This is a genomic window from Lentzea sp. (assembly GCF_036380075.1).
Lineage (GTDB): Bacteria > Actinomycetota > Actinomycetes > Mycobacteriales > Pseudonocardiaceae > Lentzea.
The window spans coordinates 1-53,223 of record NZ_DASVFL010000207.1; the positions used below are offsets into that span (position 1 = coordinate 1).

The 53,223-nt window shown below is 69.0% G+C and carries 49 protein-coding genes and 1 tRNA gene; 18 read left to right on the forward strand and 32 right to left on the reverse strand.

Translation table 11 applies throughout. The annotated features are described in order from the left end of the window. Positions 1-163: 163 nt before the first annotated feature. The 10 genes from VF330_RS22380 to VF330_RS22425 form a co-directional block, all read right to left on the reverse strand. Entirely contained in the window at positions 164-586 is a 423-nt protein-coding gene (locus tag VF330_RS22380) for a F0F1 ATP synthase subunit epsilon (protein ID WP_330853601.1), read from the reverse strand. A gap of 15 nt (positions 587-601) precedes the next feature. Continuing rightward, complete coding sequence (gene atpD, locus VF330_RS22385; protein ID WP_330853645.1) at positions 602-2,044, reverse strand: F0F1 ATP synthase subunit beta; 1,443 nt, start codon at positions 2,042-2,044, stop codon at positions 602-604. Position 2,045: 1 nt separating this feature from the next. After that, the gene (locus tag VF330_RS22390; RefSeq protein WP_330853602.1) at positions 2,046-2,984 is read right to left on the reverse strand and encodes a F0F1 ATP synthase subunit gamma; all 939 of its coding nucleotides are present in this window, start codon (positions 2,982-2,984) and stop codon (positions 2,046-2,048) included. A gap of 8 nt (positions 2,985-2,992) precedes the next feature. After that, on the reverse strand, positions 2,993-4,639 hold the full coding sequence (atpA, locus tag VF330_RS22395; RefSeq protein ID WP_330853603.1) for a F0F1 ATP synthase subunit alpha: 1,647 nt from the start codon (positions 4,637-4,639) through the stop codon (positions 2,993-2,995). 46 nt (positions 4,640-4,685) lie between these two features. Beyond that, complete coding sequence (locus VF330_RS22400) at positions 4,686-5,519, reverse strand: F0F1 ATP synthase subunit delta (RefSeq protein WP_330853646.1); 834 nt, start codon at positions 5,517-5,519, stop codon at positions 4,686-4,688. 3 nt (positions 5,520-5,522) lie between these two features. Continuing rightward, the gene (locus VF330_RS22405; protein WP_414675425.1) at positions 5,523-6,071 is read right to left on the reverse strand and encodes a F0F1 ATP synthase subunit B; all 549 of its coding nucleotides are present in this window, start codon (positions 6,069-6,071) and stop codon (positions 5,523-5,525) included. Positions 6,072-6,100: 29 nt separating this feature from the next. Continuing rightward, the gene (locus tag VF330_RS22410; RefSeq protein ID WP_330853604.1) at positions 6,101-6,355 is read right to left on the reverse strand and encodes an ATP F0F1 synthase subunit C; all 255 of its coding nucleotides are present in this window, start codon (positions 6,353-6,355) and stop codon (positions 6,101-6,103) included. Positions 6,356-6,419: 64 nt separating this feature from the next. Further along, positions 6,420-7,196, reverse strand: coding sequence for a F0F1 ATP synthase subunit A (gene atpB / locus VF330_RS22415; RefSeq protein ID WP_330853605.1), 777 nt, complete (start codon positions 7,194-7,196; stop codon positions 6,420-6,422). A 149-nt stretch (positions 7,197-7,345) separates the two neighbouring features. Further along, positions 7,346-7,792, reverse strand: coding sequence for a hypothetical protein (locus VF330_RS22420; protein ID WP_330853606.1), 447 nt, complete (start codon positions 7,790-7,792; stop codon positions 7,346-7,348). Positions 7,793-7,851: 59 nt separating this feature from the next. Next, positions 7,852-8,601 (reverse strand): AfsR/SARP family transcriptional regulator, encoded by a 750-nt coding sequence (locus tag VF330_RS22425; protein WP_330853607.1) that lies wholly within the window; start codon positions 8,599-8,601, stop codon positions 7,852-7,854. Positions 8,602-8,785: 184 nt separating this feature from the next. Between VF330_RS22425 and VF330_RS22430 the strand changes: the two genes are divergently transcribed. Continuing rightward, the gene (locus tag VF330_RS22430; protein WP_330853608.1) at positions 8,786-9,115 is read left to right on the forward strand and encodes a hypothetical protein; all 330 of its coding nucleotides are present in this window, start codon (positions 8,786-8,788) and stop codon (positions 9,113-9,115) included. Positions 9,116-9,121: 6 nt separating this feature from the next. On the opposite strand, the gene VF330_RS22435 is transcribed toward VF330_RS22430, so the two are convergent. Beyond that, positions 9,122-10,261: an MraY family glycosyltransferase gene (locus tag VF330_RS22435; protein ID WP_330853609.1), complete on the reverse strand. Its 1,140-nt coding sequence runs from the start codon at positions 10,259-10,261 to the stop codon at positions 9,122-9,124. A 78-nt stretch (positions 10,262-10,339) separates the two neighbouring features. Then, a complete protein-coding gene (locus tag VF330_RS22440; RefSeq protein WP_330853610.1) occupies positions 10,340-10,990 on the reverse strand; it encodes an L-threonylcarbamoyladenylate synthase in 651 nt (216 codons plus the stop codon). A gap of 213 nt (positions 10,991-11,203) precedes the next feature. Here VF330_RS22440 and VF330_RS22445 point away from each other — a divergent pair, with 213 nt between their 5' ends. The 5 genes from VF330_RS22445 (at position 11,204) to VF330_RS22465 (ending at position 15,251) form a co-directional block, all read left to right on the forward strand. Then, positions 11,204-11,644 (forward strand): hypothetical protein, encoded by a 441-nt coding sequence (locus VF330_RS22445; protein ID WP_330853611.1) that lies wholly within the window; start codon positions 11,204-11,206, stop codon positions 11,642-11,644. After that, positions 11,641-12,165 carry a DUF3558 family protein gene (locus VF330_RS22450; RefSeq protein WP_330853612.1) on the forward strand — a complete coding sequence of 175 codons (525 nt, stop codon included), beginning with the start codon at positions 11,641-11,643 and terminating at the stop codon, positions 12,163-12,165. Before VF330_RS22445 ends, VF330_RS22450 begins: the two co-directional genes overlap by 4 nt. 21 nt (positions 12,166-12,186) lie before the next feature. Further along, the gene (locus tag VF330_RS22455) at positions 12,187-13,428 is read left to right on the forward strand and encodes a hypothetical protein (RefSeq protein WP_330853613.1); all 1,242 of its coding nucleotides are present in this window, start codon (positions 12,187-12,189) and stop codon (positions 13,426-13,428) included. Then, the gene (locus VF330_RS22460; protein ID WP_330853614.1) at positions 13,425-14,150 is read left to right on the forward strand and encodes an ESX secretion-associated protein EspG; all 726 of its coding nucleotides are present in this window, start codon (positions 13,425-13,427) and stop codon (positions 14,148-14,150) included. The genes VF330_RS22455 and VF330_RS22460 overlap by 4 nt, the downstream gene beginning before the upstream one ends. Before the next feature lie 489 nt (positions 14,151-14,639). Beyond that, positions 14,640-15,251 (forward strand): hypothetical protein, encoded by a 612-nt coding sequence (locus tag VF330_RS22465; protein WP_330853615.1) that lies wholly within the window; start codon positions 14,640-14,642, stop codon positions 15,249-15,251. Positions 15,252-15,258: 7 nt separating this feature from the next. Here the strand turns inward: VF330_RS22465 and prmC are convergent, their stop codons facing one another. The 5 genes from prmC to rpmE all read right to left on the reverse strand — a co-directional run bounded on the left by prmC (position 15,259) and on the right by rpmE (position 20,134). Then, positions 15,259-16,122, reverse strand: coding sequence for a peptide chain release factor N(5)-glutamine methyltransferase (gene prmC / locus VF330_RS22470; protein WP_330853648.1), 864 nt, complete (start codon positions 16,120-16,122; stop codon positions 15,259-15,261). A gap of 19 nt (positions 16,123-16,141) precedes the next feature. Continuing rightward, positions 16,142-17,527 carry a dihydrolipoyl dehydrogenase gene (gene lpdA, locus VF330_RS22475; RefSeq protein WP_330853616.1) on the reverse strand — a complete coding sequence of 462 codons (1,386 nt, stop codon included), beginning with the start codon at positions 17,525-17,527 and terminating at the stop codon, positions 16,142-16,144. A gap of 11 nt (positions 17,528-17,538) precedes the next feature. Next, positions 17,539-18,747, reverse strand: coding sequence for an acyl-CoA thioesterase/bile acid-CoA:amino acid N-acyltransferase family protein (locus VF330_RS22480; protein WP_330853617.1), 1,209 nt, complete (start codon positions 18,745-18,747; stop codon positions 17,539-17,541). A 23-nt stretch (positions 18,748-18,770) separates the two neighbouring features. After that, positions 18,771-19,835, reverse strand: a complete 1,065-nt coding sequence (prfA, locus tag VF330_RS22485; protein ID WP_330853618.1) for a peptide chain release factor 1 — start codon at positions 19,833-19,835, stop codon at positions 18,771-18,773. Positions 19,836-19,921: 86 nt separating this feature from the next. After that, complete coding sequence (rpmE, locus tag VF330_RS22490; RefSeq protein ID WP_330853619.1) at positions 19,922-20,134, reverse strand: 50S ribosomal protein L31; 213 nt, start codon at positions 20,132-20,134, stop codon at positions 19,922-19,924. Between the two features lie 245 nt (positions 20,135-20,379). Between rpmE and VF330_RS22495 the strand changes: the two genes are divergently transcribed. Then, entirely contained in the window at positions 20,380-20,787 is a 408-nt protein-coding gene (locus tag VF330_RS22495) for a hypothetical protein (RefSeq protein WP_330853620.1), read from the forward strand. Between the two features lie 442 nt (positions 20,788-21,229). On the opposite strand, the gene rho is transcribed toward VF330_RS22495, so the two are convergent. From rho to argS, 6 genes are all read right to left on the reverse strand, one after another. Further along, positions 21,230-23,206: a transcription termination factor Rho gene (gene rho, locus VF330_RS22500; protein ID WP_330853621.1), complete on the reverse strand. Its 1,977-nt coding sequence runs from the start codon at positions 23,204-23,206 to the stop codon at positions 21,230-21,232. Between the two features lie 322 nt (positions 23,207-23,528). Beyond that, positions 23,529-24,380: a homoserine kinase gene (gene thrB / locus VF330_RS22505; protein ID WP_330853622.1), complete on the reverse strand. Its 852-nt coding sequence runs from the start codon at positions 24,378-24,380 to the stop codon at positions 23,529-23,531. Beyond that, positions 24,377-25,429, reverse strand: coding sequence for a threonine synthase (thrC, locus tag VF330_RS22510; protein ID WP_330853623.1), 1,053 nt, complete (start codon positions 25,427-25,429; stop codon positions 24,377-24,379). The genes thrB and thrC overlap by 4 nt, the downstream gene beginning before the upstream one ends. Beyond that, positions 25,426-26,718: a homoserine dehydrogenase gene (locus VF330_RS22515; RefSeq protein ID WP_330853624.1), complete on the reverse strand. Its 1,293-nt coding sequence runs from the start codon at positions 26,716-26,718 to the stop codon at positions 25,426-25,428. The genes thrC and VF330_RS22515 overlap by 4 nt, the downstream gene beginning before the upstream one ends. A 27-nt stretch (positions 26,719-26,745) precedes the next feature. After that, entirely contained in the window at positions 26,746-28,164 is a 1,419-nt protein-coding gene (gene lysA, locus VF330_RS22520) for a diaminopimelate decarboxylase (protein WP_330853625.1), read from the reverse strand. Beyond that, a complete protein-coding gene (gene argS, locus VF330_RS22525; RefSeq protein ID WP_330853626.1) occupies positions 28,165-29,802 on the reverse strand; it encodes an arginine--tRNA ligase in 1,638 nt (545 codons plus the stop codon). Positions 29,803-29,971: 169 nt separating this feature from the next. On the opposite strand from argS, the gene VF330_RS22530 reads away from it, so the two are divergent. From VF330_RS22530 to VF330_RS22540, 3 genes are all read left to right on the forward strand, one after another. Beyond that, complete coding sequence (locus VF330_RS22530) at positions 29,972-30,808, forward strand: DUF3105 domain-containing protein (RefSeq protein ID WP_330853649.1); 837 nt, start codon at positions 29,972-29,974, stop codon at positions 30,806-30,808. Further along, entirely contained in the window at positions 30,808-31,497 is a 690-nt protein-coding gene (locus VF330_RS22535) for a DUF305 domain-containing protein (protein WP_330853627.1), read from the forward strand. Before VF330_RS22530 ends, VF330_RS22535 begins: the two co-directional genes overlap by 1 nt. Positions 31,498-31,786: 289 nt before the next feature. Then, entirely contained in the window at positions 31,787-33,661 is a 1,875-nt protein-coding gene (locus tag VF330_RS22540) for an acyl-CoA dehydrogenase family protein (protein ID WP_330853628.1), read from the forward strand. A gap of 222 nt (positions 33,662-33,883) precedes the next feature. Here the strand turns inward: VF330_RS22540 and VF330_RS22545 are convergent, their stop codons facing one another. Further along, positions 33,884-35,011 carry an ROK family transcriptional regulator gene (locus tag VF330_RS22545; protein ID WP_414675428.1) on the reverse strand — a complete coding sequence of 376 codons (1,128 nt, stop codon included), beginning with the start codon at positions 35,009-35,011 and terminating at the stop codon, positions 33,884-33,886. Positions 35,012-35,204: 193 nt separating this feature from the next. On the opposite strand from VF330_RS22545, the gene VF330_RS22550 reads away from it, so the two are divergent. Further along, positions 35,205-39,437 (forward strand): GH92 family glycosyl hydrolase, encoded by a 4,233-nt coding sequence (locus VF330_RS22550; protein WP_414675427.1) that lies wholly within the window; start codon positions 35,205-35,207, stop codon positions 39,435-39,437. 259 nt (positions 39,438-39,696) lie between these two features. Here VF330_RS22550 and VF330_RS22555 read toward each other — a convergent pair whose 3' ends face one another. Beyond that, positions 39,697-40,605, reverse strand: coding sequence for a cation diffusion facilitator family transporter (locus VF330_RS22555; RefSeq protein ID WP_330853631.1), 909 nt, complete (start codon positions 40,603-40,605; stop codon positions 39,697-39,699). A 149-nt stretch (positions 40,606-40,754) separates the two neighbouring features. On the opposite strand from VF330_RS22555, the gene VF330_RS22560 reads away from it, so the two are divergent. Both VF330_RS22560 and VF330_RS22565 read left to right on the forward strand, forming a co-directional pair. After that, positions 40,755-40,826, forward strand: a tRNA-Arg gene (locus VF330_RS22560). A gap of 225 nt (positions 40,827-41,051) precedes the next feature. Further along, on the forward strand, positions 41,052-41,843 hold the full coding sequence (locus VF330_RS22565) for a hypothetical protein (RefSeq protein ID WP_330853632.1): 792 nt from the start codon (positions 41,052-41,054) through the stop codon (positions 41,841-41,843). A 74-nt stretch (positions 41,844-41,917) separates the two neighbouring features. On the opposite strand, the gene VF330_RS22570 is transcribed toward VF330_RS22565, so the two are convergent. The 3 genes from VF330_RS22570 to VF330_RS22580 are packed head-to-tail and all read right to left on the reverse strand — an operon-like array spanning position 41,918 to position 43,334. Then, positions 41,918-42,292: a hypothetical protein gene (locus tag VF330_RS22570; RefSeq protein WP_330853633.1), complete on the reverse strand. Its 375-nt coding sequence runs from the start codon at positions 42,290-42,292 to the stop codon at positions 41,918-41,920. Position 42,293: 1 nt separating this feature from the next. Beyond that, positions 42,294-42,986: a hypothetical protein gene (locus VF330_RS22575; protein ID WP_330853634.1), complete on the reverse strand. Its 693-nt coding sequence runs from the start codon at positions 42,984-42,986 to the stop codon at positions 42,294-42,296. Between the two features lie 42 nt (positions 42,987-43,028). After that, on the reverse strand, positions 43,029-43,334 hold the full coding sequence (locus VF330_RS22580) for a hypothetical protein (RefSeq protein WP_330853635.1): 306 nt from the start codon (positions 43,332-43,334) through the stop codon (positions 43,029-43,031). A 98-nt stretch (positions 43,335-43,432) separates the two neighbouring features. Here VF330_RS22580 and VF330_RS22585 point away from each other — a divergent pair, with 98 nt between their 5' ends. Continuing rightward, positions 43,433-43,729, forward strand: a complete 297-nt coding sequence (locus VF330_RS22585; RefSeq protein ID WP_330853636.1) for a hypothetical protein — start codon at positions 43,433-43,435, stop codon at positions 43,727-43,729. Between the two features lie 30 nt (positions 43,730-43,759). Here the strand turns inward: VF330_RS22585 and VF330_RS22590 are convergent, their stop codons facing one another. Further along, the gene (locus tag VF330_RS22590) at positions 43,760-44,242 is read right to left on the reverse strand and encodes a MarR family winged helix-turn-helix transcriptional regulator (protein ID WP_330853637.1); all 483 of its coding nucleotides are present in this window, start codon (positions 44,240-44,242) and stop codon (positions 43,760-43,762) included. 64 nt (positions 44,243-44,306) lie between these two features. Between VF330_RS22590 and VF330_RS22595 the strand changes: the two genes are divergently transcribed. Then, on the forward strand, positions 44,307-45,758 hold the full coding sequence (locus tag VF330_RS22595; RefSeq protein ID WP_330853638.1) for an LLM class flavin-dependent oxidoreductase: 1,452 nt from the start codon (positions 44,307-44,309) through the stop codon (positions 45,756-45,758). 57 nt (positions 45,759-45,815) lie between these two features. After that, positions 45,816-46,316: a hypothetical protein gene (locus VF330_RS22600; protein ID WP_330853639.1), complete on the forward strand. Its 501-nt coding sequence runs from the start codon at positions 45,816-45,818 to the stop codon at positions 46,314-46,316. Here the strand turns inward: VF330_RS22600 and VF330_RS22605 are convergent. Genes VF330_RS22605 through VF330_RS22615 form a run of 3 tightly spaced genes read right to left on the reverse strand, consistent with a single transcriptional unit; the run spans position 46,313 to position 50,433 of the window. Continuing rightward, on the reverse strand, positions 46,313-48,403 hold the full coding sequence (locus tag VF330_RS22605; protein WP_330853640.1) for a M6 family metalloprotease domain-containing protein: 2,091 nt from the start codon (positions 48,401-48,403) through the stop codon (positions 46,313-46,315). The genes VF330_RS22600 and VF330_RS22605 overlap by 4 nt on opposite strands. Before the next feature lie 54 nt (positions 48,404-48,457). Next, positions 48,458-49,771, reverse strand: a complete 1,314-nt coding sequence (locus VF330_RS22610) for a HAMP domain-containing sensor histidine kinase (protein ID WP_330853641.1) — start codon at positions 49,769-49,771, stop codon at positions 48,458-48,460. Continuing rightward, positions 49,768-50,433 (reverse strand): response regulator transcription factor, encoded by a 666-nt coding sequence (locus VF330_RS22615; RefSeq protein ID WP_330853642.1) that lies wholly within the window; start codon positions 50,431-50,433, stop codon positions 49,768-49,770. Before VF330_RS22615 ends, VF330_RS22610 begins: the two co-directional genes overlap by 4 nt. 151 nt (positions 50,434-50,584) lie before the next feature. On the opposite strand from VF330_RS22615, the gene VF330_RS22620 reads away from it, so the two are divergent. Further along, on the forward strand, positions 50,585-51,802 hold the full coding sequence (locus tag VF330_RS22620) for a bifunctional glycosyltransferase family 2/GtrA family protein (protein ID WP_330853643.1): 1,218 nt from the start codon (positions 50,585-50,587) through the stop codon (positions 51,800-51,802). Further along, on the forward strand, positions 51,799-53,223 hold a 1,425-nt coding region (locus VF330_RS22625; RefSeq protein ID WP_330853644.1), incomplete at its 3' end, for an ArnT family glycosyltransferase. The genes VF330_RS22620 and VF330_RS22625, both read left to right, overlap by 4 nt.

The window sequence follows — 53,223 nt, forward strand, 5'->3', positions numbered from 1 at the left end:
AGGCGGCGTCATGCAATTTGAGGCTATGGGCTTGCGCGGTGCTTGTCAACGCCGTTGCGGTTGGCCGGCCCAATAAGGCGCGACCAGCGCGGCAGCGTGATACTGGAAGCAATGTTTGACCGGCGCCGCGAACGACGAGCCGACCAGAACGATCGTCGTGTGGTTACTTCTTGCGCAGCCGCCGGATGGCGGCGAGTTGGGCGGCCAGCGTGGCAAGCTCTCCTTCGACCGTCGCGATCTCTTGCTTGCCCGTGGCGTTGCGGCGCGCTTCTTCGGCCCGCTGCAGCGCCTCGAGCGCCTTCGCCTCGTCGAGATCGCGACCTCGGATCGCAGTGTCGGCGAGCACGGTGATCATGTGCGGCTGGACTTCGAGAATTCCGCCGGCCACGAAGATGAGCTGCTCCTCGGTTTCGCCCGCCACCTTGATGCGCACCGAGCCGGGCTTGACGCGGGTAATCAGCGGCGTGTGCCGTGGATAGATGCCGAGCTCGCCTGCTTCGCCCGGCAGGACGACGAACTCCGCTTCGCCGGAGAAGATCGACTCCTCGGCGCTGACGACGTCTACATGGATGGTCGTGACTGCCATCGTCCCGGCTCGAGCCTATTTCAGCGTCTTCGCTTTTTCGACGGCTTCTTCGATCTCGCCGACCATGTAGAACGCCTGCTCGGGAAGCGCGTCGCACTCGCCGTTCACGATCATCTTGAAGCCCTTGATCGTATCTTTCAACGCGACGTACTTGCCAGGCGTGCCAGTGAAGTTCTGCGCCACTGTGAACGGCTGCGACAGGAAGCGCTGGATCTTGCGAGCGCGCGCCACCGCGAGCTTGTCCTCCGGCGACAGCTCGTCCATGCCGAGGATCGCGATGATGTCACGCAGCTCCTTGTAGCGCTGCAGCGTCGCCTGCACGGCGCGCGTCGTCGTGTAGTGGTCCTCGCCGATGGTGTTCGGATCGACCTGGCGCGAGGTGGAATCGAGCGGGTCGACCGCCGGATAGATGCCTAGGGCGGCGATGTCGCGCGACAGCACGACCGTGGCGTCGAGGTGGCCGAAGGTCGTCGCCGGTGACGGGTCGGTCAGGTCGTCCGCCGGAACGTACACTGCCTGGATCGACGTAATCGAGCCGGTCTTGGTGGACGTGATGCGTTCCTGCAGCTTACCCATCTCCTCGGCCAGCGTCGGCTGATAGCCCACCGCCGAAGGCATGCGCCCCAGCAACGCAGACACTTCGGTCCCCGCCAGGGTGAACCGGTAGATGTTGTCGATGAACAGCAGGATGTCGCGCCCTTCGTCGCGGAACGCTTCAGCCATGGTGAGGCCGCTCAAGCCGACGCGCAGGCGGTTGCCCGGCGGTTCGTTCATCTGGCCGAACACCATGGACACTTTCGACTCGGTGAGGTTGTCTTTCTTGATGACGTCGGCCTCGATCATCTCGTGATAGAAATCATTGCCTTCCCGCGTACGTTCGCCCACGCCGGCGAACACCGACTGCCCGCCGTGCTTGGTGGCGATGTTGTTGATCAGCTCGAGCATCGTCACGGTCTTGCCGACACCCGCGCCGCCGAACAGGCCGATCTTGCCGCCCTTGACGTACGGGGTGAGCAGGTCGATGACCTTGATGCCGGTCTCGAGGATCTCGGTCTTGCCCTCGAGCTGGTCGAAGGCGGGCGCCTTGCGGTGGATGCCCCACTGCTCGCCGTCGCGGCCGAGGCCGGGCTGGTCGAGGCAGTCACCGAGCGCGTTGAAGACGTGGCCCTTGACGACGTCGCCGACGGGCACCGAGATCGCGGCACCGGAGTCGGTGACGGTGGCGCCGCGGACGAGACCGTCGGTCGGCTGCATCGAGATGCAGCGGACCAGGTTGTCGCCGAGGTGCTGCGCGACCTCGAGGGTCAGCGTCTTGGCGACCGCCTCGAACGTGATCTCGGTGTGGCAGGCGTTGAACAGCTCGGGCACGGCGTCGCGCGGGAACTCCACGTCGACGACCGCACCGATCACCCGGACCACACGGCCGGTGCGGGTGGTGGTGGCAGTAGCAGCACTCATGTCAGTCATCACTTCCTGCGCCACCGGTAAGCGCGGAGGCGCCACCGACGATCTCGCTGATCTCCTGGGTGATCTGGGCCTGACGGGCCGAGTTCGCCGCCCGGCTGAGGTTGCGCACGAGCTCGGTCGCGTTGTCCGTGGCGGCCTTCATGGCCGTCCGGCGCGCGGCGGACTCGGATGCGGCGGCCTCCAGCAGCGCGGAGAACAGGCGCGTCTTGATGTACTTGGGCAGCATCGCGCCGAGCAGCGCTTCCGCGCTGGGCTCGAAGTCGTACACCGCGCGAGGACCCTTGGGGGTCTCGCCGGTGTACTCGACCTCCATCGGAGCGATCCGCTTGGCGGTCGGCGTCTGGCTCAGCATCGACTTGAACTCGGTGTACACGACGTGGACCTCGTCCACGCCCAGCACGCCGTCCGGACCGGGGTTGTCACCCTGGTCGTCGCTGCCCGCGAGGAACGCCTCCACGACCGCGTCGCCCGCCTCGACGGCGTTCACGTACTGCGGCGCCTGGGAGAAGCCGGTCCACGAACCGGCGATCGTCCGACGGCGGAACGTGTAGTAGCCGACGCCCTTGCGGCCGAGGACGTAGAGCACAGGCTCCTTGCCCTCGGACTTCAGCAGCGAGATCAGCGACTCCGCCGCCTTGAGCACGTTGGCGTTGTAGCCGCCGCACATGCCCTTGTCGCTCGTGATCACCAGCACCGCGGCGCGCTTCGGGTTCGTGCGCTCCGTCAGCAGCGGGTGGTCGAGGTTCGCCGAGGCCTCGGCCAACGCGGAGAGGACGTTCGTGATCTCGTCCGCGTACGGCCGGGAGGCCGCGACCCTGGTCTGCGCCTTCGCGAGGCGAGACGTCGCGATGAGCTCGTAGGCCTTCGTGATCTTCTTGGTCGAGTTGACCGTTCGGATCCGTTGGCGGAGCTCCCGAATCTGTGCGCCCATGGCTCAGATCACTTCTTGGTCGGCTCGGGCTTGGCGACCTTCACCGACTCCTGGCCGACCTTGTCGGCGTCCAGAGCCTTGGCCGGGGCCTCGTTCACGATCGTCGAACCGTCGGAAGCGGTGAACTGCTTCTTGAAGTCGGCGATGGCGTCCGCGACCCGCTTCTGCGCGTCCTCGGGGAACTTCTTGGTCTCGACGATCGAGCCCAGCAGGTCCGCGTGGTTCCGGCGCAGCGAGTCCTTGAAGTCGGCCACGAAGCGGCGGATGTCGCCGACGGGCACGTCGTCCAGGTGGCCCTTGGTCGCGGCGAAGATCTCGACGACCTGCTCCTCGACGGCGACCGGCGAGTACTGGCCCTGCTTGAGCAGCTCGACCAGACGGGCACCGCGGTCCAGCTGGGCGCGCGAGGCGGCGTCGAGGTCGGACGCGAACGCGGAGAAGGCCTCCAGCTCGCGGAACTGCGACAGGTCGAGGCGCAGCGAGCCGGCGACGTCCTTCATGGCCTTGATCTGCGCGGCACCACCGACGCGGGACACGGAGATACCCACGTTGACGGCCGGGCGGACACCGGCGTTGAAGAGGTCGGACTCGAGGAAGCACTGACCGTCGGTGATCGAGATGACGTTGGTCGGGATGTACGCCGACACGTCGTTCGCCTTGGTCTCGATGATCGGCAGACCCGTCATCGAACCGCCGCCGAGCTCGTCCGACAGCTTCGCGCAACGCTCGAGGAGACGCGAGTGCAAGTAGAAGACGTCGCCGGGGTAGGCCTCGCGGCCCGGCGGGCGGCGCAGCAGCAGGGAGATGGCGCGGTACGCCTCGGCCTGCTTGGTCAGGTCGTCGAAGATGATGAGGACGTGCTTGCCCTCGTACATCCAGTGCTGGCCGATGGCGGAGCCGGTGTACGGCGCCAGCCACTTGAAGCCGGCCGAGTCGGAAGCCGGGGCGGCGACGATCGTCGTGTACTCGAGCGCGCCCGCCTCCTCCAGCGCGGCCTTGACGCCCGCGATGGTGGAGCCCTTCTGGCCGATGGCGACGTACACGCAGCGGACCTGCTGCTTGGGGTCGCCCGACTCCCAGGCCTTCTTCTGGTTGATGATCGTGTCGATGCAGACCGCGGTCTTGCCGGTCTTGCGGTCACCGATGATCAGCTGGCGCTGGCCGCGACCGATCGGGGTCATCGCGTCGATCGCCTTGATGCCGGTCTGCATCGGCTCGGACACCGGCTGGCGCTGCAGCACGGTGGCGGCCTGCAGCTCCAGGGCGCGGTTGTCGTCGGCGACGATGTCGCCGAGGCCGTCGATCGGCGTGCCCAGCGGGTTGACGACGCGGCCGAGGAAGCCGTCGCCGACCGGCACCGACAGGACCTTGCCGGTCCGGCGGACTTCCTGGCCCTCTTCGATCTTGTCGAAGTCACCGAGGATGACCGCACCGATCTCGCGGACCTCGAGGTTCAGGGCGACGCCGAGGACGCCACCGGGGAACTCGAGCAGCTCGTTGGTCATCGTGCCCGGAAGGCCCTCGACGATGGCGATGCCGTCGTAGGTCTCGGAGACGGTACCGACCTCTTCCCGGCTGACCTCCGGGGAGTAGCTCGAGACGTACTTCTCGATCGCACTGCGGATCTCGTCCGACGAGATCGTCAGCTCCGCCATGTCGTTCCTGCTCTCACTTCTTCGTTCTTGGGAAAGGGCTCGGGGGCTAGCTGGCGAGATTGCGGCGCAGTGCCGCCAACCGGCCGGCGATGCTTCCGTCGATGATCTCGTCGCCGATCTTGATCGTGAGGCCGCCGCGCAGTGCGGGGTCGACCTCGACGTGCAGAGCGATCGGGCGCGAGTAGATCGTGGTCAGCGTCGCGGTCAAGCGGTCGACCTGCTCCGCGGTCAGCTCCACCGCGGACCGGACGTGCGCGACGGAACGCTGACGGCGCTTGGCCGCCAGGTCGGCGAGCTCGGAGAGCCCGTCCGCCACGCGCACACCGCGCGGGTTGCGAACCAGCTGGTCCACCAGCGTCTTGGTGACCGGGCTGACCTTCCCCTGGATCAGGGAGTCGACCAGCGCGACCTTGCCGGCGGCGTCACCGGCGGGGTCCGCCAGCAGCAGCTCGAGCTCGTTCGAACCGGCGACGATGCGGCCGAGGCGGAAGAGCTCGTCCTCGGTCGAGTCGAGCTGTCCGTCGCGCTCGGCACGCACCAGCAGCGCGGTGCGGGCGAGCGACTCGACACCGTCGACGAGCTCGCGGGGGCTGGACCAGCGCGCGGTCACCACGGCGGCCAGCACCTGCAGCGTCGCGTCGCTCACCTTGCCCGCGAACAGACCGCGGAGCAGCTGCTCGCGGCTCGCGGAGTCGGACGAGGCGTCGGCGAGCGCGCCGCGCAGCGTCCGCTGCTCGATCAGCAGACCGAGCACGGCGAAGAGCTCCTCGCCGAGCTCGGCGAGGTCGTTCGTCGACGTGGTCGCGTCGGCGAGCTCCAGCAGCCGCAGTTCCGCGGCTGCCAGAGCTTCACGACTTGCGGCATGCAACGTCATCGGCAGCCTCTACTTGCTCGCCGGCGCCGCGACGGCGTCCAGCTCGTTGAGGAAGCGGTCGACGGTGCCGCGGCGGCGGGACTCGTCCTCGAGGGACTCGCCCACGACCTTGCTCGCCAGCTCGACGGCGGTGCGGCCGAGGTCGGCGCGCAGCTCCGCGACGATCTGGGCGCGCTGGGCGTCCAGCTGGTGCTGGCCCTGCGCGACGATGCGCGCGGACTCGGCCTGCGCCTGCTCACGCATCTCCTCGACGATCTGCAGGCCCTCGGCCCGCGCGTCGTCGCGGATGCGCGCGGCCTCGGCGCGAGCCTCGGCCAGCTGCTCCTTGTACTGCTCGAGAGTCTTCTGAGCCGCGGCCTGGGCCTGCTCAGCCTTCTCGATGCCACCCTCGATCTTGGCCGTCCGCTCCGCGTACAGCGCCTCGAAGCGCGGCGACACGAACTTCTGGATGACGAAGAGCAGGATCAGGAACGCGACGAGACCGAGGATGATCTCTGCCGGGTGCGGGATGACGGGGTTGACCTCGTCGCCCGCAGCCAGGATCAGGGTGTCGTACACGACATCTCCCAACGCGTTGAAGGGCTAGGTCAGCCGGCGGTCGCGATGAAGTACACGACGAAGCCGATCAGCGCGAGGACCTCGACGATGGCGAAGGTGGTCCACGCGAGGCCGAGCAGCACGCCGCGGGCCTCGGGCTGGCGGGCGGTGCCGCTGATGACCGAGGAGAAGATCAGACCGACGCCGATGCCGGGGCCGATCGCGGCGAGGCCGTAACCGATGGCCGCAAGACCCGGGTTGATGTTTCCGTTGAAGGCGTCCTGGGCGATCTGGAGAGCGCTCACTGTTGCTGTTCCCTTTCCAACTCGGTCCGCGAGTTTTCGCGGATCGGAGGCTTTGTGCTGTTTCTCAGTGCTCTTCTGCCAGCGCCATGCCGATGTAGCTGGCAGACAGCAGCGCGAAGATGTAGGCCTGCAGGCACATGATCAGTGCCTCCAGGAAGGTCAGCGCGATGGCGAAGGCGAAGGACACCGGCGCCACGATGACGGTGATCCCACCGTTGAACAGGAGGAACTCACCGGCCAGGGTGAACACCAGCAGGAGCAGGTGTCCGGCGAACATGGCCGCGAAAACTCGGATCGCCAGCGTGAGCGGGTTCAGGATGAACTTCTGGAAGAACTCGATCGGGATCAGCAGCGGGAGCACGAACCACGGCGCGCCCGGCGGAACCGTCTGGTGCTTCAAGTAGCCCACGAAGCCGTGCCGCTTGAACCCGACGAAGTGGTACACCGGGTAAACGACGAGCAGCGAAACGGCGAGCGGGAAGCCGATGTGCGACATCGTCGGGAACTGGATGATCGGGATGAGCCCGAACAGGTTGTTCACGAGGACGAAGCAGAAGATCGTGAGAATCAACGGGACGAAGGGCTTGAAGTCCTTCGCGCCGATCTGCTCCCGTGCGATGCTGTTGCGCCCGAAGTCGTAAGCCGACTCGGCGGCGAACTGGAACTTGCCGGGAACGACCTTCAGGTTGCGGGTCGCCGCGATGAAGAAAGCGGCGATGATCACGATGGACAGCACCAGCAGGACCATCGGCTTCGTGACCGAGCCGAAGATCGGCGGGAGGAAGAAGTCCTTCACACCGGGAGCGACGAACTCACTCCCCGAAGCCAGCAACTTGGTCACTGTGTTCCTTCCGGTTCTCCCGGCCGGCGTTCACTCCGCCGGGGGAATCGTCACGATCTGGACTTAACGTACCTTACGGTTCGCAAGCGACTACCAGAGGCACCCCTGCGATCGGGTGTCCCTGGTCTGCGCGGACCATATCAGCAGGTCTAGGCGCCTTCGGAGGCGGGGACGACCATCTGGCTACGGCTGCGCTTGGAGGCTCTGGCCTCCAGGAACGACGTCACGAGCACCGTCGCCACCAGGGTGATTCCGAGTGCCTTGGGTTCGAGCCACGGCTGGTTGCGCAGCAGGATCACCGCGAGCAGCAGCACGATCAGCTTGCCCATGAATCCACCGAGTGCCGCGACCATCACGAACATCGGGTCGAGTGCCGCCGTCTTGCGCATCAACAACAGCGTGAGGAGGCTCGACCCGATGGCGATCGCACCGCCGATCAATGATCCGAAGAGACCAGCGGTCCCCCAGATCACCGTTGACACGACGACGCCGAGGACAAACGTGCCGAGCGCGGCCCACGCGGCCTCGCGGAACATTTCCCCGGCGAGTCGCTGGACGGTCAGCTCGTGCGTGACGGCCTTGTCCGCGTCGCTCATGTCCCGAAGTGTAGGAACTCCCGCGGAGCACCCTGCGGGCAGCCCCGGGTTAACGGCGGTTAAGCGGGTCCAAACAACGCCTTGCCGCTGATTTCCCGGCCGCGGAGGATCTGCGCGTTCAGTTCTGCCAGCCGCCGTCCCGGCCGCACACCCAACTCGTCGGCGAACATCCGGTGAACAACGCGATAGATCTCCAAGGCGTCCGCCGAACGCCCTCCCCTGTGCAATGCCAGCATCAGGAACTCGGCGAACCGCTCGCGCAACGGGTGCCGCCTCGTCAGGGAACGCAGTTCCGGCACCAGTTCGCGATGCGCACCCAGCGCGATCTCCAGCTCGATCCTCCGTTCGACCGCGGCGACCCGTTCCTCGTCCAGCCGGTCGGCCTCGAACCGCAGCGCCTCGGTCGTCACGTCGGCGAGCGCCGGGCCGCGCCACAGCGACAACGCCTCGCGGAGGTCCCCGAGCTCGGTTCGGGCGTCGGGATCTCGTCGAGCCACGGAGGCGCGGAACCTGTGCAGATCCACCTGATCGGGGTTCACGTCGATGCGATAGCCCGTGCTGCTGCGGGAGATCGACGAACCGACGCCGCCGAGCGCGTGTCTCAGCCGCACGACGTAGACCTGGAGGGTCGAGCCCGCTCGCGACGGCGGCTCGTCCCAGACCTGGTCGACGAGGTCGGTCTGCGAGACCGGTCGTCCCGCTCGCAGCAGCAGCGCGGCCAGCAAGGCGCGCAGTTTCCCCGCTTTGAGCACGACCGAGCCATCGTCGATCGAGAGTTCTCCGAGCAGGCCGAACGTGCAGTTCTTCATGGCTGTCGTTCCCCCCAGTCGGTCAACCAGGAAGGACGCTACTCCGTTCGCCTACTTCCCATGTAGGTGATTTGGCGCAACGGAGAGTTAGCGTCGATCCCGTTGACGACCACGAGCCGGGGGACCGATGAACACCTTTCGAACTGCCTCGATCGCACTGACCGCCGCAACTGCAGCTGTCCTGATGGCGGCCCCGGCCGCCCACGCGGACGAAAGCGGGATGAGCGGCGGCATCTCCGTCACGGCGCGAGGTGAAGGCGGCTACGTGCGCAACACCTACGCCACCGTCAGTTCGCTCAGCTCGTACCTCGGGTTCACCGGTTTCTACAAGGTGTACGGCCCGGACTACAGCTCCGTCTCCCCCACTCAGCGCTGGAGCACGGGCAACGTCTGGAACGTGCCCGTCGGCCGCAGCTACCCGGACGGGCAGCAGCACTGCGCGGAAGGCTGGTCGCTGCAGAGCGACGGCACGTTCAAGCTGCTCGGCCGCCCCTGCGTGCAGAACCCGGTCTGACTTTCGTCAGGACTTGCGGGCTTCCCGCAGGCGCGGGATCACCGACACCACGAACGTCACGATCAGCCCGATGACGAAGCACGTGGCCACGATGATCGGGTCGAACAACGTCAGGGCCACCGCGCCGAACGCCAGCACGCCCGCCCACAAGTAGATGAGCAGCACGGCGCGGCGCTGCGAGTGCCCGATCTCCAGCAACCGGTGGTGCAGGTGCATCTTGTCCGGGGAGAACGGGCTCTCGCCGCGGCGCGTGCGGCGGATGATGGCCATCAGCAGGTCCAGCACCGGCACGAACAGCACGGCGGCGACGACGATCAGCGGCGAGAGCAGACCGAGCAGGTCCGCTGCGCTGTTGTCGGCCTGGTTGATCTTGCCGGAGGCGCTGGTGGTGGCGGCCGCGAGCATGAGGCCGATGAGCATGGAGCCCGAGTCGCCCATGAAGATGCGCGCGGGGTTGAAGTTGTGCGGCAGGAAGCCCAGGCAGGCGCCGGCGAGCGTGGCGGCGATCAGCGCGGGCGGGTAGGCCTCGACGGCGCCCTGGCGCTGGACGAGCAGGCCGATCGAGAACGCGCACGTGGCCGCGGCGGCGATGAGGCCGATGCCGGCGGCCAGGCCGTCGAGGCCGTCGACGAAGTTCATCGCGTTGATCATCGTGACCGCGAGCAGCACGGTCAGCAGCGCGCCCTGGTTCTGGTCCAGCGAGATGGTCGCGCCGCCGTCCCACGGCACCCACGCGATCATCCACTGCAGACCGAACAGCACCAGGATGCCCGCCGCCGTCACCTGGCCCGCGAGCTTGGTGAGCGAGTCGAGCTCGAACCTGTCGTCGATCGCGCCCACGAGCACGATGACGCCGCCCGCGACGATGACGCCCCACGGGTCGTTGGAGAAGTCGAACGCCGCCCGCAGCACCGGCAGCTGGTGCGCCACGAACATGCCGCAGAGCACGCCGCCGTAGATGGCGACACCGCCCATGCGCGGCATCGGCTGCACGTGCACGTCGCGTTGCCGCGGATAGGCCACCGCCCCGAGCCGGAACGCCATCGCGCGCACCAGGCCGACGAGCAGGAACGTCACGACGGCGGCGATGAGCGCGACGAGCAGGTACTCGCGCACGGGAAGGACGAACGAGGATGCGGGCCCCACGGGCCTACCAATCAATCGGGGGTTCGGGGTGCTCGCCACGGTACCCGCGGCGTCATGATCAATTCTGGCAGCCGCGTCCTACCGCGCGACGTCCACCTCGATGCCCAGCACCTCGTCGACGTCCTTCTTGCTGACCGCGCCCTCGCGCAGGATCAGCGCGTCGGGCCCGGTGAGGTCGACGATGGTCGAGGGGATGTTCTCCCCGCTCAACCCGCCGTCCAGGTACACCGGCACGGCGTCGCCGAGCTGGTCGAGGGCCTCCTGCGCGCTGGCGGCCGGCGGGTGCCCGGTCCGGTTGGCGCTGGACACGGCCATCGGACCGACGTCGCGCAGCAGCTCGAGCGCGACGGGGTGCAGCGGCATGCGCAACATGACGGTGCCGCGCGTCTGCCCCAGGTCCCAGGCGAGGCTCGGCGCGTGCGGCAGCACGATGCTGAGCCCACCGGGCCAGAACGCCTCGATGAGCGCCCGCGCCTGCCGGGGCACGCTGAGGACCAGCCCGTCGATGGTCGTCCAGGAGCCGACGAGCACCGGCACGGGCATGTCGGGCCCGCGCCCCTTGGCGTCGAGAAGACTCCGGACGGCTTCGGCGTCGAAAGCGTCGCAGCCGATCCCGTAGACGGTGTCGGTGGGCAGGACGACGAGTCGCCCGCTGCGCACCGCGCCGGCGGCAGCGGCAAGTCCCGCCGCGCGATTGTCCGGTTCGCTGCAGTCGTAGACCGTGCTCACCTCGAAGAGCCTAGCCAGCCTCCCCGACAGGCTGATGCAAGGCCTGCGGTTGAGCGCGCCCCGGTTCTCACTCTGCGCGATTTCCGGCTGCACCGACCCGGTGAAGTTTCTGTCCAAACAGGGTTGCGCAGTTCAACTGATGCTCCGAACGGGTGCACGGCGGTTAGGGTCACCGATCGACCGCAGAGCGCAATCGGGGGAGGTCGAGCTCCTGTGTCGGAGGAATCCACGGCTTGGGGGAAGCCCGCTCGCAGCCTGTCCGGCAGGTCCGTGCAGGCGGTGCTCGGCGCCGGCGCGGCGGACATCGCTGCGGCGAGCAGGGCGGTGGCGGCGGCGACGGGGGCAGGCACGTTCTCCGTCGACCCGGCCGTCGTCGACAGCATGATCAAGAAGCTGCGCGAGATGCAGGACGCCTTCACCAACATCCGGAGGAACTCGACCACCCTCAGCCAGGACACCAAGCTCGGTGGTGGGTACGCCGTCTCGATCAGCCAGGTCAACAAGGACTTCGGCTGGTCGGCCGTCCACCACCTCGAGGACGTCGAACTCGCGATCGAGTCCCTCCGCGAGCAGATCGAGAAGGCCCGCGACTCCTACCTCAACGTCGATCAGGCACATTCCAGCTCGTTCAAGGACCTCGACGGGAAGTCATGAAACGCACCCTGCTCGCCGCCGCGCTCGGCGTCACCGCGTTGTCCGCCGGTTGCACCGGCACGGTGGGCGAAGCGAAACCGGACACCAGCACCGCGACGACGGCCTCCGAGACCAGGACCGGCCTCGGTTCTATCAAGCCCTGTGAGTTGCTGACCGACGCCGAGACGAAGGAGCTGGAGATCACCGGTGCGGGTGAGCCCGCGAAGCTCGGCTCCGCGGACACGTGCGACTGGAACATCAGCGGCAACGGCGGAGTCCAGGTCGGCGTCCGCGCGACCAGGGGCGTCAAGGACCTGACGCTCGACGGCAACAAGAAGTACGAGGTCCAGGTCGGCAAGTTCACCGCGACCAAGGTCGAGGGCCAGGACGGCAGCGCGGACACGTGCAGCATCGTCCTGTCCGTCTCCGACAGCTCCTCGGTGTCGATCGTCTCGAACCTGAGCGGTGGCCGCGAGGACACGGCCGCGTCGTGTGAACGCGCCACGAAAGCCGCGACTCTCGTCGCCGAGAAGCTGCCGTAACGCCGCCCGAGGGGGATCTCAATGGCGCCCGTCAAGCCCACCGTCCAGCCTTCCACCGAGAACTACCCGGCTCAGGAACACGAGCACATGAAGGACCTGACCGTCCAGAACTACGACCCGGACGCCGCCACCGACGTGATCGACGCGTGGACGAAGTTCGGGACGAAGTTCAGGGAGTTGGCCCACGACTTCCACAAGATCGTGAACGACTCGCACGGCGGGTGGAGCGGTGAGGCGGCCGAGGGAGTTCGGCTGGCGCTCGCCAAGGTCGGGAAGTTCGCGGACGACACGGGTTCGGCGTTCCACGCCACGGCGGGTGCCATCGCGGTGCAGAGGGATGCGGCGGTGCGGGCCAACCGCAGCATGCCCGCGCCTGTCGAGTTCAGTCCGGTGAAGATCGCGGGCAAGTGGGCCGGTGCCGCTGTCATCGCGCCGCCCGCGATGATCGGTGGGGCCGTCGAGATGTTCACCACGCACGCCGAGAAGCAGGAAGCCAAGCAGGAAGCCGTGCGGGTCATGCAGCAGCGCGACACCGCGATGTTGTCGGCGGCTCAGTCCATGCCCGCCATGGACTCCACGCCCGAGGTCACGAAGGACCAGGACGTCGTGCAGCCCAGCCACACCACGCACACGCAGAGTCTCAGCGACGTCAGCACGTTCCGAACGCCCGCCAACACCGGGATGTCGGGCATCCCGTCCAGCACCGGCACGACCACCCCGGCCTGGGTGGCCCCTGCGGCGAACCAGACGACGCAGGCCGGCGGCAACCAGACCCGTCAACCGGCCGGGATGACCGGCGTGGTTCCTCCCGGCGCCAGGCCCCCGATCAACGCGCCCGGCGGTGCGGCCGCTGGCCGTGGTGGAGCGAGCGGACGTGGAACGGTCAGCCCAGGCGCCGGCGGTCTGGGAACGGGGTCCGGCAGAGCAGGCAGTCGCGGAACGGGACCCAACGTCCCAGGTCGCGGACCAGGACCAAACCCCGGCGCGGCAGCAGGCCTAGCTGGGATCAGCGGCCGCGGCACGGGCACCTTCGGACCCGCCAACCCCGGCGGTGGCGCAGGCGTCACGGGAACGAGCGGCCCGGGAGCGGCAGGCGCCGCCGGAACGGCCGGGCGAGCAGGTGCGGCGGGCGGCGCAGGCGTGGGACCGGCCGGGCAGGCCAAGGGCGAGGAGGACAAGGAGCACAAGGCGAACTACCTCGTGCCCACCGACGAGTTCTTCGACGACGACCGGATGGTCGCGCCCTCGGTGATCGGCGAATGAGGCCGATCGCCCGGCTCTCGCTGCCCGCGTTCGACGTGCTCTGGGAGGACGTGGCGGCGGGCAGCCTCCCCTACCCGTTCGACGTCGACACCCACGGCGAGACGCTCGACGAGCGTGAACGCATCAGAACGCAGGTCTACGCGGACCTCGAACGGCAAGGGCTGGTCGAGCGAGGCAGGCCGGAGCCGCACCTCGAAGGCGCACTGAACCTGTTGGCGCACAACGAACTCCGCGTCATCGCCCTATGTATGCCGGACACGTGCCAGGACGAGCTCGTCCGCGCCGGCGTGGTGGCACGAGGAAACCACGCGGTGCTCTTCACGCAGAAGAGCACTGAGGTGACGCTGAACCTGGTGCAGCCCAACGAGATCGCGACCAGACTGGCCGGCGCGATGCCGGAGAACCAGCCCGGCCCCGGCCAAGCGGTGACGGTGCCCGCGGAGGCGTTCGAGGCACGGAAGCAGGACGGCTTCAAGCAAGCGGTGCGCGACACCGAAAGCGAAGACGTTCGGCTTGCCAAGCAGATGCTGACCGGGCCGGCCACCGGACACGGCCACTTCCTCGTCCAGACCGACGACAGCGAACTGCCGCCCGTCACCTGGGTCGACACGCGCAAGGGGCGCTACGCCACCGTCTCGGCGCGTCCCGGCTGGTTCACCGTAGGCCCGGCCGACAACGCGGGACTGGCACGGCAGCTCGGGCGCGTTCTGACGACCCGCTGAAGGAGCACACGCGGTCACGCGCGAGGCGGCGGTTCCTCGAAGCGCGTGACCGCGTGCCCTCCCCACCACGAACCTACGTCCGTTCGGCCGCAACGCGAATCGACGTCGCGTTATTGGCCAGGTTTTGGCAACTCCGCCCTACAGATCGGGGTGCCGGGCGCCCCAAGCGAGACGGACAGGTCCGAGAAGGCTGGCCGCTGCCCTCTTTCGGCGCATTGACAATGCGATTTTCAACCATCTCTACCGCATTCCGATCTCGACCGACTAAGGTGCGCACGGATAGAGCGAAATGCGCGTTGTTCGCTGTCTCACCACGTCCCTGACCAGCACAAACAACAGGTGCTAGATTCAATGACAGAAAGTGGACAGGACAATGCCAACTCCGGCAGCACCGAAGGGAATCGATTCCCGATCGGTGCACGGAGGCAGGATCCGCTACCGCTGCGGAGCCGGTCGCCGCAGGGAGTTCGCGGAATCGGCCATTCGCGAGTGCCCGACGGAGTCCACCCGGCCGGTTCGGCTCTCGCGCGGCGGGCGCGGCTCAGCGCGGACGCCGCACGGGCTCAGGCCGCGCGCGCCCGGCTCGAGCACCAGCGCGACCGCGCGGCCCTCAGCGCCCTGCAGGCCCACGGGCGCGACCGCCGGCGCCGGCACCTCCAGCAGGCGCTGCTGCACGGGGCGCGCGCGGCGGAGCAGTGGCGGCGGGCCCGCGAGCGGGAGACCCGCGAACCGGACCACGCAGGTGACGACCAACGACAGCAGGCCCGAGGAACGCTCATGAGTGATCGCAAATTCGGAATCCGGGGACCGGTGATCGGCAGCAACGTGAGCACGAGCGGGCGCACGAGATCGACGGGCGTCCACATCGGACACATCCAGGACGTCAGCGCCGTGCTGCGGCTGCTCGACGAGCTGCGCGAGGACCTCAACGACGCCCAGGCGCCGACGTCGACCATCGAGGCGGTGGACGACCTGCGGATCGAGGCGCGCAAGCCTCAACCGCGCAGGGACGTCACGGACCACCTCATGGAGAAGCTGGCGGACCGGGGTCTCGGCGAGCAGATGAGGGAACTGGCGAAGGCCTTCGACGCCCTGTTCTAGAAAAGGGCTAGACCTTGCGGGCGGTGGCGAAGCGCGGCCGTCCCGCCAGGTCGGCGTGGTCGGCGACGTCCGCGAGCACCCGGCGCGCCGACAGCAGCGCCGGCACGGACTCGCCCTGCGTGTCGTCGTGCTCGATGCCCACCGCGCCGCCGGACTTGAGCCACCGCGCCGCCGCCGACACCACGTGCCGGATCACGTCGAGGCCGTCCGCGCCGGAGAACACCGCGCGGTGCGGGTCGTGCTCGCCCACCTCGGGCTGCACAGGGGTCCCCTCCGGGACGTACGGCGGGTTGCACACCACCAGGTCGACCTGGCCGTCCAGATCGGACAGCAGCGCCGGGTCGGTGGCGTCACCGAAGTGCAGCCGGATCGGCGTGTCACCGGCGGCCACCCGCGCGTCGGCGTTGCGGCGCGTCCACGACAGCGCCTGCAGGTCGATCTCGACCGCGTGCACCACCGCGTCCGGCCGGGCGGCCGCGATCGACAACGCCAGCGCGCCCGTTCCCGTGCACAGGTCCACCACGACCGGCGACGCCACGCCTACCAGCGACTTCAGGCCCCACTCCATCAGCAGCTCGGTCTCGGGCCGCGGCACGAACACGCCGGGCCCGACCTCGACCGTGATGGCCCCCATCGGCGCCCAGCCGAGGATGTGCTGCAACGGGATCCGCGAGGCCCGTGTCCGCACCAGCCGGTGCAGCTGGTCGACCACCGGAGGGTCGACCAGCGGGATGAGCGGCAGCCTGCCCCGTTCCACGCCGAGCACGTGCGCGGCCAGGTACTCCGCGTCGACGCGCGGGCTGTCGACCCCCGCCTCGGCGAGGATCTTGGCCGCCTCGGAGACGGCGAGGCGGAGCGGCTGCCGGTTCATCATCAGGACCGAAACTACCTCAGAAGTTGATCATGTGCCCGGCCAGGCCGTGCACCGCTTCCTTGACGGCCTCCGACAGCGTCGGGTGCGCGTGGACGTTGCGCGCGACCTCGTGGACGGTGAGGTCCCACTGCTGCGCCAGCGTGAGCTCGGGCAGCAGCTCGGTCGCCTCGGGGCCGATGATGTGGCCGCCGAGCAGCTCGCCGTGCTGGCCGTCGCTGATCAGCTTCACGAAGCCGCCGGGCTCGGCCAGGCCGTGCGCCTTGCCGTTGGCGGTGAACGGGAACTTCGAGACCTGGACGTCGAAGCCCTTCTCGCGCGCCTGCTTCTCGGTGTAGCCGAAGGACGCGATCTGCGGCTGGCAGAACGTGGCCCGCGGGATCATCACGTAGTCGAGCTCCATGGTCTCGGCGCCCGCGATGGTCTCGGCGGCGATGATGCCCATGGACTCGGCGGTGTGCGCGAGCATCAGCTTCGCGGTGACGTCGCCGATCGCGAAGATGTGCGGCACGTTGGTGCGGCCGCGGCCGTCGATGTCGATGGCACCGCGCTCGGTCAGCCGCACACCGGTCTTCTCCAGGCCGTAGCCCTCGACGCGCGGCACGAAACCGATGGCCTGCATGACCTTGTCGGCCTCCAGGACCTCCTCGGCACCGTTCTTCGACACGGTGACGCGGACCTTCTCACCCGACTCGTCGATCGACTCGACGCGCGTGCCGAGGCGGACGTCCACGCCCAGCTTCTTGTAGCGCTTGAACAGCTCGGCGGACACCTCCTCGTCCTCGAGCGGCACCATCCGGTCGAGGAACTCGACGATGGTCACCTTCACGCCGTAGTTGTGCATGACGTAGGCGAACTCGACGCCGATCGCGCCGGCACCGGCGATGATGATCGACTCGGGCAGGTCCTCGGTCATGATCTGCTCTTCGTAGGTCACGACGCGGTCGGACTTCTGCGTGTTCGGCAGCATCCTGGTCGTGGCGCCCACGGCGATGATCGCGTGGCCGAAGGTGACGGTCTCGTCCCCGACGGTCAGCGTGTGGTCGTCGGTGAAGTCGGCCCACCCGTTGAACTCGGTGATGCCGTTCTTCTTCATCAGGAAGTGCACGCCCTTGACGCGCCCGTCCGCGACCTTGCGGCTGCGCTGCCACGCCGCGCTGTAGTCGAAGCTGACGGTGCCGTCGACCTTGATGCCGAACGCCTTCTGCTCGTGCGTGAAGAGGTGCGCCAGCTCGGCGTTGCGCAGCAGTGCCTTCGACGGGATACAGCCGACGTTCAGGCAGACGCCGCCCCAGTACTTCTCCTCGACGATGGCGGTCTTCAGCCCGAGCTGAGCCGCACGGATCGCGGCGACGTACCCGCCGGGACCCGCACCCACGACGACGACATCAAAGTGTGCGCTCATGAGCACACAGCCTAGGTGGCGAGCTGCTCCTGCAAGAACTCAACCGTCCGTTTCCAGGCGTCCACCCGCGCGTGCGCGGTGGCGTGCGGAACACCACCACCCGAGAAGGTGACACCGGGCCCCGGATAGGTCACGTCGCCGGCCGGCCGGTGCGGCGGGCCCGCGATCAGGTGTCCTGCCTCGGGATACACGACGTGCTCGTGCGGGAACCGGTGGCCGTGGTCCTTCAGCCGGCGCAGCGCGACCTCGCTCAGCTCGACGCCGGGCCACCCGTCGTCCTGCCCGGACGAGATGAGCAACACACCCCCGCGGATCCGCTCGACGGGGATCTCGGCCTCCTGCGGGATGCCGTCCTCCAGGTCGAACGCGAGCCGCAACGGCACCGGTTCGTCGTTGACGATCCTCGACCGCAGCTCTTCGCTCACGTAGTAGGGCAGGTACGGCAGCGGCTCGCCCTTGAGCGTCCACGACGCCGCCTCGTGCGAGAGCTTCTGCAGCAGGTTCGCGCCGGGCCCGATGGCCTGCGTCACCACGCCGCTGCCCACCACGCTGACGACGGCCTTGACCTGCGAGAACGTCGAACCGATCAGCAACGCCAGCTCACCGCCGCGCGAGCCGCCGACGACCCCGATTTCACCCGCGCGTTCGGACAAGTACTCGATCGCCTTGCCGAAGTACTCCAGCGGGATGTCGACCAGGTTCTCCGGCAGGCCCTTCATGCCGAAGTAGCCCAGCGCGAACGTGACGAACCCGTGCGCGGCCAGCAGAGCCGCGTCAGCTTCGTGGATGCCGCCTTCGGAGCCGCTGAGCACGATCACGCCCGGCAGCTCGCCTCCGTCGTCCTCAGGGGCGAAGAGGGTGCCGACCAGCCCGTTCTCGCGGACCTCCTGCCGCTCCACCTCCTCGGGGAGGGTGAGGCGCTCCAGCACGCGGTCGCCGACGCCCTCGACCGACAGCACGGTCTGCCCGGCTTTGCCGCCGGTGCGCTCCAGCGACCAGAACAACCCCATCGGGTCGACGCCGCGGTAGCTGCCCTCGACGGGCGCGTGCCGGGTCAGGTCGACCAGCCCGCGGTCGTCGGCTTCGAAGCACGCGTGCGACGCGCGGTCGCCGGTGGAGAGCTGGACCACGATCGTCTGGCCGGGCTTGAGGCCGGCCACCCGCACTTCGACCGGGTGGTCCGAGGGCGCGCTCTGAGGATTCACCAGGATCTCGGCCACAACGCGCCCCTTCTCACGTCGGATTACCCGCCTGCGAGCCGTTCCGCCCGGTCAGCGGCGGCGAGTGCGTCCACCACCGCGTCCAGGTCACCGTCGAGCACCTGGTCCAGGTTATGCGCTTTGTACCCAACCCGGTGATCGGAGATGCGCGATTCGGGGAAGTTGTAGGTCCGCACCCGTTCACTCCTGTCAACGGTGCGGATCTGGGTGCGCCGGGCGTCCGACTGCTCCTGCGCCTTCTGCTCCTCGGCGAGCGCCACGAGGCGGCTCTGGAGGACCTGCATGGCGCGGGCCTTGTTCTGCAGCTGGCTGCGCTCGTTCTGGCAGGAGGTGACGATGCCGGTCGGCAGGTGCGTGATGCGCACGGCCGAGTCGGTGGTGTTGACCGACTGACCGCCCTTGCCGGACGACCGGTAGACGTCGATCCGCAGGTCCTTCTCGTCGATCTCGACCTCGGCGGTCTCCTCGGTCTCCGGGAAGACCAGGACGCCGGCGGCGGAGGTGTGGATGCGCCCCTGCGACTCGGTGACGGGCACGCGCTGCACGCGGTGCACGCCGCCCTCCCACTTCAACCGGCTCCACACGCCGTCGGGGGTCGTCGCCTTGGCCTTGATGGCCACCGTGACGTCCTTGAACCCGCCGAGGTCGGAGTCGGTGCCGTCGAGCATCTCGACCTTCCAGCCCTGCCGCTCCGCGTACCGCGTGTACATGCGCAGCAGGTCGCCGGCGAACAGGGCGGACTCCTCGCCGCCCTCACCGGACTTGATCTCCAGCAGCACGTCGTCCGAGTCGTGCGGGTCACGCGGCAGCAGCAGCTCGGTGAGCTTCTCCTCGAGCTTCGGGAGCTGCTCCTCGATCTGCTCGACCTCCTCCTGGAACGACCTGTCCTCGGCCGCGAGCTCCTTGGCCGCCTCGAGGTCGTTGCGCGCCTGCTCGATCTCCCGCGCCGTCTTCACGATGGGCCCGAGCTGGGCGTACCGCTTGCCGAGCTTGCGCGCCCCCGCCTGGTCAGCGTGCACGGAGGGGTCCGCGAGCTTCTTCTCCAGCTCGTCGTACTCGGCGAGCAAGCTGTCCAGCGACTGCGACACTTCTCCTGCTTTCGTTGAACTTTCCCTGGAAACGGCGACGGCGCCCGCCCCGGCCGGAAGGCCGAGGTCAGGCGCCGTGAAAGCAGCTACTTGTTGCGCTTGCCGTAACGCGCCTCGAAGCGCGCCACGCGACCGCCGGTGTCCAGGATGCGCTGCTTGCCCGTGTAGAACGGGTGGCAGTTCGAGCACATCTCGACGCGGACCTCGGACGCCGAGGTGGTGCTGCGGGTGGTGAAGCTGTTGCCACAGCTGCACGTCACCTCGGTAGCGGTGTACTCCGGGTGGATTCCAGTCTTCAAGATCTTGTCCCTTTCAAGGATGGCCGCCGGGTCCCAGTTGGTGAACGGGTGAACCGGAGCCGGACTCGACCGTTTAGTTTGCCAGACCGTTCAACACGTGCAAAAACGCGGTTGTTCCCGAACCCCTGCGAAGACCCCCAGCTCAGGCCTGGCGTGGCTGAAGTCACAACCGCTTAACCCCTGCGATAGGCCGTTCAGCGCAAGGTCTCGCCGTTCAGCCAGATCCAGCCCCACCTTCTCGCCGGGTGTCCACCAGACTGTGTGCCGTGTTCTGCGCCGCCGAGCGCCCGATGAGCCTCGCACTGTGGCTGTCGGTGCCGTTCCTCTTCGCTGCAGCCGTGTTCGGCCTCATGGGGTCGGCAGGGCTGCTCACGGACGCCTGGACCACGGTATCCCTCTCACCAGCGGTGACAGGTGCGGGAGTAGCCGTGGCGGCAGCCGTGTCCGGCGGAGTCCGGTGGCCCAGGAGGTGGCACCGCGCCTGGCTGAGGTGGCCCTACCTGGCAGCCGTTCTGGTGTCCGGGGTGCTGGCAGGCGCTCTGGAGGTCCCCACCCTGGCCACGGCGGTGGTGGGAGTGCCGGTGCTGCTGACCCTGGTGTTCCAGGCACTGGTGCAGACGGACGAGAAGCGCGCGACCTCAGACTGCCGCTGACAGCACAGCACCACCAGCTCAAGCGACGCCGAAGGCAAGCCGACAAGACCCCCGCACTTCCAAGCGAAGCCGAAGGCGAGCAGTCACCCCTGACGCCGATCAGAGCCGGTGAACCCACCCGTTCTTTGCGATTGGGGCTTGACTTTGGGTGCGAGGTGCTACCACTCGTGGCTCGGCCGGTCGCGAAGCGTCCGGCCTTTTCCGGCCGACTCAGCGCCTCGCAAGGGCCCCGAAGTCAAGCCCCAATCGCGGATCGTCGCGCAGCGGCGATGAACCCCGCTCTTTCGTCCGAGGTGCACGCCCACGCTGGAACAGGCACCCGCCCGCCAGAGGGCAACCACGCTGGAACCCCCGCACCAGCCCTCGGCATTAGAGTGAACAAAGCAAATTGCCCCCGCTGACCAGCAGCGGAGGCAATTTCACGTGAAACTCACGCCAAGCGTCAGTCCTGCTCAGCCCCAGGCGTCGTCTTCGCGACCTGCATCAAGAACTCGATGTTGGTGCGAGACTTCCGCAGCCGGTCCAGCAGCAGGTCGATGGCCTGCTGGCCGTCCAGAGCGTGCAGCACCCGACGCAGCTTGTGCGTGACCGCCATCTCGTCGGGAGAGAGCAGCAGCTCCTCCTTGCGAGTACCGGACGAGTCGACGTCCACAGCCGGGAACGTGCGCTTGTCCGCGATCTTCCGGTCGAGCTTGAGCTCGGCGTTGCCGGTGCCCTTGAACTCCTCGAAGATCACCGAGTCACCTGCGGAACCGGTCTCCACCAGCGCCGTCGCGATGACGGTCAGCGAGCCGCCGCCCTCGATGTTGCGGGCGGCACCGAGGAAGCGCTTCGGCGGGTAGAGCGCCGTCGAGTCGACACCACCGGACAGGATGCGGCCGGAGGCCGGCGCCGCCAGGTTGTACGCACGACCCAGACGGGTGATCGAGTCGAGCAGCACGACGACGTCGTGGCCCATCTCGACCAGGCGCTTCGCCCGCTCGATGGCCAGCTCGGAGATGGTCGTGTGGTCCGACGGCGGCCGGTCGAAGGTCGAGGCGATGACCTCGCCCTTCACCGAGCGCTGCATGTCGGTGACCTCTTCCGGACGCTCGTCCACGAGCACGACCATCAGGTGGCACTCGGGGTTGTTCTTCGTGATCGCGTTGGCGATCGACTGGAGAACCGAGGTCTTGCCGGCCTTCGGCGGCGACACGATCAGGGCGCGCTGGCCCTTGCCGATCGGCATCACCAGGTCGATGACGCGGGTGGTGAGGATGTGCGGCTCGGTCTCCAGGCGCAGGCGCTCGTTCGGGTAGAGCGGCGTCAGCTTCGTGAAGTCCGGGCGGTTGCGCGCCTCGTCCGGGTCCAGGCCGTTGATCTTGTCGACGCGGACCAGCGGGTTGAACTTCTGGCGCTGCTGCTCGCCCTCGCGCGGCTGGCGGACGGCGCCGGTGAGGGCGTCGCCGCGGCGCAGGCCGTACTTGCGGACCAGCGACAACGACACGTAGACGTCGTTCGAGCCCGCCAGGTAGCCGGACGTGCGGACGAACGCGTAGTTCTCCAGCACGTCGAGGATGCCCGCGACGGGGAGCAGGACGTCGTCGTCGCGGACCTCGGTCTCGCGGTCCGGACGCTCGCCGCCCTCGTTGCGGCCACCGCGGCGGCGGCGGTCGCGGAAGCGGCCACGGCGGCCGTCGCCGTCGTCGTCGCCCTGCTGGTTGCCGCCCTGGCGGTCGTCCCGGCCACCGCGGTCGCCGCGCTCACCGCGGTCGCGGTTGCGGTCACGGCCGCCCCGCTCGCCGCGGTCGGAACGCTCACCGCGGTCGGAACGCTCGGAGCGCTCACCCCGGTCGGTGCGCTCGCCGCGGTCCTGGCGCTCGGAACGCTCGCCGCGCTCGGGGCGCTCGCCGCGGTCGGCACGCTCAGGGCGCTCGGAACGCTGCTGCTCGGGCTGCTGGCCGTCCTCGGCGTTGCCGCCACCGCGGCCGGAACGACGGCGCCGGTTGCCCCGGCGGCCGCCCTCCTCACCAGCGGTGCCGGTCTCGGCGGGCGCGGCGGCGGCAGCGGGCTTCTCCGCCACGTCGAGCTGCTGCTGAACAGGCTTCTCGACGGCCTTCTCGACCACGGGAGCTGCAGCGGGCTTCTCGGCGGGGGCCTGGGCCTTGGCCGCCTTCGCGGGCTTCTCCGCCTTGGCAGCGGGGGCCCCGGAGCCCTGCTTCTCCTTGATGGCCGCGATCAGGTCGCCCTTGCGCAGACCTGCGGTTCCGGAAATGCCCAGCGTGCCGGCGAGCTCACGGAGCTCAGCGAGGACCATGCCGGACAGACCCGCGCGCCGGCGCGGCGTCGTGCCGTTCGAAGGGGTGGACAGAGCGGTCTCCTCGGCTCCAGAACCAGACGCAGCTGCGACGTCGCTGCTCAGCAAATCGGTGTTGCTCACACATGTCCTTCCTGACCAGGCCCCGCCTCCTACGCGGCCCAGCGGACCCGCCTTCCCGCTTCAACTGGGGAACGGCGGTCAGTCCGATGCAGACGGAAGCACACACCGCTTCCGGCAAGCACGGGACTTTTCTCAGGTCACACGGCGATCGGGTGCCTCTTTTGCATCCGCTCCGCCCCGCACGGCACAGAGCCGGAACACAAAAGGATTGCGACCCGGAACGAGTGTCCGGGCGCGACACCGGCGCCCGTGCGCGCGGTGACTGATCGCCCCCGAGGGTAGACGCCGCTCCTCCACCATGCAACAACCGGGGTCGGGCGTGTCAGTCCAATGGACGAACGCGCACGCCGGCCTTGTCGACGTCGAGTCTCCGCACGTCGAAGCCGTGCAGGTCGACCTCGGGAGGAAGATCGCCGAACGCGATCACGGTGGGTCCCGCTCCGGACACGCAGGCGGGAACCCCGAGCTTGCGAAGATCGTTGATCACCCGGACGGTGTCGGGCCACGCGGGCTCGCGGTAGTCCTGGTGGAGGCGATCCTCAGTCGCGGCAAGGAGAACGGACGGATCGGACGTCAGCGCGTGCACGGCCAGGGCGGCCCGCCCGGCGGCGTGCGCGGCGTCGGCGTGCGGAACCTCGGCCGGGAGCAGGCCGCGGGTCGTCTTGGTGGACGACTCCTGCGACGGGATCAGCACGACCGGGCGCACGCGTGCGTCGGGGTCCATCCGGACGGAGCGGTAGCGCTCTCCTTCCGACCACGCAACGACTACGCCGCCGAAGAGCGAGGCCGCGGCGTTGTCCGCGTGACCTTCGAACTCGGCGGCGATTTGCAACGCGTCCGTGTCCAACTCGCGACCCGTCAGGGTGAATCCCGCTGCGACACCCGCCACGATCGCGGCGGCCGACGAGCCCAGCCCGCGTGCGTGCGGAATGGTGTTGCGGCACCTCAGCACGAGCCCGCCGGTGTAGCCGGTGGCGCGGACGGCCCGCACGACGAGATGGGTCTCGTCGAGCGGGACGTCGGCGGATCCGGCACCGTCGACGGTGACCGAGAGCACTCCGGCCTCGGCCGAGGTCACCTCGACGTCGTCGTACATCCCGAGGGCCATGCCCAGCGCGTCGAACCCCGAACCGAGGTTCGCGGTCGACGCGGGGACGGAGACGAGGAACTTCACGCGAGCTCCAGCGCGTGCGCGACGGCGCCGGGGTCGACCGGGACCGGCTCGACCTCGGTGGTGCCGAGCAACGCCGTGTCGGGGTCCTTCAGACCGTGGCCCGTGACGGTGCACACAACGGTGGACCCGCGGGGCAGCCTGCCGTCCTCGGCGGTCATCAGCAGACCGGCGATGGACGCGGCCGACGCGGGCTCCACGAAGATGCCCTCGGACGACGCGAGCAGCCGGTAGGCCGCCAGGATCTGCTCGTCGGTGACGGCGTCGATCAGGCCACCGGACTCGTCGCGCGCCTTGACCGCTCCGGTCCACGACGCGGGCGACCCGATCCGGATCGCGGTCGCGATGGTCTCCGGGTTCGGCACCGGCGCGCCGCTGACCAGCGGTGCGGCCCCGGCGGCCTGGAACCCGAACATCTTCGGCAGGCCCTGGTCGTAGGAGGTGTAGCCCTTCCAGTACGCGGTGATGTTGCCCGCGTTGCCGACCGGCAGGCAGTGCACGTCCGGCGCCTGCCCGAGCACGTCGCAGACCTCCCACGCGGCGGTCTGCTGGCCGACGAGCCGCACCGGGTTGACCGAGTTCACCAGCGTGACCGGGTACTCGGCCGCGGTCTTCGACGCGAGCTCCAGGCAGTCGTCGAAGTTGCCGTCGATCTGCAGGATCTTCGCGCCGTGCATGACGGCCTGGGCGAGCTTGCCCATCGCGATCTTGCCGCTGGGCACCAGCACGGCCGCCGTCAGGCCCGCCTTGGCCGCGTAGGCCGCCGCGGACGCCGACGTGTTGCCGGTGGAGGCGCAGATGACCGCCTTGAGACCGGACGCGAGCGCGTACGTCATCGCCACGGTCATGCCGCGGTCCTTGAAGGAGCCGGTCGGGTTCGCGCCCTCGACCTTGACCCACACGTCGGACCCGGTGGCCTCGGAGAGGCGCTTCGCGTGCACCAGCGGCGTGCCGCCCTCGTGCAGCGTCACGACCTCGGCGCCCTCGGGGATCTCGATGCGGTCCCGGTACGCGTTGATGAGCCCGGGCCAGCCAGCTCTTGCAGTGCTCACTCTTCGCCCTCCACCCGCATCACGCTGACGACGTCCCGCACCACGGGGAGGCCACCGATCTTGTCCACAGTGGACCGCAGCGCGGCGTCGGTCGCCGCGTGCGTGACGATCACCAGGCTGGCGTCCTCGGTGCGGCCTTCCTGGCGCACCGCGGCGATGCTGACGTCGTGTTCGGCGAAGACGGCGGCGACCTGCGAGAGGACACCCGCCTTGTCCGCCACGTCGAGGCTGATGTGGTAGCGCGTGGGCGTGTTCCCCATGGGCTGCGCGGGAAGCGCCGCGTAGGCCGACTCGCGCGGACCACGTCCGCTCGCGACCTTGTTGCGCGCCACGGCGACCAGGTCGCCGAGCACCGCGCTCGCCGTCGGGGCGCCGCCGGCGCCCTGCCCGTAGAACATCATCTCCCCCGCCGCGTCTGCCTCGACGAACACCGCGTTGAACGCACCGTTGACGCTCGCCAGCGGATGCGTCCGGGGGATCATGGCCGGGTGGACTCGAACGGCGACTGACTCCTGGCCGGACGGGCTGACGACGCGCTCGCAGATCGCGAGCAGCTTCACCGCGCGGCCCAGTCCCTTCGCCGCCGCGATGTCGGCCGCGGACACCGCGCGGATGCCCTCGCGGTAGACGTCCGACGCCGTCACGCGGGTGTGGAACGCCAGCGACGCGAGGATCGCCGCCTTCGACGCGGCGTCGAACCCGTCGACGTCGGCGGTCGGGTCGGCCTCGGCGTACCCGAGCCGCGAGGCCTCCTCGAGCGTCTCGCCGTAGCCGGCGCCCGTGGCGTCCATCGCGGACAGGATGAAGTTAGTGGTGCCGTTCACGATGCCCATGACGCGCGTGATCCGGTCGCCCGCGAGGGACTCCCGCAACGGGCGCAGCAACGGGATCGCGCCGGCGACGGCGGCCTCGAAGTAGAGGTCGGCGCCGGAGGCGTCCGCTGCCTCGAACAGGTCGGGACCGTGCTCGGCGAGCAGCGCCTTGTTGGCCGTCACCACGGACTTGCCGTTGCGCAGCGCCTCCAGCAACAGGCCGCGCGCCGGGTCGATGCCGCCGATGACCTCGACGACCACGTCGACGTCGTCGGACTTCACGAGCGCCTCGGCGTCGGTGGTGAGCAGGTGTGCCGGCACCTCGCGGTGCTTGTTCGGCCTGCGCACGGCGATGCCCGTGAGCTCAACCGGCGCGCCGATGCGCTGGGTGAGGTCCTCGGCCTGGTCCGTCAGCAGCCGGACTACCTCCGTGCCCACCGTGCCGCATCCGAGCAACGCGACGCGAATGGGCTCCACGGGGCCCGTCTCTTTGACTGACACTGCCTATACCTCCAGACGGAACAGATCGTCCTCGGTCTCGCGACGCAGCAGGAGCCGCGCCTCCCCGTCGGTCACCGCGGCGAGCGCGGGCCTCGGAAGTCGGTTGTACCCGCTCGCCATCGAGTAGCAGTAGGCCCCGGTCGCAGCGATCGCCAGCAGGTCGCCCGGCGCGAGGTCGTCCGGCAGCCAGCAGTCGCGCACCACGATGTCGCCGGACTCGCAGTGCTTGCCCACGACGCGGCACAGCACGGCCCGCGAGTCGGGCTCGGCGGCGCGCGAGACGAGCCTGCAGTCGTAGACCGCGTCGTAGAGAGCTGTGCGGATGTTGTCGCTCATGCCGCCGTCGACGCTGACGTACCGGCGCCGGGCGCCGCCGTCGAGCTCGATGTCCTTGATCGTGCCGACCTCGTACACGGTGACCGTGCCGGGGCCGACGATCGCGCGGCCGGGCTCGACCGCGATGCGAGGCATCTCCAGGCCGTTGTGCTCGCACTCCTTCTGCACGATGTTGTGCAGCTGCCGCGCGAGCTCCGCGGGCGGGGGCGGGTCGTCGTCCGGCGTGTAGGCGATGCCGAGACCGCCGCCGAGGTCGACGACGTTCAGCGACGGGACGTCGCCGTGCTCCTCGCGGATGTCCGCGAGCAGGCCGATCACGCGGCGGGCGGCGACCTCGAAGCCGGACGCGTCGAAGATCTGCGAGCCGATGTGGCTGTGCAGGCCGACGAGCTCGAGCCCATTGGCCTTGAGCACGCGGCGCACCGCCTCGGCCGCGTCGCCGGAGGACAGCGAGAAGCCGAACTTCTGGTCCTCGTGCGCGGTCGCGATGAACTCGTGCGTGTGGGCCTCGACGCCGACGGTCACGCGGATCAGGACCTTCTGCACGACACCGCGGTCGCGGGCGATCTGGTCCAGGCGCGCGATCTCGTGGAACGAGTCGACGACGATCCCGCCGACGCCCGCCTCCACGGCCGCTATCAGTTCGGGAACGCTCTTGTTGTTGCCGTGCAACGCGATCCGCTCTGCGGGGAACTCCGCCCGCAGAGCGATCGCCAGCTCGCCGCCGCTGCAGACGTCGATGGAGAGGCCTTCCTCGGCCACCCACTTCGCGACCTGCACGCTGAGGAACGCCTTGGAGGCGTAGTGCACGAGCGTCGGGTCGCCGAACGCCTCGGCGTGCTCGCGGCAGCGCGCGCGGAAGTCCTGCTCGTCCATGACGAACAACGGCGTGCCGTACTGCTCGGCGAGGCCGCGGACGTCCACACCGGCCAGTTCGACGACACCGGTGTCGGTGCGCGTGGCGTTGCGCGGCCACACGGCCGGGTGCAGGTAGTCGAGCTGTTCTGCGGTGGAGGGGCGGTCACCGGCGGTGTTGCCGGGTGCCAGGACGTCGGCGTGCCGAGGTCCTGCGGGATGTGCTCGCATTTACATTCGCTCCGGTGCGGTGACGCCGAGCAGGCCGAGGCCGGCTCCGAAAACGTTCCTGGTGGCGGCGCACAGCGTGAGCCTGGCCTGGTACAACGGGGTGGACTCCTCGTCGCCCTGGGGAAGCACGCGCACGCCGTTGCGGCGGTCGTAGAAGCGGTGGAAGGTCCCGGCGAGTTCTTCGAGGTACCTCGCCACCCGGTGGGGTTCGCGCAGCTCGGCCGCGGTCGCCACCACCCTGGGGAACTCGCCGATGGTGCGGATCAGCTCGCCTTCGCGCTCGTGGACCAGCAGGGAGAGGTCGTCCCCCTGCGTGACGCCGAGGTCGGCGGCGTTGAGCAGCAGCCCGGAGATGCGGGCGTGCGCGTACTGGACGTAGTAGACCGGGTTGTCGTTGCTGTGCTTGCGCAGCAGGTCGAGGTCGATGTCCAGGGACGAGTCGACGCTCGACCGGATCATCGCGTAGCGCGCGGCGTCCACGCCGACCGCGTCGACCAGGTCGTCCATCGTGATGACCGTGCCCGCGCGCTTGCTCATCCGCACCGGCTGGCCGCCGCTGACGAGGTTGACGAGCTGGCCGATCAGCACCTCGACGACGTCCGGGTCGTCGCCCAGCGCGGCCGCCGCGGCCTTGAGGCGCGCGACGTAGCCGTGGTGGTCGGCGCCGAGCATGTAGATGCAGAGGTCGAAGCCGCGGCCGCGCTTGTCGACGAGGTAGGCGATGTCGCCCGCGATGTAGGCCGGGTCGCCGTCGCTCTTGATGACGACGCGGTCCTTGTCGTCGCCGAAGTCGGTGGACCGCAGCCACCAGGCGCCGTCCTTCTCGTACAGCGAACCGGTGGCCTTGAGCTTCGCGACCGCCTCGTCCACGCGCCCGCTCTTGTGCAGCGAGTCCTCGTGGAAGTAGACGTCGAAGTCGGTGCCGAACTCGTGCAGGGCGCGCTTGATCTCGTCGAACATCAGCCCGACGCCGACGCGCCGCACGGTCTCGGGATCGCCCAGCGCACCCGGTTCGCGGCGCAGCACCTCGGCGGCGATGTCGCTCACGTACGTGCCCGCGTAGCCGTCCTCGGGGGCGGGCTCGCCCTTGGCGGCGGCGATCAGCGACCGGACGAACCTGTCGATCTGCGCGCCCGCGTCGTTGAAGTAGTACTCGCGGGTGACCTCGGCCCCGCGTGCGCCCAGGACCTTGCCGAGCGCGTCGCCCACGGCCGCCCAGCGCGCGCCGCCGAGGTGGATGGGGCCGGTCGGGTTGGCGGAGACGAACTCCAGGTTGATCCGCTGGCCGGCGAGCTCGGCGCCGGTGCCGTAGCCGGCCTCCAGCGCCGCACGAACGATCGCTCCCTGGGCCTCGGTGGCGATGGTGAGGTTGAGGAACCCCGGTCCGGCGACGTCGGCCTTGGCGATGGCGTCCTGGGAGAGCAGGGCCTCGGCCAGCCAGGTGGCGAGCTCGCGGGGCTGGACTCCGACCTTCTTGGCGAGCTGGAGCGCGATGTTCGTGGCGTAGTCGCCGTGCTCGGGGTTTCTGGGGCGCTCGACCGTCACCTGCTCGGGTGCGGCGGTGGCGTCCAGACCTCGGTCGGCCAGCAACCGGGCAACCGTGGTCCGAACCAGATCGGCGAGCGCTTCAGGGGTCACGCCGCATGAGTTTAGAGAAGCGTTGTCGCAGGTCTCGACCGGGTTACCGGGTCTCGGAGGGTGAGACGGCAAGTGTTAACGCGCACGTGGTATCGCCCTGCGCTGACAGCGACCAGACACGGAGTCCCTACACTGGCGCCGGTTGACCAGGACGACATCTGAGGCGGACATGACCAGCGGCAAGAAGACGAAGGCCACGCGCAACAGCGTGGCCGCGGCCCGTTCCTCGGTGGTGGCGAGCAAGCCGAAGCCGTGGGGCACGATCATCGCGGTGATCGCCGTGCTGGGCCTCGCGGGCGGCGTTTTCGGGTATGCGTACTCGCAGATCCACGCGAACAACGTCAAAGAGGCCGCCCTGGCCAAGTGGAAGCCCTCCGACACGAACAAGGACCCGTCGACGCAGCTCGCGGGCATCGTGACCAAGGAGTACAAGGGTTCCCGCCACGTCGAGGCGACCCAGCGCGTCGCCTACGACCAGACCCCCGCGTTCGGCGGCCCGCACGACGCCCAGTGGGCCGACTGCACCGGCGTCGTCTACGACAAGGCCGTCCGCACCGAGAACATGGTCCACGGCCTGGAGCACGGCGCCGTCTGGATCGCCTACAACCCGGACCAGGTCAAGGACGACGCGCTCGCGAAGCTCAAGGTCAAGGTCGAGGGCATCCCGTACATGATGCTGTCGCCGTTCCCCGGCCTCGACAAGCCGATCTCCCTGCAGTCCTGGGGCCACCAGCTGAAGGTCGAGAAGGCCGACGACGAGCGCATCGACCAGTTCGTGTCGTCGCTGCTGCGCAACCCGAACACCTACCCCGAGGTCGGCGCGTCGTGCGAGAACACGGCGTTCCTGTCGAACCCGGCCCCGTTCGTCGCCGAGAAGCCGGGCGCCGACGCCGTGCCGATGGACGGCGGCAAGGACGACTCGCAGACCGAGGGCCAGCAGGGCCAGCAGCCGAACATGAGCACGCCGCCCGCGTCGGGCTCCGCCTCGACGCCCCCGTCGAGCTGATGACCGCTCCCGCCGACGAGACCGGGCGCCCCTCCGGGGTCGCCCGAGTCCTCGTCATCGGCGCCGCCGTGCTGGCCGTGCTCCTGCTCGGCGCGGCGGTGGGCCTGCTCGTGAAGCTCCCCGGCTCGACCTCCACCTCGGCGGCCCCGGCCTCCGGCTCCGTGGACGTCGGCTTCTGCCAGGACATGTCCCAGCACCACCTCCAGGGCATCCAGATGGCGAACATCGCCAGGGACCGCTCCACCGACACCGAGGTCCGCCAGCTGGCGTTCGACATCGCCTCCACCCAACTGGAGCAGGTCGGCCGCATGAAGGGCTGGCTGATGATGTGGAACGAGCACGAGCAGAACATCTCGGGCGTCTACATGTCGTGGATGAACGACTCGGGCGTCCACGGCCACGGCGCCACCACCCCGGAAGCGGGCAAGCCCCTCATGCCGGGCATGGCCGTCACCGACGAGCTGACCAAGCTCCGCACGATGCCGGCAGGCCGCGACTTCGACGTGTACTTCCTCCAGCTGATGCTCCGCCACCACATGGGCGGGTCCCCGATGGCCGAGTACGCCTCGACGAGGGCGAGCCAGCCGTTCGTGCGCACGCTGGCCGACAACATGCTGAAGTCGCAAGCTTCGGAAACCGAACTGATGAAGGACTACCTGGCGAAGCGCGGAGCCGCCCCGCTGCCGTAGCCGGTGTCCGTCTCAGCATTGAGGGCCGCTCCCCACCAAGGGGGGCGGCCCTTTTCCGGCCGACCCAGCACCTCGCAAGGGCCCCGAAGTCAAGCCCCAATCGCAATCGTCGCGCAGCGGCGATGCCACCCAGGTCTTTCGTCCGAGGTGCACGCCCCCGCTGGAACAGGCACGGAAACCAACGCAACAGGACCACGCTGGAACCCGCCCCCAACGGGACCACGCTGGAACCCGTGGACAACCACCTACCCCTGAGTAACGTAGGTCACACCCCTACTCGGAGGTAACCATGACCGTCGACGAGCGAGCGGCCCGGCAGGTCGCCGAACAAGCACGGGAGTCCCGCTGGCAACGACCGAGCTTCGGCAAGGAGCTCTTCCTGGGTCACTTCCGCCTGGACCTGATCCACCCCCACCCCACGGGCACCGAGGAGGACCACAAAAGAGGCGAAGCCTTCTTAACGAAACTCCGCGAGTTCACCGAAGCGAACATCGACAACACCAAGATCGAAAAAGACGCGAAGATCCCGGACGACGTCCTCAAAGGCCTGAAAGACCTGGGCGCGTTCGGCATGAAGATCAAACCCGAGTACGGCGGAATCGGCCTGACCCAGGTCTACTACAACAAGGCGCTGATGCTCGTGGGCAGTGCCAGCCCCGCCATCGGCGCGATGCTCAGCGCCCACCAGTCCATCGGCGTCCCCCAGCCGATCGCGATGTTCGGCGACGAGGACCAGAAGCGCGAGTTCCTCCCGAGGTGCGCCAAGGGCGAGATCACCGCCTTCCTCCTGACCGAACCGGACGTCGGCTCAGACCCGGCGAGGCTCGGCACGACCGCCACGAGGGACGGCGACGACTACGTCCTCAACGGCGTGAAGCTGTGGACCACCAACGGAGTCGTGGCCGACCTCCTCGTCGTCATGGCCCAGGTGCCGGACAAGGGCATCACCGCGTTCGTCGTGGAAGCGGACGCCGAGGGCATCACCGTCGAGAACCGCAACGCGTTCATGGGCCTGCGGGGCCTGGAGAACGGCGTGACCAGGTTCCACGACGTGAAGGTCCCGAAGAGGAACGTCATCGGCAAGGAGGGCGCCGGCCTCAAGATCGCGCTGGCCACCCTGAACACCGGCCGGCTCAGCCTGCCCGCCCTGTGCGCGGGCAGCGCCAAGTGGTGCCTCAAGATCGCCCGCGAGTGGTCGAGCGAGCGCGTCCAGTGGGGGCTGCCCGTGGGCAGGCACGAGGCCGTCGCGGGCAAGATCGCCTACATCGCGGCCACGGCCTACGCGCTGGAGGCCGTGCTGGACCTCAGTTCGGAGCTGGCGGACGCGGGCAGTCACGACATCCGCATCGAGGCCGCGCTGGCCAAGCTGTACGCGAGCGAGAAGGCCTGGCTGGTCGCCGACGAGCTGGTCCAGATCCGCGGCGGCCGGGGCTACGAGACGGCGGAGAGCCAGGCGGCGCGCGGCGAACGCGGCGTCGCGGCCGAGCAGGTGCTGCGCGACCTGCGCATCAACCGCATCTTCGAGGGCTCCACCGAGATCATGCACCTGCTGATCGCCCGCGAGGCCGTCGACGCCCACCTCAGCGTCGCCGGCGACATCATCGACCCCGACGCCGACCGCCAGGCCAAGGTGCGGGCCGCGGCCAAGGCAGGCGGGTTCTACGCGAAGTGGTTCCCGACGCTGGTCGTCGGCAAGGGCCAGAGCCCGGCCGCGTTCTCGGAGTTCGGGCCGCTCGCGAAGCACCTGCGGTTCGTCGAGCGGTCGGCGCGCAAGCTGGCGCGGCAGACGTTCTACGCGATGTCGCGGTGGCAGGGGAAGATGGAGCGCAAGCAGCGGTTCCTCAGCCGGATCGTCGACATCGGCGCCGAGCTCTTCGCGATCAGCGCCGCGTGCGTCCGCGCCGCTCAGGACAAGAACCCCAGCTCACAGCTGCTGGCCGACGCGTTCGCCGAGCAGGCGCGCGTCCGGGTCGACGAGCTGTTCGAGAAGCTCTGGAAGAACACCGACGACACCGACCAGGCGCTGGCGAAGCAGGTCCTCGACGGCAGGTTCACGTGGCTGGAGGAGGGCGTGGTCGACGCGTCCATCCCCGGCCGGTGGATCGCGGACTCCACCCACCGCGAGTCGGCGGCGGCGAACGTCCACCGCCCGACGCCCCGGTAGCTCCCGTTGCTGCACTGGGCAGGCTGATGGTGGTGCGGGCGCGGCACCTGCCCAGTGCACTCGGCCGGTAGGGGGCTACGTCCCCCGCATCCCCCTACCGACTCCCCTTGCAACGGAAGGACACAACCCTCCAGGAGGAGGTGCGGTAACGCTAAGCCACAAAACACTGTTAACAGTTACGACAATTGAGTGAACTACCAGGTGAGGTGCACTCGACTACTCTCAGAGAGTCACTTCAAAGACCAGCTCGCGGGCAGCCTCCAGGCCCATCGCGACTGCTCCGGACAGCACCGCGCCGTCCCCCAGCGCTCCCGCGACGACCCGCGGCGCCAGCGGCGTCATCGTGCGCAGCGCCCTCTCCAGCGGATCGAGCAGCAGGTCGACGTTCGACCCGATCCCGCCGCCCAGCACGACCAGTTCGGGGTCGATCACCGCGGCGACCGAGGCGACGAGGAACGCGAGCCGTTCCGCCTCCACCCGCACGACCTCCACCGCGGAGGCGTCACCCGACCGCGCGAGCCGGAAGACGTCCCGCGCCGACCGGGCCGTCAGCCCGCACTCCCTGGCCAGTGCCACCACGGACTCCGCCGCCGCGACCTCCTCGAACCGTCCACGGTGGACGTCCGAAGTGGACTTATCGAACGGCAGGAACGCGACCTCGCCCGCGGCTCCGTGCGCACCGCGGAACAGCTTGCCGTCCACCACGATGCCCATGCCGACACCGGTGCCGACCGTCGCGCACACGAACACGCGGGCTCGTTGGGCGGCGCCGTACACGTGCTCCCCCAGCGCGGCCAGGTTCGCGTCGTTCTCCACCACCAGCACCGGCCCGAGCGACGACTCCAGGCCGTCGAGCACGCCGGCGGACTCCCAGCCGGGCAGGTTCGGCGCGTGCCGCACGACCCGCGAGCGCTGGTCGATCACACCGGGACTGCCGATCACCTTCACGACGACGTCGGTCAGCGCGAGCCCGGCGTCCGCCACGGTGCGCGTCGCCAGGTCGGTCACCGTGCGCACGAGGGAGGCGGCCGACCGGCAGCGGTTGCGCTCGTCCACGCGCGCCACCACGGCACCGCCCAGGTCGGCCACGGCGACGCGGATCCGTTCGCGGCCGATGTCGACGCCCAGCACGTACCCGGCCGCCGGGTTGGGCTCGTAGACCACCGCCGACCTGCCGGGACCGGTGGTCGTGCGGCCCGTCGGGCGCACCAGGCCGTGGCGTTCGAGGTCGGCCAGCGCCTGCCCGACCGTCGGCTTGGACAGCCCGGTGTCCTTGGCGACCTGAGGACGGGTGGCGGCACCCAGACGGCGCAACCGGTCCAGCACAGCGCGTTGGTTCAGCACGCGCATGCCCGCGGGTGTACCCACCTCTGGCGGCTTGCGGTCGGTCACCTGCCCCAGTCTAGATCTTGATCGCCCACGTCAGAGAGCAACTGTTGAAAGGACAGGTTGCGCGACAATTCCCGTCTTGTCCCTTGACAACGATGTCACGTGCAGAAACGCTCCGTCCCAAAGGGGCAGGTCTGGCGGCGGAAGGGTTGCGATGAGGCAACTGGGGAAGAGACGAACCAGAACTCTGTTGGGTGTCGCGATCACTGCGACACTGGTGTGCGGCGTCACCAACGGCTACGCGGCCGCCGCACCAGAGGAGCAAGGCGTGGGCTTTTCCTCGTCCTTTGAGGACGGTCAACCACAACCGTCCTGGGCCAACACGGTCGAGACCGACGCGGCCGGCAAGCCGAAGTCGGCGGGCGTGATCGGGTCGGACGGCTCCGGCATCCCGGGCAACGTCTCGGACAAGGTGCTCGAGGTCAGGGCGAACGGTGAGAACACCGACGGCGGCGAGGTGAAGGAGAACCTCGTCGACGGCAGCGTCAACACCAAGTGGCTGGTCTTCGCCACGACCGGCTGGGCGTCGTTCCGCTTCGCCGAGCAGCAGACCATCCGGAAGTACGCGCTCTCGTCGGCCAACGACTCCCCCGAGCGCGACCCGAAGAACTGGACGCTGCAGGGCTCGAACAACGGCACGGACTGGACCGTCGTCGACACGCGGACCGGCGAGACGTTCCCCGAGCGCTTCCAGACCAAGACCTACGACATCGCGACGCCCCAGGCGTTCTCGCAGTACAAGCTCGACGTGACGCTGAACAACGGCTCCACGAACATCGTGCAGCTCGCCGAGGTCCAGCTCTCCGACGGCACCACCACGCCTCCGCCGCCGAACATGCGCAGCGTCGTCGGCAACGGCCCGACGGGCGGCTACACGGCCAAGTCGCGGGTCGGCTGGACGGGCGTCAAGGCGTTCCGCGCCCAGGGCCGCCACACGGCCGACGGCCGCGCGTACAGCTACAACAAGGTCTTCGACGTCGACGTGAAGGTCGGTGCCAAGACCGAGCTGTCGTACATGGTCTTCCCGGACTTCGTGACCGACAACCTGGACTACCCGAGCACGTACTCGTCGGTGGACCTGGCGTTCTCCGACGGCACGTACCTGAGCGACCTCAAGGCCGTCGACCAGCACGGCGCCGTGCTGTCGCCGCAGGGCCAGGGCGCGGGCAAGTTCCTCTACACGAACCAGTGGAACAAGGTGGCGTCCACGATCGGCGCCGTCGCGGCCGGCAAGACGATCAAGCGCGTCCTGGTCGCCTACGACGGTCCGAAGGGCCCGACGGAGTTCGGCGCCTGGTTCGACGACATCCGCATCGGCGACGTCGTCACCAAGCAGTACGCGAAGCCGTCGGACTACGTGCTGACCACGCGCGGCACGAACTCGAACGGTTCCTTCTCGCGGGGCAACAACTTCCCGGCGACCGCGGTACCGCACGGGTTCAACTTCTGGACCCCGATGACCAACGCGGGTTCGATCTCGTGGCTCTACGAGTACCAGCAGCGCAACAACGCGCAGAACCTGCCGACGCTGCAGGCGTTCACCGCGTCCCACGAGCCCAGCCCGTGGATGGGTGACCGCCAGACGTTCCAGGTCATGCCGTCGACCATCGCGCCGACGCAGGACCGCGCTCTGCGCGCGCTGCCGTTCAAGCACGAGAACGAGGTCGCGAAGGCGCACTACTACGGCGTGACCTTCGAGAACGGCCTGAAGACCGAGATCGCGCCGACCGACCACGCGGCGGTCTTCCGGTTCACGTTCACCGACGACGGCCAGAAGAACCTCGTGTTCGACAACGTCAACAACTCCGCGGGCCTCACCCTGGACGCGGCGAACGGCGTCGTCACGGGCTACTCGGACGTGAAGAGCGGCCTGTCCACCGGCGCGACCCGCCTGTTCGTCTACGGCAAGGTCGACAAGGCGGTCACGGCGAGCGGCCGGCTGACCGGCGCGGGCCGCGACAACGCAGGCGGCTACTTCTCGTTCGGCGAGAAGACCGTCGAGCTGCGGATCGCGACGTCGCTGATCTCGGTCGACCAGGCGAAGTCGAACCTGGAGCAGGAGGTCAAGGGCTCCGACACGTTCGAGTCGGTGCGCGACCGCGCGCAGGCCGCGTGGGACAAGGTGCTCGGCATCCTCTCCGTCGAGGGTGCGTCCGAGGACCAGCTGATCACGCTGTACTCCAACATGTACCGGCTCTACCTCTACCCGAACTCGGGCTTCGAGAAGGTCGGCGACAAGATCCAGTACGCGTCCCCGGTGGCGCCGGCGGTCGGCGAGAACACGCCGACGAAGACCGGCGCGAAGATCGTCGACGGCAAGGTCTACGTCAACAACGGCTTCTGGGACACCTACCGCACGACCTGGCCCGCCTACAGCTTCTTCACCCCGTCGCAGGCGGGCGAGATGGCCGAGGGCTTCGTCCAGCAGTACAAGGACGGCGGCTGGATCTCGCGCTGGTCGTCCCCCGGCTACGCCAACCTGATGACCGGCACGAGCTCCGACGTCGCGTTCGCCGACGCCTACCTCAAGGGCGTCACGAACTTCGACATCAAGGCCGCCTACGACGCCGCGGTCAAGAACGCGTCCGTCGTGCCGCCGAACCAGCAGGTCGGCCGCAAGGGCATGGACCGCTCGGTCTTCCTCGGCTACACCGGCAACGACCAGCTCGACGAGGCGTGGTCGTGGGCGATCGAGGGCTACGTCAACGACTTCGGCATCGCGTCGATGGCGAAGGCGCTGCACGAGAAGACGGGTGAGAAGCGCTACGCCGAGGAGTACGAGTACTTCCTCAACCGCGCCCAGAACTACGTGCTGACGTTCGATAAGCGGATCGAGTTCTTCCAGGGCCGCAACGTCGACGGGTCGTGGCGCGTCGAGGACCCGGCGAAGTACAACCCGCAGGACTGGCGCTACGACTACACCGAGACCAACGGCTGGAACATGGCGTTCTCGGTGCCGCACGACGGGCAGGGTCTCGCGAACCTGTACGGCGGGCGGGAGAAGCTGGCGCAGAAGCTCGACTCGTTCTTCACCCTGCCGGAGACCGCGAAGTTCCCCGGCGGCTACGGCGGCGTGATCCACGAGATGATCGAGGCGCGGGACGTGCGGATGGGCCAGTACGGCCACTCCAACCAGCCGTCGCACCACATCGCCTACATGTACAACTACGCGGGCAAGCCCTCCGGCACCCAGGAGAAGGTGCGGGAGATCCTGTCGCGCTTGTACGTGGGCTCGCAGGAGAGCCAGGGCTACGCGGGCGACGAGGACAACGGCGAGATGTCGGCCTGGTATCTGTTCTCGTCGCTGGGCTTCTACCCGCTGCAGATGGGCAAGCCGGCCTACGCGATCGGCTCGCCGCTGTTCACCAAGGCGACCGTCACCCTCGAGAACGGCAAAAAGCTCGTCGTCAACGCGCCCAAGAACAGCTCGAAGAACATCTACGTGCAGGGCGTGAAGGTCAACGGCAAGGCGTGGAACAAGACGTCGCTGCCGCACGACGTGCTCGCGGCCGGCGCGACGATCGACTTCGACATGGGCCCGAACCCGTCGAAGTGGGGCACGGGCGTCAACGACGTCCCCGACTCGATCACGAAGGGCGACGCGGTCCCGGCCCCGTTGCGCGACGTGTCCTCGGGCGTGTCGACGGCGGCGCTGGTGGACAACAACTCCGGCACCTCCGCGGTGGTCCGCTCGTTCGACTTCAAGGCGGCCGACGCCAAGGAGAAGGCGGAGTTCTACACGCTGACGAACGCCAAGACGGGCACCTCGCCGTCGGCGTGGGAGCTGAAGGGCTCCTACGACGGCAAGACGTGGGCGACCGTCGACAAGCGCTCCGGCGAGAACTTCCAGTGGCAGCAGTACACCCGGTCGTTCAAGATCGCCTCGCCGGGCCGCTACAACTTCTACCGCCTGGAGTTCTCCGGTGACGTCGCGCTGTCGGAGTTCGAGCTGCTGTCGAAGCCGCTGCCGGCACCCGCCACCACGGTGACGGGCACGGTCAACGGCCCGTTGCAGGTCAAGGGCGTGACCTATGTGGACGGCGCCACCATCAGCGGCCCGGTGACGGTCGCGCGGGGCGCCACGCTGTACGTCTTCGGCGGCGAGGTCAAGGGCCCGATCTCGGCCTCGGACGCGTCCTCCGTGGTGCTGGTCGGCACCAAGGTGAACGGTCCGGTGTCGGTGAACGGCTCCTCGGCCGAGGTCGCGGTGGAGAACACGTCGGTCAGCGGTCCCGTCTCGCTGACGTCGAACAAGACCAGCTCGGTCGTGGCGTTCTCCACGGTCGGCGGCCCGTTGTCCTGCACCGGCAACGAGCCGGCGCCGGTCAACAACGGCTTCGCGAACGACGTGAAGGGTCCGAAGGCAGGACAGTGCGCTGGGCTGTAACGCCCAACTGAGGGTCGCTTGAGGGAGAAGCCGCGTTCCGTCACGGAGCGCGGCTTTTCTCATTCACCTGAAAGGAGCTATCCGCTTCGGACATACTCCGATGAGATTCAGCGGTTCATGCTGCGGTGACGGGGAGGCTGTTGTGGTGCCGTTCGAACGAGGCCGTGTCTGGGTAGCGGTTCCGAACCCTCGCACCGAGACCGTTCCGTCACGAACGGGAACCCCGTCCACGAAGGACGACCTCCGCGACCTCCCGGCATCACCAGGAAAGCTCCCGGCACCGCTGCGCTGACGAGCCGCCCTCGACCTGCAGGGTCGCGTGCTCGATGTGGTACTTGGAGGCCAGCAGGGCCTGCGCCGCCTTGAGCACGTTCTCGTGGTCGGCCTTCTCGGACGTCGTGAGGTGCGCGGAGGCCACCTCCATGCCGCTGGTGAGCGTCCACACGTGCAGGTCGTGGGCCTCGGTGACCCCGTCGATCTGCCCGAGGGCCGCCTGCATCTCCGTCACGTCCAACCGCTCCGGCGCGTGCTGGAACAGGATGTGCAGGGCGTTCTTGGCCAGCCCGTACGTCCGCGGCAGCACCCAGACACCGATCAGCACACCCATGATCGGGTCGGCGTACTTCCACCCCGTCGTGATGGTGACCAGCGCCGAGATCAGCACGCCCACAGACCCGATGAGGTCGGCCAGCACCTCGAGGTAGGCCCCCCGGACGTTGATGCTGTCCTTCGCGCCTTCCTTGAGCACGCTGAAGCTGACGAGGTTGGCGACCAGACCCGCGCTCGCGGCGATGAGCACCGGCCACCCCGGAACCCGCGGCGGGTCCTGGAACCGCCCGACGGCCTCGTAGATGACATATCCCGCCACGCCGAACAACAGCACGGCGTTGGCCAGCGCGGCGAGCACCTCGGCCCGGTAGAAGCCGAACGTGCGGTTCTTCCCCGCCTTCGCCTTGCGGGCGACCATGATCGCGGCGAGCGCCATGCCGACACCCAGCACGTCGGTGAGCATGTGGGCGGCGTCCGAGATCAACGCGAGCGACGATGTGGCGAACCCGACTACGAACTCCACCACCATGAAGACCGCGCCGATGCCGAACGCGACCCACAACTTGCCGGCGTGCTGCCCGCTCGCCGACGCCGCCCCGTGTCCATGGCCGTGACCCATGCTCCGGAACATATAGCGATATGCGCATGAGTGCAATCCGGCCTATTCCCTCTCACCCGATGTCGTGACGGAGACCACGTTCGCGCGGTTGGAGGGGTGGGTGTCGATGAGGGTTCGCGGAGTGCGCTAGGATCTTCTTCGTAGCTACGGCCCCCGTAGCTCAGGGGATAGAGCACCGCCCTCCGGAGGCGGGAGCGCAGGTTCGAATCCTGCCGGGGGCACCGAAGTCGAAGGCGATCTGTGTTCGCGGAGTGCGCGAACCGGGTCGCCTTCGGGCGTTTTCTGGGGGCCGAGCCCCCAGACCCCAGCCGGGGGCGAGCCCCCGGACCCCTCGTAGGTGACCACTCGGACCATGTTGGTGCGACCCCTGGAGCTGGCACGATGTGGTGAAGGGGCTCGTGCTCGTCGGACGCGCGTTTCCTTTTCCGGCTCGAGGATTGGACGCAATGGGACGCTCGTCGGTGTTCACGTTCCAGTACATCGCGATCGACACGGAGGCCGGTGTCACGCCGGAGGAGTTCGAGACCTTTGTGCGGGCCGAAGGCGTTCACCTGCCCCTGTACCCGGGGTGGCGGTGGACCCTGCTGCGCGGGTTGCGCGGCGAGCGGACCGGGCAGTACCTGATGTTGTGCGAGATCGGGAGCGCCGAGCAGCGCGACCGCTACGTCACAGCGCGGGGCGAACAGACCGAGCTGGCCCAGGAGTTCTGGGCGCGACACCCCGAGGCGGAGGCCGTCCTTGCGCGCTGGCGGCGACTGGGCACGTTCGGCGAGCTGCCGACGTTGTTCACCGACTACCGGCTACTGGCCGACAACCCGCGGAGCACGGTCACGCCCGGCCCCCGCTATCGCGACCGCCCGGGAGAGAAGCCCGTCGCCCGCGTCATCGGCATCCACAACCTGGCGCTGCGCGCCGGCGTGACCGAGGAGGTGTTCGACCGCTTCATCGCCGAGAACCACCACCGGATCGACGACTACCCGGACTGGCGGTTCCACGTGCTCAAGGGCGAGCGGGGCAACCGCCTCGACCAGTACGTGATGATGATGGAGATAGCGAGCCTGGACGCGCTGGACGTCTTCTACCCGGAGCCCGACATCGCGACCGGCGAGGCCGCGACGTTCGCGGCCGCTCACCGCGACACCAAGCAGATGTACGAGGAGTGGAAGCAGCTCGCGTCGTTCTCGGGTTCGCCGCAGATCTACACGGACTACCTCGCCGTCGCGGAGAACCCGGCGTAGCCGTGCCGGCAGGTGAGGCGGTCGATCCCGTCGCACCTGGGCCGCCTGGCACCTTCACACGCAGCGTTCGAAGCTCATCTCGCGGGCTGTAGATAGCCCGTGTCGCCGAAGTCGTCGTCTTCCGGTGGTTCGGGCTCGGCGAGTCGCGTTCGCAACTGGTTCAGTCGGCGTTCCCCTTCGGCGGCGAGACGTTCGCGCTCCTCTTCCGGCATCTCCTTGAACCGTTGTGCCGCCTCCCTGACCCCAGGCGTGAGAGCTTGGTCGAAGAGCGGGCTCGCGACGGCTTCCCGCAGACCGCGGCGGCCCGCCAGCACGTCGTCCACGAGCTTGCCGAAGGCCGGGTCTGGCGAGCGGTCTCGAAGGATCGCCAGCGAGTCCCGGAGAACTCGGGAGCGGGCCGCGTCTCCGCGGGCGATGTCGAGAAGCGGCTCCGGTGAGGGCTTGGTCATCTCAGGCTCCGGGGTGGTCGTAGGCGCCCTTGGGCAGCGGGTGGTCCTTCATGTCGTGCAGCAGGCTGAGATAGCCGGCGATCGTGCCGGTGACGCCGGTGCAGATCGTCCAGGCCAGGCCGTGGGCCTTGCAGATGTCGCCCCACACGGAAATCGCCTTGGCCGCGGTGGCGACCATCGCCGCCCCGCCCGCGACGGCGCCGACAACCGTCCAGGACGAGGCGGCGGTGGCTGCGGCCTCGATCGCCCAGGCGATCACCAGGTCGAGCAGCAGCTCCAGCGAGCTGACGATCGTCTTCGCCACGCCCCAGACGCCGAACGCGGCCTGTTCGAACTGGTGGCCGGTGCTGTTCAGCGCGTTGATCTGCGCGCGGAGAGCGGCCGGCAACTGGTCGAAATAGGCATGGGCGGCGGTGGCGGCGTTACCTTCCCAAGCCTTGAACATCGTGTCGGAGCCACCTGTCACAGCAGCCGCGAAGGTCTCGTTGAACTTGCCCAGGTTCTTCAACGCGCTTCCGGCTCGGGCCACGGCTTCCCAGTCACCGGCGATCTCCTCGGCGATCCACTCCGCGGGGTTCACCCCGAACAGCGCGTCACAACCGACGAGAACCCAGTGGCCGAGGCTGAAGTAGTCCGGGAAGGAGAGGATCTTGTCGAACGTCTCCGGGATCATCTGTTCGCTGGTGGGCGCCACCAGCGCCGACGACGGTGTGGTCACGCGGGTACCTCCCGGTCACTAGGCGGGATAGGTGGCGTCGAGTCGCCGCTCTTCGCGGTCGTCGGTGGCGCGGTACATCCGAGCGGAATTGTGGAGTTCCTGAGCGGACTTCGCGACGACGTCAGCCAGACGGTCGAGGGAGGCGGAGACCGCGGCCTTCGTCTCGTTGTTGGCGTTGGCGATGTTGGCGAACATGCGCGCATCGCCGTAGTCGTAGGACAGATGTTTGTGGAGATAGCCCTTCGCGGCTGTCACGTCGGCGACGAGTCCTTCGAGGACGGTCGCGAAGCTGTCGATGCTCACCGGATCAGTCTTGAACGACATCGCACCCCACCTGCCTTGACCTGACGGTGTTCAGTTGATCACGTAAGGTAACCGAGCCGCGCACAACCCGCTCGGCGACCGAGCGAGAAGAGGTGGACGTGGCAGGTGCTCACCGGTGGGGGCTTCTGTTCCGCACTCTGTGGATCGCCGTGTTCACGCCGATCCTCATCGGGCTGCTCGTGGGCGGGATCTTCGGCCACTGGGTCTTCCTGCTGGTGTTCCTGCTCTGGCTCGGCGCGCTGGCCTGTGTGCTGAGGGCCGAAGCGCTCAACGCCCGAGCCCGATCCCAGGCGACTCCCGGTCCCGGGCTGCTCGGCGCACGGGCCGGATGGGGACTGCTCGCCCTGGTGCTGATCTTCGGCAGCGCCGGGTTGGTTCGAGCGGTCGTCGGCTAGCAGCCGAGAAGAAGGGCGCAAGCCGTTCGGCTAGGGCGTGCCGGCGGCGATGTCCTGCACGACCGCGCAAGCGCTCGGCACCGGATCCAGCTCGTTGACGTGCCCGGCCAACCGGCAGAGCAGCGCCTTGAACGTCGAGCGGTCGTCGGCGGGCAGGCTGGACAGGACGTGGGCCTCGGCGTGCGCCAGGCGCTGGTCCAGCTCAAGAAGCCGGGCCCGCCCCTCGGGAGTCGCCACGACCAGGCGGGTGCGGCGGTCGGTGGGGGCCGGACGGCGCTCGACCAGGGAGGCGCGTTCCAGGTCGTCCAGCAGGTAGGTCATGACCGTGCGGTCTATGCCCAGCTGCTGACACAGGGCGGACTGGCTTTCCGGCTGGTCGCGGACCGACGCGGTGAGGATCTGGTAGCCGCGGTGGCCGCCGGGGAGGTCGCCCACGGCGGCGTTGGTGGCCTTGACGTAGGCGCGGAAGACCACGCCCAGGGTCCAGCCGAAGTCGTCCGACAGAGCCGTCACCCGGCCAATGATAGCCACCACAGAACGTCTGTTGAGCAGAACATCTGCGTGGCATACTTTCGGCATGACAGATTATGGCCACCCGGTCGAGTTCGGGGTGTTCCTGGCGCCGACGGCCGAACGGTTCGAGAGCACGCTTCGGCTGGCGAAGGCCGCTGACGTGCTGGGGCTGGAGTTCGTGAGCATCCAGGACCACCCCTACAACGCGACGCACCTCGACACGTGGACGTCGTTGGCGGTCATCGCTGCCAGCACGACCAACGTCCGGGTGTTTCCCAACGTGGCCAACCTGCCGTTGCGGCCGCCTGCCGTGCTGGCGCGCGCTGTGGCGAGTTTGGACGTCATCACGGGTGGGCGGGTCGAGCTGGGGCTCGGGGCCGGGGCGTTCTGGGACGCCATCGTGGCCATGGGCGGGCCGAGCAGGACGCCTGCCGAGTCGGTGAAAGCCCTGGAGGAGGCCATCGCGGTCATCCGGGCGTTGTGGACGCCTGGCCGCGGAGCGCGGATCGAGGGTGAGCACTACTCGCTCGGCGGGGCGCGACCCGGGCCGTTTCCGGCGCACAACGTCGGGATTTGGCTTGGGGCGTACAAGAAGCGGATGTTGCAGCTCACCGGGCGTGCCGCCGACGGGTGGTTGCCGTCGAGCCCCTACGCGCCGCCGGAGCAGCTCGGGGCGATGAACGCGATCATCGACGACGCGGCGCTCGAGTCGGGACGAGCGCCCGCGGACGTCAAGCGGCTCTACAACATCTCGCCCGGCTTCACGGCCGAGCAGCTCGCCGGGCTGGCGCTCGAGCACGGCATCAGCGGGTTCATCCTCATGGTCGAGACCGAGGACGAGCTGCGGGCGTTCGCGGAGGAGGTCGCGCCGGCCGTGCGGGAGCTCGTGCGGAAGGAGCGGGAGGCGCTCCCAAAAGCGCTGGGCGTGACGCCCACGCCTGACGACGGGAAGCGGCTCTCCGCGGAGACCTTGTGGGACGAGTCGAAGCGCCCGCGCGGTCCGAAGCCGGAGAAGAGCGCTGTCTACACGGCGGCCGGGCGGGCGCACAGCCGGCAGCTCGTCGGTGTGCACAACCACCTGCGCGAGGAGCTGACGAAGATCCGCGACGTCGTCCGGCAGGTCGCGGACGGCATCACGGACATCGGTGACGCGCGGGACGAGATCAACGCGATGACCATGCGCCAGAACAACTGGACGATGGGCGCCTACTGCGAGACCTACTGCCGGCTCGTCACCATCCACCACACGCTGGAGGACCGCAGCCTCTACCCGCAGCTGCGGCAGGGGGACGCGCGGCTCGGGCCCGTGCTCGACCGGCTCACCGAGGAGCACCAGGTGATCCACGAGGTGCTCGAACGGCTGGACGCCGCGCTGGTCAGCACGGTCGCCGAGCCGAAGCGGATCGCGGAGGTGGCGGAGGCCGTCGACCTGCTCACCGACACGCTGCTGTCGCACCTGTCCTACGAGGAACGCGAGCTGGTCGAACCGATGGCGCGCATTCCGTACCACTACTGAGTGCACCTTGGCGTGTGCGGTGGAGCGCGGAGCGCCTCTGCCAACAGACTGGGGCTCGTGGACACCAGGAAGCGAGTCGATCCAGTGCGGCGCGGTCGCACGATCCTGGGTGCGTCGCTGCTGCTCACGGCTGCCATAGCCGCCACACGGGCGGTCGTCGGGCTCGTCACCTCGAACGAGGCCGAGCAGGCCATCCGGGCGCAGAAGGGCCACGACATCACGGTCGCGCTGCACCAGGGGCTGACGTACACGTGGCTCGCGTTCGCGGTGCTGACGGCGATCGCCGCGCTTCCGTTGCTGCTCAACGGGAACGGCCGGACGTTCGCGGCCGGGGTGACCTACGCGCTCGGGATGCTGTTGCTGTTGCTCGGTATCGGCGTGCCCGCGCCGGTCTCGCCGGTCAGGACGCTGACGTGGTTCGCGTGCGGGGCGATCCTGCTGTCGGCCTGTTTCGTGATGCTGACGTCCGGACCAGTTCCGCAGCAACAGCAGCAACAGCAACAGCGGCGGAGAGGTGCTCCGAGCCGGCCGAGACCGGCCCGGAGCAGGTACCGCTAGCCGGTCACCGTGCAGGTGGCGGTCGCGGTCTTCGCCGGGTTGCTCTCCGACACCGCGGTCAGCGTCACCTTGGACATGACCTGCCCACTGCCCCGCAACGCGTGCACCGGCACGTCGACGCGGGCGCCGAACTTGGCCGTGGCCAACGCGTTCGGCACGGACACCGACCACCCGTTGGAAGCCGTCGCCGTCACGCGGTAGACGTCGCCGTCGAGGTACTGGTCGACGGGCTCCGGGTGCTGCGAGCCGGGGGTGGCGGCGCGGCCGGTGTTGGTCAGCGGGAAGCGGCACGTCGCCACGCCGTCCGAACCGGCACGGGCGGCGGTGGGCGTGACGCGCACGCCGCGCTGCTGCGGGCCGGCGCCGTCCAGCGAGCGGACCGCGACCGTGTACGACAGGACGCCGCGCGAGTCGCGTTGCAGGTCCAGCACGTAGAAGTGCAGGCGGTTGGCCTGGTCGACGAACTCGAACTCGCTGCCGGAGCCGGTGCCCGCGTGGAACAGGGCGTCGGACAGCTGGCGGTAGTCGCCGATCGTGATCGGGACCCTGGTGCCGTCGGGCAGGACGTAGTCGGTCATGCCGATGTCCTGCGGGTTGGCGTCGATCACCCACGTGAACGGCGCCGCGTCGGCGTTCTTCGTCTTGGCCAGCAGCACGCCCGAGTCCGGGGTGAACGAGTCGGCGCCCATGCGGTCGACGACTTCGAGCGTGTAGTTGTTGTAGCCGCCGCCGTCGCAGAACGGGTTCGTCGAGACGTTGCACGACGGCGTCTTGTCGCCGGTGCCCAGCGCGAGGTTGATGCCCGTCAGGCCGGACGTGCCGGGGTTGACCTCGCGGGCGGTGATCTTCGCGATGACCGTGCCGGACCCGGCCAGCGCCTCGCGCGAGAGCCGCAGGACGTTCTGCTCGTCCACGATCCCGAGCTTGATCCGGTTGCGGAACGTCTGCTGCGCGCCGAGCGACGCGCCGCCGGTCGCCGGGATCGTCCACCGCGAGTGCGGGCCGCCGGGGCCGTTGAACGAGCCGCGCGACAGCATGTCCCACGGGCCGCTGTAGTCACGGCGCGGTGGGCTGCCGTACGGGTTGTTGTAGTTGTCGCCGATGCCGAGGATGTGGCTCAGCTCGTGCGCGTACACGCCCTGGCCCGAGCTCTCGGCCTGGGTGGACGAGCCGCCGCCCGCGTTCGGCCAGATCGCCGAGCCCGCCGCCCACGACGTCCAGTCGACGTAGCGCGTGGCCGACCAGTTCGGCAGGGCCGGGTCCGGCGGACCGAAGTCGTCGGTCACGTCCTCCTTGGCCCGGAACTTCATCATCCCGAACTCCTGCCAGGTGCCGGACTCGTCCTGGCCCGCCGACAGGTAGTAGGTGAAGTCGAAGCCCGCCGGCACGTCCGCGCCGACGGCCGCGACCCAGGCCGCACGGCCGTCGGTGCGGATGTTGCGGTTGCAGTTGTCACCGGCCGGACATCCGGTGCCGCCCTGGAACTCCATGGCGTACTCGTGGTCCTTGCCCGGCATCGTGTACGGGCCGAACGCCTTCAGGTCGACGCCGTAGCGCCCGCCGGAGGTCTCCATCCAGTACTCGTGCACGGTGTGGCCGCGGTTCAGGGTGCCCGGCTTGTTGAGGAAGTCCTGGTAGAACTGCCCGACCTGCGCCCGCGGGACGTTGCTCGCCTCGGTGCTCGGGTTGCCGAACACCGTGGAGTTGCCGGGCTGCGTCACGACGAACGGCTGGTTCGGGTAGTCCAGCAGGACCAGCGCGCCCTTGAAGGTGCGCACCGAGCCCTTGACCGACGGGTCGGCCCAGTTGGTGCCGGGGATCTTCTTGTAGTCCTTCTCCCACGTCATGTGGTCGGGGTTGACCCAGTTCTGCGGGTCGATCGGGCCGGGGAAACCGTTCTGCGCGAAGACGCGCGCGGTCTCACCCGACTGCTGCCACGGCTGTTGCTGGGGCCAGTGGTCGTACTGCCAGTGGTTCGACGGCTGCTGGTCGGGGGAAGGGGCGGCGGCGGAGTTGCCGGCGGTGACCATCGCGACCGAGAGGAACGCGGTGATCAGCAGGGCAGGGCGCCGGTGTCTGCGGTCCATCCCACCACCGTGGTGCAGGACGGCCCCCGTGAACCACCGCCGATCGTCTGCTGCTCAACGGGATTCGGGCAGCTGGACGAACACGGACGCGCCGCGCGGCCTGGGCACGAACCGCACCGTGCCGCCGTGCACCCGCACGACGTCCGCGACGATCGCCAGTCCCAGGCCGGATCCGGGCAGGCGGCGGGCGTCGGGCGCGCGCCAGAACCGTTCGAACGCCGACCGCCGGTGCTCGAACGGGAGTCCGGGACCCTCGTCGCTGACGGTCAGCCAGCCCGGCCGGGAGCGGACGGTGATCGTGGAGCTGGCCGGGGAGAACTTCACGGCGTTGTCGAGCAGGTTGAGCACGCTGCGTTCCAACGCGCCCGCGTCGCCCGTGACCGACCAGCCGGCGTGGTCGACGTCGAAGACGTGGTCGTGGGCACGGCTGCGGGCTCGTTTGACGGCCCGGTCGATGACGGCGGGCACGTCGACGGGGTCCTGCGCCAGCTCGCGGTCGTCGCGGGCGAGCACGACGAGCTCGGTGACGAGGTCGCTGAACTCCTGGCTCTGGGCCTGGAGGCGGTCGAGGACCTCGCCGCGCTGGGGCAGCGGACGGCCGGTGCGCTCGCTGCGGACCAGCAGGTCGATGTTGGTGCGCAACGAGGTCAACGGTGTGCGCAGCTCGTGCGCGGCGTCGTTGACCAGGTCTCGCTGACGGCGTCGCGACTCGGCCAGCGCCGCCGTCATCGACGTGAACGCACGGCCCAGGCGCCCCACCTCGTCCCGGCCGGAGACCGTCACCGGCGTGGTGAGGTCCTCGGTGCGGGCGATGTGCTCGGCGGTCTCGGTGAGGTGTTCCATCGGGGCCAGCGCCCGGCGCGTCAGCCACAGGCCTCCCGCGGCGACGACCACCGCGCCCAGGACCGCCACGCCCACCAGGACACCGGCAAGGGTGGCCAGGGTGGTGTCGATCTCGGCGGTACTGCGGCTGAGGATCAGGACCTCGCCGTTCTCCAGCGGTTGCAGCAGGACCCGCGCCTCGGCACCGGACTCCGTCACGCCGTTGCGGAAGGCCGGCGTCGTCACGAAGTCGTCGGCCGACGTGACGACGGGGTCGACGCCGGGTGGCGCGCAGCTGCGGCCGTCGAGGCCCAGCGTCTGGATGCCCTGCAGGACCTGGCGAAGGCCCTCCGCCGGGAAGCTCGCGTCGCACCGGATCTTGATTCGCGGCGGCGGAAGGCTCGCCTGCAACGACTTGTCGAGCTGCGAGCGCAGGTTGTGCTCGGTCGCGAGCCAGGTCACGACGCTGATGCCCGCGATCGCGACCGCCACGACGAACGCGGTGATCAACGCGAGCTTGCTGCGCAACAGGACCGGGCGCGTCACGGCGACTCGCGCAGGATGAAACCCATGCCCCGCACGGTGTGCAGCAGGCGCGACCGGCCGCCCGCCTCGGTCTTGCGGCGCAGGTAGCCGATGTACACCTCGAGCAGGTTCGTACCGGGGTCCTTGCCCCACACCGCGTGCTTGAGGTGGTTCTTGGTCAGCAACCGGTCCGGGTCGCCCAGGAACACGGCCAGCAGGTCGAACTCGGTCGGCGTGAGGTCGAGCCGCTCGCCGTCCCGCACGACCTCGCGCGCGTCCGGGTCCATCCGCAGGTCGGCGAACTCCAGGAGCCGCGGCACCGGGCGGTTGCGGTTCTGCTTGAGCAGCGCGCGGACGCGAGCCAGCAGCTCCTCCAGCGCGAACGGTTTGACCAGGTAGTCGTCGGCGCCGGCGTCCAGGCCGGTGACCCGGTCGCCCAGGGCGTCGCGGGCGGTGAGCATCAGCACGGGCAGGCGCTCCCCCGCCGCACGCAGCCGCCGGCACGCCTCCGAACCGTCGAGAACGGGCATCATCAGGTCGAGAATGGCCAGGTCAGCACCGGTGAGCCTGGTCAGGGCCTCGGCACCGTCCGCGGCTGTGGTGACCTCGTAGCCCTCGAACTCGAGACTGCGCCGCAGACTGTCCCGCACGTCCGGGTCGTCGTCCACCACGAGCAGTCTCATGGCGATGACGGTAGAACCGGTGCCTGTGAGCCAGCTGTGCATCGCCGCTCTCACGAATCTCTCAGCGCCGGCCAAGGACGTTCTCACGACGGCGTCAGCACGCTCGGTTGCACAACGGTCACTTCGGTGTCCACAGTGGAACGGAGAGCTCATGGCGGTGATCACCGCGCAGGCCACGGGAACAGTCGACATCATGATCCCCGTCTACAACGAGGAACGCGCCCTGCCCGGCTGCGTCGAGGTGCTGCACGAGTTCCTGAGCGAGCAGTTCCCGTTCGACTGGTCGATCGTCGTCGTCGACAACGCCAGCACCGACCGGACGCTGGAAGTCGCCGGGGACCTCGCGAAGAAGTACGAACGGGTGCGCGTGCACCACCTCGACCGCAAGGGCCGCGGGCTGGCGCTGCGGGAGTCGTGGGGCTCCAGCGAGGCCGCGGTCGTCGTCTACATGGACGTCGACCTCTCCACCGGCCTCGACGGGCTGCTGCCGCTGGTCGCGCCGCTGCTCAACGGGCACTCGGACCTCGCGATCGGGTCGCGGCTCGCACCGGGCTCGCGGACGGTGCGCGGACCGCGCCGGGAAATCGTCTCGCGCGCCTACAACGCGTTGATCCGGCTCACGCACGGCGCGAAGTTCAGCGACGCCCAGTGCGGCTTCAAGGCCGCCCGCACCGACGTCATCCGGCCGTTGCTCGGGCAGGCTCGTGACGAGGCGTGGTTCTTCGACACCGAGCTCCTGCTGCTGGCCGAGCACAACGGCCTGCGGGTGCACGAGGTGCCGGTGGACTGGATCGAGGACGTCGACAGCCGGGTCGACGTCGTCGGCACCGCGATCGACGACGTCAAGGGGCTGGTCCGGGTGGCGAGAGCGAAGGCCAACGGCACCGCGCGGGTCTCCGGCCTGCCGCGGCGGCCGGAACCGAAGGCGATCCACCCCGACGCCGTGCTGAGCCGCAGCGAGGGCGGGCTGTCGTGGCAGGTGCTGTCGTTCGCGGTGATCGGTGTGATCTCCACGCTCGCGAACCTGGCCCTGTACGGGGTGTTCCGGCTGTGGTGGTCGGTGCTGGCGGCCAACCTGGTGGCGCTGGTGATCACGACCCTGTTCAACACGGAGGCCAACCGCCGCTTCACCTTCACGGCCCGCAACACCACCCGCGGCAAGACGCACCTGCAAGGGTTCGTGGTGTTCGGTCTCTACTACGCGTTCACCTCGGCCGCGTTGCTCGTGCTGCACGCGGTCTCCCCCGACCCGCCCCGCACGCTGGAACTGGTGGTGCTGCTGGGTTCTTCCGCCCTGGGCACGGTGGGGCGGTTCTTCCTGCTGCGGAGCTGGGTGTTCCGCCGCGCCGAACGAAAGGACCCCGCATGACCGCCACTGCCGAAGTGGCCGCTCCGGCCGGACGACCGGCCGGAGCACAGCAGTCCCGTTGGCACGTCTGGGTTCTCGTCGCGATCTGCGTCCTCGCCGGCGCGCTGTACACGTGGGCGATCGGCGCCGGGCAGATCGGCAACTCGTACTACTCGGCCGCCGCGAAGTCGATGTCGACGTCGTTCACCAACTTCCTGTTCGGCTCGTTCGACCCGGCCGGCGTCGTGACGGTCGACAAGCCGCCGATGGCGTTGTGGCCGCAGGCGGTCGCGGTGTGGATCTTCGGTTTCCACGGCTGGGTCGTGCTGCTGCCGCAGGTCGTCGAGGGTGTCGCGGCGGTGTTCCTGCTGCACCGCACCGTCCGGTTGTGGGCGGACGAGAACGTGGCGCTGCTCGCGGCGTTGATCTTCGCCCTGACCCCGATCACGGTGGCGATCAACCGCGACAACAACCCCGACACGTTGCTGGTGCTGCTGCTGGTCGCGGCCGCCTACGCCCTCACGCGGTCGGTCAGGTCCGCGGAGAGCAGGCCGCGGACGAAGTGGCTGCTGTGGTGCGCCTTCTTCGTCGGCTGCGGGTTCCTGACCAAGATGCTGCAGGCGTGGATCGTGGTGCCCGGCTTCGCCCTCGCCTACCTGATGGGGTCGTCGGCGCCGGTCAAGCGGCGGGTCCTCGACCTGCTCGCCGCCGGCGGGGTGCTGGTCGCGTCGTCGTTCTGGTGGGTGGCGCTGCACGCGTTCTGGCCGGGCTCCAAGCCGTACATCGGGGGCAGCACGGACGGCGGCGCGTGGGACCTGATCATCGGCTACAACGGGCTCGGCCGGGTGTTCGGCGGGAGCGGCAACCTCGGTGGCGGGTCGATGGGCCGGATGCCACCCGGCCAGGTTCCTGGTGGGCAAGTTCCAGGCGGGCAGATGCCTTCGGGACAGCTGCCGGGCGGGATGGAGTTCGGCGGCGGGCCCGGCGGTGGCGCGATGTTCGGCGGTCAGCCCGGTGCCACGCGCATGTTCGACGCCGCTGTCGGCGGGCAGATCTCGTGGCTGCTGCCGTTGTGCCTGATCGTGCTGGTCGCCGTCTCGGTCGCGGGCGTGCTGCGGTGGCGCCGCGGGGTGCCCGGCGATGCCGCCGAGCGCGCGGGCTGGTTCCTGTGGGGCAGCTGGCTGCTGGTCACGGCGGTGGTGTTCAGCTTCGCCCAGGGCATCTTCCACCCGTACTACACGACGATGCTCGCCCCGGCGGTCGCGGCGATCAGCGCGGCCGGGCTGGTGATGTTCTGGCGTGCCAGGAGCTTCGTGCGGTTCCTGCTGCCGTTGTCGGTGGCGGTCACGGCGGTGTGGGCGTACGTCGTGGTCTCCCGCGACACGGCGTTCCACGGCTGGACGCGGTGGGTGGTGCTCGGGGTCGCGGCGGTGGCGATCGTC

What these genes read in the sequence shown, in the direction of transcription:
- VF330_RS22380 (WP_330853601.1), bottom strand. Translation starts at nt 586, where the DNA reads ATGGCAGTCACGACCATCCATGTAGACGTCGTCAGCGCCGAGGAGTCG.
- atpD (WP_330853645.1), bottom strand. Translation starts at nt 2,044, where the DNA reads ATGAGTGCTGCTACTGCCACCACCACCCGCACCGGCCGTGTGGTCCGG.
- VF330_RS22390 (WP_330853602.1), bottom strand. Translation starts at nt 2,984, where the DNA reads ATGGGCGCACAGATTCGGGAGCTCCGCCAACGGATCCGAACGGTCAAC.
- atpA (WP_330853603.1), bottom strand. Translation starts at nt 4,639, where the DNA reads ATGGCGGAGCTGACGATCTCGTCGGACGAGATCCGCAGTGCGATCGAG.
- VF330_RS22420 (WP_330853606.1), bottom strand. Translation starts at nt 7,792, where the DNA reads ATGAGCGACGCGGACAAGGCCGTCACGCACGAGCTGACCGTCCAGCGA.
- VF330_RS22425 (WP_330853607.1), bottom strand. Translation starts at nt 8,601, where the DNA reads ATGAAGAACTGCACGTTCGGCCTGCTCGGAGAACTCTCGATCGACGAT.
- VF330_RS22430 (WP_330853608.1), top strand. Translation starts at nt 8,786, where the DNA reads ATGGCGGCCCCGGCCGCCCACGCGGACGAAAGCGGGATGAGCGGCGGC.
- VF330_RS22450 (WP_330853612.1), top strand. Translation starts at nt 11,641, where the DNA reads ATGAAACGCACCCTGCTCGCCGCCGCGCTCGGCGTCACCGCGTTGTCC.
- VF330_RS22455 (WP_330853613.1), top strand. Translation starts at nt 12,187, where the DNA reads ATGGCGCCCGTCAAGCCCACCGTCCAGCCTTCCACCGAGAACTACCCG.
- VF330_RS22460 (WP_330853614.1), top strand. Translation starts at nt 13,425, where the DNA reads ATGAGGCCGATCGCCCGGCTCTCGCTGCCCGCGTTCGACGTGCTCTGG.
- prmC (WP_330853648.1), bottom strand. Translation starts at nt 16,122, where the DNA reads ATGAACCGGCAGCCGCTCCGCCTCGCCGTCTCCGAGGCGGCCAAGATC.
- lpdA (WP_330853616.1), bottom strand. Translation starts at nt 17,527, where the DNA reads ATGAGCGCACACTTTGATGTCGTCGTCGTGGGTGCGGGTCCCGGCGGG.
- lysA (WP_330853625.1), bottom strand. Translation starts at nt 28,164, where the DNA reads ATGCGAGCACATCCCGCAGGACCTCGGCACGCCGACGTCCTGGCACCC.
- VF330_RS22530 (WP_330853649.1), top strand. Translation starts at nt 29,972, where the DNA reads ATGACCAGCGGCAAGAAGACGAAGGCCACGCGCAACAGCGTGGCCGCG.
- VF330_RS22535 (WP_330853627.1), top strand. Translation starts at nt 30,808, where the DNA reads ATGACCGCTCCCGCCGACGAGACCGGGCGCCCCTCCGGGGTCGCCCGA.
- VF330_RS22540 (WP_330853628.1), top strand. Translation starts at nt 31,787, where the DNA reads ATGACCGTCGACGAGCGAGCGGCCCGGCAGGTCGCCGAACAAGCACGG.
- VF330_RS22545 (WP_414675428.1), bottom strand. Translation starts at nt 35,011, where the DNA reads ATGCGCGTGCTGAACCAACGCGCTGTGCTGGACCGGTTGCGCCGTCTG.
- VF330_RS22550 (WP_414675427.1), top strand. Translation starts at nt 35,205, where the DNA reads ATGAGGCAACTGGGGAAGAGACGAACCAGAACTCTGTTGGGTGTCGCG.
- VF330_RS22555 (WP_330853631.1), bottom strand. Translation starts at nt 40,605, where the DNA reads ATGGGTCACGGCCATGGACACGGGGCGGCGTCGGCGAGCGGGCAGCAC.
- VF330_RS22565 (WP_330853632.1), top strand. Translation starts at nt 41,052, where the DNA reads ATGGGACGCTCGTCGGTGTTCACGTTCCAGTACATCGCGATCGACACG.
- VF330_RS22570 (WP_330853633.1), bottom strand. Translation starts at nt 42,292, where the DNA reads ATGACCAAGCCCTCACCGGAGCCGCTTCTCGACATCGCCCGCGGAGAC.
- VF330_RS22580 (WP_330853635.1), bottom strand. Translation starts at nt 43,334, where the DNA reads ATGTCGTTCAAGACTGATCCGGTGAGCATCGACAGCTTCGCGACCGTC.
- VF330_RS22595 (WP_330853638.1), top strand. Translation starts at nt 44,307, where the DNA reads ATGACAGATTATGGCCACCCGGTCGAGTTCGGGGTGTTCCTGGCGCCG.
- VF330_RS22605 (WP_330853640.1), bottom strand. Translation starts at nt 48,403, where the DNA reads ATGGACCGCAGACACCGGCGCCCTGCCCTGCTGATCACCGCGTTCCTC.
- VF330_RS22615 (WP_330853642.1), bottom strand. Translation starts at nt 50,433, where the DNA reads ATGAGACTGCTCGTGGTGGACGACGACCCGGACGTGCGGGACAGTCTG.
- VF330_RS22620 (WP_330853643.1), top strand. Translation starts at nt 50,585, where the DNA reads ATGGCGGTGATCACCGCGCAGGCCACGGGAACAGTCGACATCATGATC.